Raw genomic sequence first — 56,152 nt, 5'->3', positions numbered from 1 at the left:
GAGGTCGAGGCGCAGGTGGTGATGGTGCCGCCCTTGCGGGTGACGTAGACGGACGCGCCGAAGGTCTCGCGGCCGGGGTGCTCGAAGACGATGTCGATGTCCTCGCCACCGGTGAGTTCGCGGATGCGCTTGCCGAAGCGCTTCCACTCCTTGGGGTCCTGGGTGTGCTCGTCCTTCCAGAACTTGTAGCCCTCGGCGTTGCGGTCGATGATCGCGTCGGCGCCCATCGAGCGGCAGATGTCCGCCTTCTGCTCGCTGGAGACGACGCAGATCGGGTTGGCGCCGCCGGCGAGGGCGAACTGCGTGGCGTAGGAGCCGAGGCCGCCGCTCGCGCCCCAGATCAGCACGTTGTCGCCCTGCTTCATGCCGGCGCCGTTGCGCGAGACAAGCTGGCGGTAGGCGGTGGAGTTCACCAGGCCGGGGGAGGCGGCCTCCTCCCAGCTGAGGTGGTCCGGCTTCGGCATCAGCTGGTTCGACTTGACCAGGGCGATCTCCGCCAGGCCGCCGAAGTTGGTCTCGAAGCCCCAGATGCGCTGCTCGGGGTCGAGCATCGTGTCGTTGTGGCCGTCCGAGGACTCCAGTTCGACCGACAGGCAGTGGGCGACGACCTCGTCGCCCGGCTTCCAGGAGTTCACGCCCGGACCGGTGCGCAGCACGACGCCCGCGAGGTCCGACCCGATGATGTGGTACGGGAGGTCGTGGCGCTTGCTCAGCTCGGACAGGCGCCCGTAGCGCTCCAGGAAGCTGAAGGTGGACACCGGCTCGAAGATCGAGGTCCACACGGAGTTGTAGTTGACCGAGGACGCCATGACGGCCACCAGTGCCTCGCCCGGCCCCAGCTCGGGCAGCGCCACGTCGTCGACGTGCAGCGACTTGCGCGGGTCCTTCTCGCGCGTGGTGAGACCGGCGAACATCTCGGTCTCGTCCTTGTGCACGGTCACCGCGCGGTAGGACTCGGGGAGGGGGAGAGCGGCGAAGTCCGCGGACGTGGTGTCCGTCGACTGAATCGCGTCCAGGATTTCCTTCACGGTGTTGCCTCCGGCGAAGAACGTCTTGAGGGAAGACGTCGAGGGGAACGTCGAACGTCGGGAAGTGCTGCTGTGGAGGTGTGCCGTCGGTTCGGCCGGGTGGTGCTGGCAGCGCTGGGTGGTGCGCAGAGGTTGCCTGTGACGCAGGCGCCCGGGCGCGCGAGGCACGTGGCCTTGCGGGGACAGCCGGCGTACGAGATGTCTCTGCACGCCGGCCGCCCGGACGACATCAACGTATGACACCGCGTGCCAGCCCGCAAGACACTGAGTGCCAAGAATTTCTCTCAGATGCAATACATCGTTCACAGATGAGCGATGATCGATCGTGAAGGGCGTCCATGCACGTCAAAACGCCCGCCGGGCACCGACGAATCGTCGGGCCGGGCGGGCGCGGGTCCATCGTGTGGGGCTGCCGGGGGCTCCGGGCGGAGCTTCCGGGCGGGGCCCTGGGCTGGGCTCAGCGGGTCTTGAGGGTCCGCTCGATGGTGCGCATGATCTCGTCCAGCGGCGTGTCCGTGCGGGCCACGGTCACCAGGACGTCGCCGGTGGCGCTCGCCGCCGCGGCGGGGGCCTTGGAGGTAGCCGTCGCGCCGGCCGCGCGCCCCGCGCCTATACCGGTGCCGAACGTGTCCCGGACGATGGCGAAGGCGTGGTCCAGCTGGGCCTCCACGTCACCCTGGCCGCCCGCCCGCAGCCAGCGGCGCAGCACATGGTTGTGCGCGGTGACGACGGCCGACGCGGCCACCTCCGCCAGCAGCGGATCGTCGTTGCCGTCGTGGTGGTCCCGCTCGTCGAAGTGGCCGAGGAGATACCGGGTGAACAGCCGCTCGTAGCGGGCCACCGAGGCGATCTCGCGCTCCCGGAGGGTGGGCACCTCGCGGGTGAGGCGGTAGCGCTCGACCGACACCGCCGGGGACGCCGCGTACATCTTCATGACTTCCTTGATGCCCCGGCAGACCGTGTCGAGCGGGTGCTCGTGCGCCGGGGCGGCGTTCAGGACCGCCTCCGCCCGCACGAGCGTGTCGTCGTGGTCCGGGAAGATCGCTTCTTCCTTGGAGCGGAAATGGCGGAAGAAGGTGCGCCGGGCGACCCCCGCCGCGGCGGCGATCTCGTCGACCGTCGTCGCCTCGTACCCCTTGGTCGCGAACAGCTCCATGGCCGCCGCCGCCAGCTCACGGCGCATCTTGAGCCGCTGGGCGGCGGCACGGCTGCCCGCGGCGCTCTCGGGGGCATCGGGAGTGGCGGTGGCGCGCGGGGGCCGGCGGGCGGAGTCAGCGGGCTGGGACATGACCTGAACGTACTGCATCGGTGCGGCGGGCCGCGCCCGCGGGGCGGGGTCGCCCGCCGGGCCGCCGGCCCGGTCGAGCAACCCGCCCCACTCCCCGTACGGCTCAGCGCCGGGCATATTCGCGGAAGCCACGTCCCGTCTTCCGGCCCAGGCAGCCCGCCGCCACCAGGTGCTCCAGAAGCGGCGCCGGGGCCAGGCCCGGGTCACGGAACTCCCGGTGCAGGACCCGCTCGATCGCCAGCGACACGTCCAGCCCGACGACGTCCAGGAGCTCGAAGGGCCCCATCGGGTAGCCGCCGCCCAGCTTCATCGCGGCGTCGATGTCGTCGAGCGACGCGTAGTGCTGCTCGACCATCTTGATCGCGTTGTTCAGGTAGGGGAACAGCAGCGCGTTCACGATGAAGCCGGCCCGGTCGCCGCAGTCCACCGGGTGCTTGCGGATCTTCGCCGTGACCTCACGGACGGTGGCGTGGACGTCGTCGCCGGTGAGCACCGTACGGACGATCTCCACCAGCTTCATGGCGGGGGCCGGGTTGAAGAAGTGCATCCCGATCACGTCCTGCGGGCGCGAGGTGGCGCGGGCGCAGGCGACGACGGGCAGGGACGAGGTCGTGGTGGCGAGCACCGCGCCCGGCTTGCAGACCTTGTCGAGGGTCGCGAACAGCTGCTGCTTGATCTCCAGGTCCTCGGCGACCGCCTCGACCGCCAGGTCCACCTCGGCGAACGCGTCGAGCGAACCGGCCGGCGTCACGCGGGCCAGCGTCTCCTCCCGCGCCTCGGCGGTCATCCGCCCCTTCTCCACGGAGCGGGCGAGGGACTTGCCGATCCGCGCCTTCGCGGTCTCCGCCTTCTCGGCGGAGCGGGCCGCGAGCACCACGTCGTACCCGGCCTTGGCGAAGACCTCCGCGATGCCGCTCGCCATGGTGCCCGAGCCGGCCACGCCCACCGAGCGGACCTCACGGGTCGCGCCCGTGGTGGCGGTCTCCAGCGGGGTCAGCGCGTCGCGCACCACCACTCCGCTGCCGGGTGCCTCGTACGTGTAGAACCCGCGCCCGGACTTGCGGCCGGTCAGGCCCGCCTCGCTGAGCTGCTTGAGGATCGGCGCCGGGGCGTGCAGCCGGTCGCGGGACTCGGCGTACATCGCGTCCAGGACGGTACGGGCGGTGTCGATGCCGATCAGGTCCAGCAGGGCCAGCGGGCCCATCGGCAGGCCGCAGCCCAGCCTCATCGCCGCGTCGATGTCCTCGCGGGAGGCGTACTTGGCCTCGTACATCGCGGCGGCCTGGTTCAGGTAGCCGAACAGCAGGCCGTCGGCGACGAACCCGGGCCGGTCGCCCACCGAGACGGGCTCCTTGCCGAGCGCCTGCGCGAGGTCGGTGACGGCGGCGACGGCCTGGGGGGCGGTCAGCACCGAGGAGACCACCTCGACGAGCCTCATGGCCGGGGCGGGGTTGAAGAAGTGCATCCCGAGCACCCGCTCCGGGCGCGCGGAGTCGGCGGCCAGCCGGGTCACCGACAGGGCGTTGGTGCCGGTGGCGATGATCGTGTCGGGACGCACGATGGAGTCCAGCGCCCGGAAGACCTGCTGCTTCACCTCGTACGACTCGGGCACGACCTCGATCACGAGATCGGCGTCGGCGGCGGCCTGGAGGTCGGAGAAGGCGCGGAACCGGGCCAGGGTGTCCCGTCGCTCCTCCTCGGTGATCCGCTCACGCGCCACGGAACGGGCGGTGGCGTCCTCCAGGGCGGTAACCGCGCGGGCGGCGGCGGCCTCGCTGATGTCGATGCCGATGACCTCGCGCCCGGCCCGGGCCAGGACCTCGGCGATACCTGTGCCCATCGTGCCGAGGCCGACGACGGCAATGGTGGAGAGAGGGGTGTCCATCACGGGACTCCAGGGATGAGTGACGACTGATGAGGGGCGCGCGCGGAGGTACGACCGGAGAGGCGGTGTACGCCGGATGCGTGCGGGTCGGGCGCAGCGGGGCTGCGCGGCCGTGCTGTCGCGGTGAGGAGAACCGGCCGACTCTGTCCCGGAGTCACGCCGTACAAGGTGCCGAACCGACAAGGCACTCGCGGCGGCTGCGTCACCAGGCCGCCGTGAGGGGTGCGGGTGTGGCCCGCTCACATGAGATTAACCGGCGGGTAACGAGCGCGCCAGTCCTGGGAAGTGGGTCGAATGTGTGATGTGGATCGCGGTCGGACCGGATACTGACACCCATGGACGCCATGGAGGGCACGGACGCGAAGGACGCCACGGAGCCCGGGGACGCCGCGCACCGGGGCGGGGCGGTGGACGTACCGCGCCCCGCGGCACGGCCGCCCGGCCCGGAGGAGCGGGACGCGGCGGGGCTCGCGCCCGGCCCGGGCGCCGGGGGCGCGGGAGAGGCCGGCGGGGTGTCGGGGCGGCGACGAGGGGGCGGAGGCACGCGGGGCGGCGGACGGGGCACGGTGGCCGGGGGCGGCGAGCGGGACGGGGGCGGCGGGGGCGTCACGGGTGCGTCGAGCCGCGCCGGGCGCGGAGGCGGCACGGTGGCCGGGGGCGGCGAGCGGGACGGGGTGGCCGGGGGTGGCGGGGCCCGGGAGGAGGACGACGAGGAGCTGAGGTCGCTCGCGCACCGGCTGGGCGAGGAGGCCGGCGGGTCGCCCGCGTACCAACGGCTGCTGGCGGTCCGGGATTCGGACGAGCTGGCGGCCGTGCTCACCGGGCCGGGCAGGCCGCTGTGGGCGCGGGAGCTCGCGGCGTTCCGGCTCGGCCTCGCCGGTGACCGGCGCGCCTTCGAGGCGCTGGTCCTGCTCCTCAACCACCGGGACCCGGAGCGCTGCGTGTCCGCCGCGTACGCCCTGGCCCGGCTGGGCGATCCCCGCACGCCGAGGGCGGCGGCCGCACTGGCCACCAACGAGCTGCGCGTGGCCTACGCCCTGCTGCCGGTCCGGCTGCTCACCCAGCTGCGCGCCCCGGAGTCCGTACCGGCGCTCGTCACCGTGCTGGAGCGCCGCCTGGCGCCGGGCGACCCCTACTGGCGGGTCGGCGTGGCCTGCGCCGAGGGGCTCGGCGCCCTGGGCGACCCCCGCGCCCGCCCGGTCCTCGAAGCCGCCTGCGCCCATCCCCGCCTGTCCGCGGCGGCCGTGGCCGCCCTGCGGCGCCTGCCGCCGCGCACCGCGCCGCCGGCCTGACCGGCCCGCCGCGCCCCTCAGCCGGACAGCCCGCGGACGTAGCGGAGCTCCGACAGCGTGACGCCCGCCACGTGCCAGGGCTCCTCCACACCGTCCGGCGCGAAACCGGCCTTCTCGTAGAAGCGCCGTGCCCGGGCGTTGTCCTTCAGGACCCACAGCCGCAGCGCCGGGTAGCCCTCTGCCGCCGCGCGGACCGCCGCCTCGTCCATGAGGGCGCGCCCGACACCGGTCGAGAGCTGGTCCGGCCGTGCGTACAGCGCGAACAGCTCAGCTTCCTCCGTGGTCGCGGACCCGTTCCGGTACGGCCCGTAGCACGCCCAGCCGACGACCGAACCGGCGCGCTCCGCGACCAGGTGGACGGCGCGGGAGCGGTCCTGGGCGAAGTGCTTCCGGCGGGCCCGGGCGTCCGCCTCGACGCTCATCGCCCGCAGGTACCACGCCGGCACCAGACCGTCGTAGGCGAACCGCCAGCCGCGTACCCGGACCTCGGCGACGGCCTCGCAGTCGTCCTCGGCCATGTCCCGCACGCGTACGGCGTCCGTCATGGCCGGGGCCCCTCCGGGAGGACCGCGAACGCCTCGATCTCCACCAGCAGTTCGGGCCGGAACAACGCCGAGACCTGGACCGCCGAGCCGGCCGGCGGACGCGCCGTGTCGATCACCTCGTCGCGGGCGGCCCGCACGGCCGGGAGGTGGGCGACGTCCGTGACGAAGTAGGTCAGCTTGATCACGTCGCCGAAGCCGGCGCCCGCCGCGGCCAGGCACCGCCGCAGGTTCTCGAAGACCCGGCGGGCCTGGGCGCCCGCGTCCCCCTCGCCCACCACCCGGCCGTCCGCGTCGAGGGCGCACTGGCCGGATATCGCGATGAACCGGCCGCTTCCCCAGACGACATGGCTGTAACCGGAACCGGGCGCCACCCCGTCGGGGGCGTGCACGTGGGTGAGGTGGTTGCTCATGAGCCCCATCCTCGCGCACGCCACCGACAACCGGCCGGTCAGCCTCCGTGGCCCAGCAGTCCGTGCAGGGCCGCGCCGCCGATCCGGCCCGCGGGCCCGGCGGCACCCGCCCGGCCGGCCGGCCGCGGGTCGGGCGTCGCCGCGCAGACCGCGTCCGCCTCCGACCCGGCCGCGCCCCGGGGAACCCGCCCCGTCTCCAGGTACCGCACCAGGTGCCGGTCCAGGCAGGCGTTGCCGCCCAGAGTGATCGCGTGGTTGCCGCCGCCCCGCTCGACGACCAGGCTGGAGCCCCGCAGCTTCCGGTGGACGGCGACACCGCCGGCGTACGGGGTGGCCGCGTCCTCCGTCGCCTGGAACAGCAGCACCGGGGGCACGGCGTCGTTCGCCAGGTCCGGCGCCGACAGGGACGCGACCGGCCAGAACGCGCACGGCGCGTTGTACCAGGCGTTGTTCCAGGTGGAGAACGGTGCCTTGGCGTGCACCGACCAGTTGTCCCGGTGCCACACGCCCCAGTCCCTGGGCCAGCGCGCGTCGCGGCACTGCACGGCCGCGTAGACCGAGTAGCTGTTGTCGTCCGCCGCGTCCGACGACGCCAGCGTCCGGTGCGCCGCGATCAGGGGCTCCGGGTCCCGGTCGTTGACGTACGCCGCGAAGGCCTCGCCGAGGGTGGGCCAGAAGCCGTTGAAGTACCCGCCCGGCAGGAAGGTGTCCTCCAGTTCGGCCGGGCCCACTTTCCGGCCCGCCGGCTTCTTCCGCAGCGCCTCCCGCATCGCGTACCAGCGCGCCTCGACCTTCGCCGGGTCGCTGCCCAGCCGGTAGGTCGTGTGGTGCTTGGCCACCCACGCCAGGAACGCCTTGTGGCGGGCGTCGAAGGCGACGTCCTGGGCGAGGTTGAGGCCGTACCAGACACCGTGCGGGTCGACCACGGAGTCCAGCACCACGCGCCGCAGCCGCTGCGGGAACAGCTTGGCGTAGACGGTGCCGAGGTAGGTGCCGTACGAGTACCCGAAGTAGTTGACGCGCTGCGCGCCGAGCGCCTGCCGGATCACGTCGAGGTCGCGGGCCGCGTTCACCGTGCTGATGTGCCTCAGCAGGCCGCCGTACTTGTCGCCGCACGCCTTGGCGAACGACGCGGCCCGGGCCAGGTTGACCTGCTCGTCCCGCTGGTCGCGCGGCACGGAGTCCGGCCGCACCGGGGTGAAGTGCCCCGGCTTGCAGTCGAGCGCCGGCCTGCTCGCGCCCACGCCCCGCGGGTCGAAGCCGATGACGTCGTACTGCGCCGCCACCCGCGCCGGGAGCGAGGCCGCCACGAAGCCGGCCATGGTGCGCCCGCTCGCGCCCGGTCCGCCCGGGTTCACGAGCAGGGGGCCCTGGTAGGTCCGGGCGGTGTGCGGGACCCGGGAGAGGGCGAGGGTGATCCGCTCGCCGCCCGGGTCGTCGTGGTCCAGGGGTACCCGTACCGTCGCGCACTGGAGCCGGGGGTACTGCTTGGTGGCGCACGCCGTCCACGCGAGGGGGCCGGCCTTCTCCCCGGCGGGTTCCGCCGCCGACGGCACGGCGGTGACGGCCCCCGCCATCAGCGCCCCGGCGGCGATCAGCACTCCTGCGCGTCTTTGCATACGGGCCTCCCGAGCGTGCGGAACGATGGCTGCGGGGAACACGCCCCTCGGCGGATCGTCCCCCCATTCCGGCGCGGACGGGCACGCATGGCGCCGACTTGACCCGATCAGAGGAGGGTGAGCTGCGTGGGCCCCGGCTCCGACGGCTGGGGGTGCGGCTGCGCGGACGGCGGCGTGACGCGGCGGGACGCCCCGCGTCGCGCGGGACCTATCCCGAACTCGTCGGCCAGTTCGTGCACCTGACGGGTGATCCGGCGCTGGTACCACTTCGGGGCGTAGGCGCCCTCCGCGTACAGCCGCTCGTAGCGCCGGACCAGGTGCGGGTGGTGCCGGTCCAGCCACTGCGTGAACCATTCCCGGGCGCCCGGCCGCAGGTGCAGGACGAGCGGGGTCACCGAGGTCGCCCCGGACGCCGCTATCGCGCGCACGGTGGCGCGCAGCTGGTCGGGGTGGTCGCCGAGGAAGGGGATCACGGGCGCCATCAGCACCCCGCAGCCGATGCCGTGGTCGGTCAGGGTCCGTACGACGTCGAGGCGCCGCTCCGGGGCGGGCGTGCCGGGCTCGACGGTCCGCCACAGCTCGCGGTCGGTGAAGCCGACGGAGACGGAGATGCCGACGTCGGTGACGCGTGCCGCCTGGAGCAGCAGGTCGAGGTCGCGGAGGATCAGCGTCCCCTTGGTCAGGATCGAGAAGGGGTTCGCGTGGTCGCGCAGCGCGGCGATGATGCCGGGCATCAGCTCGTACCGGCCCTCCGCCCGCTGGTAGCAGTCCACGTTGGTGCCCATCGCGATGTGCGCGCCCTGCCAGTGGGGGGAGGAGAGCTGCTTGCGCAGGAGCTCCGGCGCGTTGGTCTTCACCACGATCTGGGAGTCGAATCCGAGCCCGGTGTCGAGGTCCAGGTAGCTGTGCGTCTTGCGGGCGAAGCAGTAGACGCACGCGTGCGTGCAGCCCCGGTAGGGGTTCACCGTCCACTCGAACGGCATGCGCGAGGCGCCGGGGACCCGGTTGACGATCGACCGGGCCCGCACCTCGTGGAACGTGATCCCCCGGAACTCCGGGGTGTCGAACGTACGCGTGACCACGGCGTCCGTTCCGAACAGCGCGGAGTCCCCGGTGGGGGGCTCACTCAGGTTGTCCCAGCGCATGGACGCCTCCTCCGTCGGTACTGCCCACACAATAGAACACTTGTTCCCATGATCGCCTCTCTCGTCCCTCCCCCGGATTTGGGCGCCCACCGCCCAGGTGGTTGGCTGGTGCTCCCCTTAGGAACGAGTGCTGGAGGACATGGCATGGCGCAGGTCGAGGCCACGACGGAGCGGGTCATCGCGGCGGACGCGGAGACGGTGTTCGACGCGCTGGCCGACTACAAGGAGACCCGCGAGAAGCTCCTGCCCGAGCACTTCAGCGAGTACGAGGTGCGCGAGGGCGGCGACGGCGAGGGCACCCTCGTCCACTGGAAGCTCCAGGCCACCAGCAAGCGCGTCCGCGACTGCCTGCTGGAGGTCACCGAGCCGAGCGACGGCCGGCTCGTCGAGAAGGACCGCAACTCCTCCATGGTCACCACCTGGACGGTCACCCCGGCCGGCGAGGGCAGGGCGAAGGCCGTCGTCACCACCGTGTGGAACGGGGCGGGCGGCGTCGGCGGCTTCTTCGAGCGGACGTTCGCCCCCAAGGGGCTCGGTCGCATCTACGACCAGCTGCTCGCCAACCTCGCCGCCGAGGTCGAGAAGTAGGAACCCGCTCGCGGGCCGCGCCGACCGGGGTCGGGACGCGGACCCCCGGTCGCCGAGCCGTGCCACGGTCACCGGTTCGGGTGGTCTTCCGGTCGTGGCCCGGGGTCCCCGCGTACCGCGGGCGCGCGGGGACACCCGGGAAAAACGGCTGGTGAGCGCGGGGGCAGGCCGCGCTCCTGACGCTCGCCCACCCTCATGACCCCGTCCTGCCCCGCTGATCCCCCTCTGCGCGCGATGCGAAGAATGGCGCGCCGCGTAGGCGCGACCGAGGGGAGCAGGTTCGTGGGTGGGAGCACGCCGGCGTACGACGGAACACAGCCCGCCCGCGGGTGGGCCGAGGCGGCCGCCCAGGGGCGGGGCGCTCACGCCGCCCAGGAGGCCGCTTTCCGGGCCTCCGGCCCCGGGGCCGGGGCGGGGCGCGCCGAGGGGGCGGACCCCCGGGCGCCCGGGGAGGCAGGCCCGCGGCAGTCCGAGCAGGACGGCGCGCCCCGGACGGCGGCCCGACCGGGGGGACGGCCGGCGGGACGGTCGTCCCCCCGCTCGGTCGCCCGGTCGGCCGGCGAGGAGCCCGGTCCCGCCGCCGGGCCATGGGAGACGGCGGCCCCACCCGGTGCCCCGGCCGGGTCCGGCCGTACGCCCGGCGCCACGGCGACCGCCGGACCGCCGGACCGCGAACCGCCCCTCCCCGCCACCGTCCCGCCCGGCCCCGCGCGGGTACGCCTCGTCCTTGCCGGGCTCGTCTCGGCCCTGCTGGCCGCGGTACTCCAGCAACTGGTCACCGCCACCGCCCTTCCGGCGATCGCCGCCGGGCTCCACGCGCCCGGCCCGCTGCCCGGCCGGACGGTCTGGCCGGCCACCGCCTACCTCCTCGCCGCCGCAGTGACCCTCCCCGTCCACGGCAGGCTCGGCGACCTACGCGGGCGCAAGGGGGCCTTCCTGGCCGCCCTCGCCGTCTTCCTCATCGGCTCGGCCCTGGCGGGCTGGTCGCGCTCCATGGACCAGCTCGTCGCCTTCCGCGCCGTCCAGGGCGCCGGCGCCGGCGGCCTCCTGGCCGGTGCGCAGGCGATCGCCGCCGACCTCGTCCCCGTCCGCCGGCGCGGACGGTTCCTGGGCGTCACCGGCGCCGCCCTCGGTCTCGCCTCGCTGGCCGGCCCGATGCTCGGCGGGCTCGTCACCGCGTACGTCTCCTGGCGGTGGTGCTTCTGGGGTGCCGTCCCCCTCGGGCTGGTCGCGCTGCTCCTCGTCGGGACGGCGCTGCCCCGGCGGGCGCCCGCCTGGGCAGCCGGGTCCGGCGCCTCCGTGGCGCCCGCCGGGTCGGGCGCCCGGCGCCGCCCGGACGTCCTGGGCGCGGTCCTGCTCGCGGCCGCCTCCACCTTCCTGGTCCTGCTGGCCGACTGGGGCGGCACACAGCACGCCTGGAACTCCCGCACGGTCCTGGGGCTGGCCTGCGGCGCGGCGGGCACCGTCCTGCTGCTCGTCGTCGTGGAGAACCACGTGGCCGAGCCGATCGTCCCGCCAGGGCTGCTCAAGGACCCCACCTTCGTGGTCGGCGGGATCGTCGGCACCATCGCCGGTGTCGCGCTCCTCGCCGCCGCGGACTGCCTGCCCGCCTTCTTCCGGCTGGCCGGGGGCGCGGACGCCGCCGAGGCCGGGCTGCTGATGCTGCCCCTGGTGGCCGGTGTCGTCGTGGCGTCCCTGCTGTCCGGCCATCTCATCGGCCGTACCGGCCGCTACACGGTCCATCCGGTGCTCGGCGGCGCCGTGTCGGTCGTCGGGATGTGGCTGCTGTCCCGGCTGGAGCCCGGTACGCCGCGCCTGACCCACAGCGTCTGGCAGGCCGTGCTCGGCGTGGGCATCGGCCTCGTCCTGCCCGCCGTCGTCCTCGCCGTCCAGAACGCCGCGCCGCCCGCCCGCCTCTCCACCGCCACCGGCGCCCACACCCTCGTCCGGCTGCTCGGCGGCTGCCTCGGGGCGGCCGTCCTGGGGGCCCTCCTCACCCGCCGCCTCGACCACGAACTGGGCGGCCGGCTCCCGGCGGCAGAGGCCCCCGGCGATCTGCCCGGGCCCTGGGCGGTCACCCCCCGGCTCCTTGAGGCCGTGCCGCCCGCCCTGCGCGACGCGTACACCGAGGCGTACGCCGAGACGATGCCGCGAACCTTCCTCCACCTGGTGCCGGTCCTGGGCCTCGGCCTGCTCCTCGCGTTCCTCCTCAAGCAGAAGCCACAGGCGGCCCGGGACGCCCCCGCCGCCACGACCGCCGTGCCCGCGCCCCGCGCCGCGTCGGGCACGCCGCCCACGGATCCCCACGCGGGCGTGCCGGTCAGCGGCACCGTACGGCAGCACGGCGGTACCGGCGTGCCGGGCGCCGCCCTCACCCTCGTCGACCCGCACGGGCGGCAGGCGGGACGCGGGGCGAGCGGCGACGACGGCCGGTACGCGCTCAGCGCGCCCGGCGCGGGTTCGTACGTGCTGATCGCCGCGGCCGGCGGCCACCGGCCCCAGGCCGTCCCCGTCGTCGTCGACGACCGGCCGGTCGAGGTCGACGTGGTCCTCGGCGGTGCCGGCCGGCTCGCCGGGACCGTGCGCACCGCCGACGGCACGGCCGTGCACGACGCGACGGTGACCCTCACCGACGTGCGGGGAGAGGTCGTGGCGAGCACCCGGACGGGCCGGGACGGCGGCTACGTCCTGCCCGCGCTGGTGGCGGGGGACTACACCCTCGCCGCGAGCGCCCCCCTGTTCCGGCCCGCCGCCCTGTCCGTGCCGGTCCAGGCGTCCCGGGAGACCCGGCAGGACATCGAGCTGGCCGGCGGCGCCGTGCTGCGCGGGACGGTACGGGCGCCGGACGGCAGGCCCGTGGCGGACGCGCGCGTGACGCTGCTCGACACCGCCGGGGACGTTCTCGACACGCTCACCACGGGCCCGGACGGCACGTTCCGCTTCGTGGACCTCCCGTCCGGCGAGTACACCGTGATCGCGGCCGGCTATCCGCCGGTGGCCACCGTGCTGCGGGTGGCGGGAGGCGGCCGTACCGAGCGCGACCTGCGGCTGGGGCACGACGACTGACGAGGCGAGGGCGGCCCCGGCGTCGGGCACCGGGAGCCGGGGCAGCGGCGGGGCCGGGCGGGCGGCGGGGCCGGGGCGGTCCGCGCGCGGCCGCCCCGCCGCCAGGACCCCCGGAGGGTCACCGTGCCGCGGAGACGGCCGGCGCGGACGACGCCGGGCTGAGCGGCCGGGTCCCCGCCCCCCGCCTCCGTGTGTCGCCCCCGGCGGGCCGGTGCTGGCGGCCCCGCCGTCGCGCGTGAGCTGCGTCATTTCCGTCCCCGCCGTCGGGGGGTACGTTTTGCGTCCGCCCAGCGCCCCGTGAATCCGGATGGACCAGCCATGCCCGCAGATTTCTCGCTCTCCCCGCTGATAGCGGCGACCGCGCAGTGGCTCACCCGTGCCTACCCGCCCGGGGGCGGCGCGCTCGACACCGCTCTGGCCGAGGCGCAGGCACGCCAGGCCGTCACGGTCGCGGCGTGGCTGCGCTACCCGACGGCCATGGACGCCGCGCTGGTCGCCGTGGCCGGGCCGGGCGGGTCCGGGCGGCTCGACGGTGTCACGGGCACGGCCGGCGACGGGGGCGGCGACGAGGACGCGGACGCCTGGCGCAGCTGGGTCGACGAGGTCGTCGCGAGCTGGGCGGCGGCGCTGCTCGGGGCGCCGGAGCTGGCTGCGGCGGCCACCCGGGCGCTCGGCGGCTCCGCGTACACGGCGGGCGCGCCGGTCGAGTTCCGGCGGCTCGTGGCGCCCGACGAGCACGACCGGCGGGCCGCCGCGCTGCTGCGCCACCCCGATCTGCTCGCCCCCGTGGCGGATCTGCACCGGGACCAGCTCCTCGACCGGCTGGCGGCCGGCCCCGTGACGCTCACGGGCTGACCCCTCCTCCCGGCGGCCCCTGCCGAGTCGGGCGCCGCGCTCGCGAGCCGCCCTTCCCGCTGCGGGGGGCGCGTGACGGCGCGGAGGTCGCACAGGGGAGCGCGGCAGGGGTACGCGGGGAGTGCGTAAGGCGCACGGACGGCGCGCGTACGACGTGGCGCCGGTGGGCCGGTGCCCGGGGGCGGCACAGCGCCGGCGGGGCAGGCCGACAGTTATCCACAGACCTGGGCAGGCGGGGCGGGACCGCGTACGGTTTCGAGGCATGAAGATCCTCGTCAGCGCCGACATGGAAGGCGCCACCGGTGTGACCTGGCCGGCCGACGTGCTGCCCGGCACCCCCCAGTGGGAGCGGTGCCGGTCCATGTTCACCTCCGACGTGGACGCGGCCGTGCGCGGCTTCTTCGAGGGCGGAGCCGACGAGGTCCTCATCAACGAAGCGCACTGGACCATGCGCAACCTCCTGCTCGAACGGCTCGACGAGCGCGTCGAGATGATCACCGGCCGCCACAAGACGCTCTCCATGGTGGAAGGCGTCCAGCACGGCGACGTCGACGGCATCGCGTTCGTCGGCTACCACACCGGCGCGGGCAGTGAAGGGGTCCTCGCCCACACCTACCTCGCCAACTCCATCACCGGCGTCTGGCTCAACGGCGTCCGGGCGAGCGAGGGCATGCTCAACGCCCACGTCGTCGCCGAGTACGGCGTCCCCGTCATCCTCGTCACCGGCGACGACCTGACCTGCGAGGACGCCCTCGCCTACGCGCCGGAGGCCCGCAAGGTGGCCGTCAAGGACCACGTCTCGCGCTACGCGGCGGTGTGCCGTACGCCCACCCGGACGGCCGCCGACATCCGCGCCGCAGCCAGGGACGCGACCGCTCTCGCCGTACGGTACGAACCGGTGCGCGGCGGACCGTTCACCGTGGAGCTGGAGTTCGACGCGGAGCACCTCGCGGCAGCCGCCACCGTCGTTCCGGGCGTGGCGACCAGCGGCGAACGGCGCGTCGCGTACACCAGCGAGACGATGTACGAGGCCATTCGCGCCTTCAAGGCGGTCACCACGATCGTCTCGGCCGCAGTGGAGGAGCAGTATGGCTGACGTCACGGCACCGTTCGACACGGACTCGCAGGCGCTCGACGAGGTGGTCACCTTCACCTCCGAGCTCATCCGCATCGACACCACCAACCACGGCAGCGGCGACTGCAAGGAGCGGCCCGCCGCCGAGTACGTGGCCGAGCGGCTCGCCGAGGCCGGGCTGGAACCGGTGATGCTGGAGCGCACCCCGGGCCGTACCAACGTGGTCGCGCGCATCGAGGGCACCGACCCGTCAGCCGAAGCGCTGCTCGTCCACGGCCACCTCGACGTGGTGCCGGCCGATCCCGGCGACTGGGCCGTGCACCCCTTCTCCGGGGAGGTGCGCGACGGACTGGTGTGGGGCCGGGGCGCCGTCGACATGAAGAACACGGACGCGATGATCCTCGCGGTCGTCCGCGAATGGGCCCGCCACGGCATCCGGCCCCGACGCGACATCGTCATCGCCTACACCGCCGACGAGGAGGCCAGCGCCGCCGACGGCGCCGGCTACCTGGTGCGCCACCACCGGGACCTCTTCGAGGGCTGCACCGAAGGCATCGGGGAGTCCGGTGCCTACACCTTCCACGCCGGACCGGACCTGGAGATCTACCCGATCGGCGCGGGGGAGCGCGGCACCGCCTGGCTCAAGCTGACCGCCGAGGGCAGGGCGGGCCACGGCTCGAAGGTCAACCGGGAGAACGCGGTCAGCCGGATCGCCGCCGCCGTCTCCCGCATCGGCGAACACCCGTGGCCGGTGCGGCTCACCCCGACCGTGCGCGCCGCCCTCACGGAACTGGCCGCGCTCCACGGCCTCCAGCCCGATCTCGACGCCGACGACTTCGACGCCGACGCCCTGCTGGCGAAGCTCGGCCGCGCCGCGGCCCTGGTCGAACCGACGATCCGCAACAGCAGCAACCCGACCATGCTGCACGCCGGGTACAAGGTGAACGTGATCCCGGGCACCGCGACCGCGCACATCGACGGGCGCGTCCTGCCCGGCGCCGACCTGGAGTTCGCCGAGACCATGGACATGCTCACCGGGCCGGACGTCCAGTGGGAGTTCCAGCACCAGGAGATCGCGCTCCAGGCGCCCGTCGACTCGCCGACGTACGCCAAACTGCGCGCCGCCCTGGAGCACTTCGAGCCCGACGCCCACGTCGTGCCGTTCTGCATGTCCGGCGGGACCGACGCCAAGCACTTCGCCCGCCTCGGCATCACCGGCTACGGCTTCGCGCCGCTCAGGCTGCCCATCGGCTTCGACTACCAGGCGCTGTTCCACGGCGTCGACGAGCGCGTCCCCGTCGAGGCGCTGCACTTCGGCATCCGCGTGCTCGACCACTATCTGCAGACCGCGTAGGGGGGAAATTCGGACATGGTACCCACGGGGGCCTACGGCACATGGCCGTCACCGATCGACGCACACATCGCCGCCGCGCACGGCGGGCGACCCGAGTACGTCGGCGTGGTCGGCGACGAGGTGTGGTGGACCGAGCCGCGGCCCGCCGAGGGCGGCAGACGCGCCCTGGTGCGCCGGCGCCCGGACGGCACCGAGGAGACGGTGCTCCCCGCCCCGTGGAACGCGCGCAGCAGGGTGGTCGAGTACGGCGGACACCCCTGGGCCGGGGCGGTGCGCGGTGAGGCCGCCGTGCCGCTCGTCGTCTTCAGCCACTTCCCCGACCAGCGGCTCTACGCTTACGAGCCGGACGGCGACGGCGGCCCCGTGCCGCTCACCCCGGTGTCCGGCGTGGGCGGCGGACTGCGCTGGGTCGACCCCGTGATCCACCCCGACCGGGGCGAGGTGTGGTGCGTCCTGGAGGAGTTCACCGGCCCGGGGCCGGGTGAGGTGCGACGCGTGGTCGCCGCCGTACCGCTCGACGGATCGGCCGCCGAGGACCGGAGTGCGGTACGGGAGCTGACGGACGACCGGCACCGGTTCGTCACCGGGCCGCGTCTGTCGCCGGACGGGCGGCGGGTCGTGTGGCTCGCCTGGGACCACCCCCGGATGCCGTGGGACGGCACGGTGGTGATGGCCGCCGACGTCACGGAGGGCGGCACGCTCACCGGGGCGCGGGCGATCGCCGGCGGGGCCGACGAGGCCGTGTGCCAGGCCGACTGGGCCCCCGACGGGTCGCTGCTGTTCGTCTCCGACGCCTGCGGCTGGTGGGAGCTCCACCGGATGAGGCCGGGCGACGCGGGACCTACGGCCCTGTGCACGGGGCGGGCGGAGGAGTTCGGCGGACCGCTGTGGAAGATCGGCCTGAAGTGGTTCCAGCCGCTGGACGACGGGACGATCGCCGTCATCCACGGCAAGGGCGCCACCAGCCTCGGCATACTCGACCCCGAGACCGGTGAAGTGGTCGACGCCCCCGGACCCTGGACCGAGTGGGCCGCCACCCTCGCCGGGAACGGGACACGGGTCGTGGGCGTGGCGGCCAGCCCGCGCAGCGGCTACGAAGTGGTGGAGCTGGACACCCGCACCGGCCGCACCCGGGTCATCGGCTCCGGCCACGACGACTCCGTGGACCCGGCGTACTACCCGGAGCCGCAGATCCGCACCTTCACCGGTCCGGACAACCGGGAGATCCACGCCCACATCTACCCGCCGCACAATCCCGACCGGATCGCGCCCGACGACGAACTGCCGCCGTACGTGGTGTGGGCGCACGGCGGCCCCACCGCGCACGTCCCCCTCGTCCTGGACCTGGAGATCGCCTACTTCACCTCGCGCGGCATCGGCGTCGCCGAGGTGAACTACGGCGGCTCGACCGGATACGGCCGCTCCTACCGCGACCGGCTGCGGGAGCAGTGGGGCGTGGTCGACGTCGAGGACTGCGCCGCCGTCGCCGAGACGCTCGCGGCCGAGGGCACCGCCGATCCCGCCCGGCTCGCGATCCGGGGCGGGAGCGCGGGCGGCTGGACGGCCGCGGCGTCGCTCGCCGCCACCGGCGTGTACGCCTGCGGCACGCTGCTCTACCCGGTCCTCGACGTCGACGGATGGGCACAGGAGACGCACGACTTCGAGTCCCGCTACATGGAGTCGCTGATCGGCCCGCCCGGGGACGTCCCCGGGCGGTACCGGGAACGCGCTCCGCTCGCCCAGGTCGAGCGGATCACCGCGCCGTTCCTGCTGCTGCAAGGGCTCGACGACGTGATCTGCCCGCCCGCGCAGAGCGAGCGCTTCCTGGCGGCCGTGGCGGGGCGCGGCATCCCGCACGCGTACATCGCCTTCGAGGGGGAGGGGCACGGTTTCCGCAGGGCCGACACCGTGGTCCGGGCCCTGGAAGCGGAACTCTCCCTGTACGCCCAGGTCTTCGGGATAACCCGCACCGACGTACCGCCGCTGGAGCTGCGCACGTGACGGTCGCACCCCTGACCAGGCCCACCCGCCTGCGTCCCGGCGACCGGGTGGCCGTCGTGTCGCCCAGCGGGCCCGTGCCCGAGGACCGCCTCCTGGCCGGGCTCGCCGTCCTGCGCGGCTGGGGACTCGACCCCCTCGTGATGCCGCACGCCCTGGATGTCCACCCGGAGCTGCCGTATCTCGCCGGGGCGGACGAGGACCGTGCCCGCGACCTGACGGACGCCTGGTGCGACCCGTCCGTCTCGGCGGTGATGTGCGCCCGCGGCGGTTACGGCGCGCAGCGCATGGTCGACCTGCTCGACTGGCCGGCGATGAGAGCCGCGGGGCCCAAGGTGTTCATCGGCTACAGCGACGTGACGGCCCTGCACGACGCGTTCGCCCTGCGGATGGGCCTGGCCACGCTGCACGGCCCGATGACCGGGGCGGTGACCTTCCTCCAGGACGTCACCACCCAGGAGTCCCTGAGGGCCACCCTCCTCGCACCCGAGACCGTGCGCACCCTGGGACTCGACGGCGCCCGGCCCATGGTCCCCGGCCGGGCGCGGGGCGTGACCTCCGGCGGTTGCCTCACCCTGCTCGCCGCCGGTCTCGCCACGGGGCACGCCCGCACGTCCCCGCGGGGCGGTCTGCTCCTGCTGGAGGACGTCGGGGAGGAGCCGTACCGCATCGACCGCGTCCTCACCCAGCTGCTGCGCGCCGGCCGGTTCGACGGCGTCACCGGCATCGCCCTGGGCTCCTGGGAGGAGTGCGGCCCCTACGCCGAGGTCCGCGCCACCCTCCTCGACCGCCTGGCCCCCCTCGGTGTACCGGTCGTCGAGCGGCTGGGCTTCGGGCACAGCCCGGTCAACGTGACCGTCCCCCTCGGCGTGCCGGCCGTCCTGGACGCGGACGCGGGCACCCTCACCCTGGAGGTACCCGCGTTGCGGTGAGGGAATGGTGAGGGGCTGACGGGCGGTCAGTCCTTGCCCTTGCCCTTGTGCGGCTTGTTCCCCTGGCCCTTGCGAGCCTTCCCCCGGTCGTGGGACGGCTCCCGCGCGTTCTCCGCCCACGGATCGCCGGACGTGTCGCGCGAGGCGGCGGGGGCACGGGACGACGCACCGGCCTCGGCGTCGCCCCTCACGGCGACGGCCTTCGCGCCACCGGCCTCCCGGGCGCCGGTCCTCGCGGGTCCGACTTCTCCGGCGCCGGCCTCCGTGGTGCCGGTCCCCGTGGTGCCGGTCCTCACGGCTCCGGCGGGTGTCCGGTCGCCGGAGCCGGTGGAGTCCGGTGTCGCGTGGGAGGAGGACGGGCGGCCGGGATCGCCGGCCGCCGGCGGCGCCGGCTCCGTTGCGGCGGGTCGCGGCGGGCGGGCGGCGGCGTCCCCGCCGTCGGCCGGCAGGCCACCGGTGGAGCCGGTCAGCGCGACGCCGAGCGCGGCCAGCGTCGAACCCGCCGTCAGCAGGGCCCGGTGGGCACGGTGCCCGCGGTGCGAGCGGCGGACGGTGGAGACCCGGGGAGCGGACAGCGTGTCACCCGCACCCTGGCGTGTCGCCGACACGGCGGGGGGCTCGGCGCCCTGGTCGTCCGGTTCGTCACCGAGAGCGGGAAGCGGACCGGCCGGTGCCCCCGGAGCGGGAAGCGGACCGGCCGGTGCCCCCGGCTCGGCGGCCGCGAACGCCGACAGCGCCCGGCGGCAGGCGTGGGCGTCCGGCCGGTCGGCCTCGTCGACCGCGGTCATGGCCCGCAGCAGCTCGGCGAGCCCGTCGGGCAGTTCCGGCGGAATGACCGGGGGCCGGTGCAGCCGGGCGATCGCCGCCTCCAGCGGAGTCCCGTCGTACTCCAGCTCCGCCTTCAGGGCCTCCAGGAGCACCAGGCCGAGACTGTAGACGTCCGCGGCCGGTCCCGCTCCCTTGCCCAGCACCTGCTCGGGCGCCATGTAGGCGGCGGTGCCCACCAGCCCGCCGGTGACCGTACGGGCCGTGCTGTCGAGCAACCGGGAGATGCCGAAGTCGGTCAAGTACGGGGCGCCGGACTCGTCCAGCAGGATGTTCGAGGGCTTGACGTCACGGTGCACCACCCCGGCCGCGTGCACGTGCGCCAGGGCGGAGGCCAGCGCCTCTCCCATACGGCACGCCTCGGCGGGCGTCAGGGAGGCGCGGGCTATCCGCCGGCGCAGCGTCGTGCCCCTGATAAGTTCCATCACGAGGTAGGGCTGCCCGTCCTCGCGGCCGCAGTCGTACACCGTCACCAGGCCGGGGTGCTGCAACCGGGCCAGCAGGCGCGCCTCGCTGTCGAAGCGTTCCTCCGTCAGCGCCTCCCCCTCCGGGCGGAGGACCTTCACCGCGACGGGGCGCCGCAGCCGCAGGTCGAGAGCCTCGTAGACATCGGCCCCGCCTCCGCGGCCCAGCAGATCGTCGAGCCGATAACGGCCGGCCACCACCTGGGCCGTGAGCCGGAAGTCCGGTCGAACCGTCCACGGGCGGACCTTCATGTGGGCTCCCTGCGTCCTGTCGTCACCTGCCGATGTCCGCCCGCCCACCCGTGTACGTGCCGGGCTCATGACTGACCGCATGGTGACGGGCACTCGTTACGCCTGCCCCCTCAAGCGGCGGACATCCGTACGGGTCCGGATCCGCTGCGGCGGCGGCTCAGGGAAGCCGCCGGCCACCGCGCCCACCGAGCGGACGGAGACGCCGAACAGCCGCCTCAGGGGCCGGACCTGGCCATGGTCGCAGTCCCAGGCCCAGTGGCGGTCGCCGGAGTCGATGAAGAAGACACCGGGGCGAACAGCCCCGGCGCCAGGGCGGTCGCCACGCGCACCGCCTCGCTCGCGCCGCTGACCGCCTTGCTCAGAAGGGTCGAACGGTGACTGGAGAGGACTGCGCGATCCGGGAGTGCGGGTCGGACAGCACCATGCGTGGGCCGCGGCCGTGCGGAGGAACGGAGGTGCCTGGGGCTCCACGCCCGATGGGGTACCGCCGGACGCGGGAGCCGCCACGCGCCCGGACGGACGTTCGCCCGGCCGGGGGCGGACCGGGCCGAACGCCCCCGCCCGAGCCCCGGCGCGGGCCCCGCCCCGGGCCGAACGCCCCCGCCCGAGCCCCGGCGCGGGCCCCGCCCCGGGCCGAACGCCGGCCGGTCACGCGGTGGTCGCCGCGTGACCGAGGGAAGAGGGTGCCGGGCTCAGAGGGCCGCGTAACCCGGGCGGATCACCTCGTCGATGATCCGGCGGCGCTCCGGGAGCGGCAGGAACGCGGCCTCGACGGCGGCGACCGTGAACTCCTCGAAGACCTCCGGGCCGTAGCCGAAGGCGTCCACCATGTGCTGGAACTCCTGGCTCATGGTGGTGCCGGACACCAGGCGGTTGTCGGTGTTGAGCGTGACGCGGAAGCCGAGGCGGCGCAGCTGGTCGATCGGGTGCGTCGCGTAGCCCTTCGCGGCGCCCGTCTGCAGGTTGGAGGTGGGGCAGACCTCCAGCGCGATGCGGTTGTCCCGTACGTACGCGGCCAGGTGGCCGAGCGTGCCGTCCTCGGCGATGTCGTCGGTGATCCGCACACCGTGGCCGATCCGCTCGGCGCCGCACACCTGCACCGCCTCGTGGATCGACTCGGCGCCCACGGCCTCGCCCGCGTGGATGGTGAAGTGGCAGTTGTGCCGCTTGAGGTGCTGGAAGGCCGGGAGGTGACGGGACGGCGGGTTGCCGATCTCGCCGCCCGCGATGTCGAAGCCGGCCACGCCGCGCTCACGGTGGGCGACGGTCAGCTCGGCTATCTCCAGGGAACGGTCGGTGTGGCGCATCCCGGTCAGCAGGGTCCCGACGGCGATCCGGCCGCCGGAGCGCCGCTCGCCCTCGCGGAAGCCGTCGTTCACGGCCGCCACGACCTCGTCCAGGGTCAGCCCGCCGGCGAGGTGCTGCTCGGGGGCGTACCGCACCTCGGCGTAGACCACGCCGTCCGCGGCCAGGTCCTCGGCGCACTCGGCCGCGACGCGGTACAGCGCCTCGCGGGTCTGCATCACCGCACAGGTGTGGGCGAACGTCTCGAGGTAGCGCTCCAGCGAGCCGGAGTCGGCGGCGTCGCGGAACCACGCGCCCAGCGCCGCCGGGTCCTCGGTCGGCAGGCCGGTGTAACCGCACTCGCGGGCCAGCTCGATGATCGTGGCGGGGCGCAGTCCGCCGTCCAGGTGGTCGTGGAGGACCGCCTTCGGGGCGCGGCGGATCCAGTCGGCGGCCGTGACGTCGGCGGAGACGTTGTCAGACAAGTGCATGGTGCGGGAGTGTACGCCACGCCCGGGGCCGTACGCCGTGACGCAGCCGACACCCCCGTGACGCCCCCGGTGGGCCCGGTCTCCGCGCCGGTCAGTTCGACTGGAGGACCGGGAGGGCCGCCGCCCCGGTCGGCAGCATGTGCTTGGCGGCCATGACCGGGGTGTCCCCGGCCCGGACGACCTGGGTGATCAGCACCGCCGGGGTGTCGGCCGGCCGGCCCAGCTGCTCTCCGCGCCGCTGGCCGACGAGCGTGGCGGTCACGCTGCTGTGGGCGCTCAGCGACACCCCGCGCGAGGCTCCGGCCAGGACGGCGAGCATCGACGTGCGGGCGGCGTCCGGAGTGCCGGCGGCGGCGTCGAGCGCCCGGGCGAAGGCGGGGTGGGCGGTCTCCAGGACGTCCTCGGCAGCGGCCCACTCCTGGCTGAGCGCCGCCGCCGTACCGTCCGCCGCCAGCAGCGACTCCCAGAACCGGAGCCGGGCGCGGGCGGCGGCGAGCAGGTGCTGGGCGGTGAAGTCGGTCGGCTCCTCGACCGCCCGCAGCAGGGCGCGGACGCGCACGGGAGCCCCCGCGCCGATCAGCTCCTCCAGCGGCTGGATGTGCTCGAAACCGCGGCGCGGGGGGCGGTCGGCGACGGTCCGGCCGACCCCGCGCCGTACCGACAGCAGGCCGTCCTCCTGGAGGAGCAGCAGGGCCTCGCGCAGCGCCGGTCGGCTCACGCCCAGTTCGGCGGCGAGCCTGGGCTCGGACGGCAGGGTAGAGCCGGGCGGGTAGGTGCCGGCGTGGATGGCGTCCACGATCCGCTCGTACAGCACCACCACCGGTCTGCGCCGCTCCATGCTGCTGACCACCAATGTCCCTCCTCGGCTCACTTGTCATCAAGTTATGCCTCACCACAGGGGCGGGCAATGGCTCCTGCGGTCCCGATTCGGCGGCGTCGGCGGCATTGAGCTGCGGAAATTCGAAAAGTTGCCCGCAGGGTATTGACGTTTACGCGCGTAGATTCCAATCTGACTCAGTGGCACTTGTCTGACAAGGCAGAGCTTGTGCCGCGCACTGATCCTGAGGCGCTCCAAGCGATCTCGAAGCGATCCCCAAGCGATCTCGAAGCGAACTCGACGCGACATCCAAGGCAAAGGGGCCGACATGTCCATCTCGCTCGGCCGGACTCGATCCGGAGCCGAATCCGACCTCGCGGGCCGCGGGCCCATGCTGCTGGCGATGGTCCTGGCCGTCCTCGGTTACCAGATCAACGCCACCATGCTCAGCCCCGCCCTGCCCGACGTCATCGAGCGCCTCGGGACGACCACGGCCGCCGCCGGCCTGTCCCAGACCCTGTTCTTCCTGATGGCCGCCATCGGCCAGGTGACGCTCGCCCGCCTCAGCGACCAGCGCGGCCGCAAGCCGATGATGATCGTCTGCGCGATCGTCCTGATCATCGGCAACCTGGCCTGCGTCTTCGCGCCCAGCATCGAGGTCTTCATCGCCGGCCGCATCCTCCAGGGCATCTCCGCCGCGATGTTCACCCTCGCCTTCCTCACCCTGAACCAGCTGCTCACCCCGGCCGGGTTCGGCAAGGCGGCCGGCATCATCACCGCCGTCAACGGCGGCCTCGCCGGCGTCGACGCCATCGCGGGCGGCCAGATCGCCGACACCATCGGCTTCCGGGGCATCTTCGTCTGCTCCACCCTGATCGCCGTCGCCGGCCTGCTCGGCGTGCGCCGGTACGTCCCCGACGTCCCGCCCACCATCGACGCCGACGCCCGCTTCGACTCCCGGGGCATCGCCGCCCTGGCCCTCGGCCTCACCGGCGTCCTGGTGGGTCTCGCCCAGGGCGGCGCCTGGGGCTGGACCTCGCCGCTCACGCTCGGCTTCCTGCTCGGCGGCGTCGCCTCCCTGGTCTTCTTCGTCGTCTCGCAGCGCAGCGCCCCCAACCCGGTCATCGACCTCGACGTCCTCGCCTCCCGCCGCGCCTGGCCCCTGCTGCTCACCACCGTCTGCACCCTCGGCGGCGCCTTCGGCGCGATCGCGCTGACCATCCCGCTGTTCTCCCAGGACGCCCGCGTGGGCCTCGGACTGAGCGCCGTCACCGCCGCGGTCCTCTTCCTCACCCCCATCCAGCTGATCGGGGTGATCTCCGCCCCCCTGACCGGGCGGCTCGGCCCGAGCATCGGCTGGCGCCGGATCGTGGTCGCCGGCGCCGTCGCCAACTTCGTGATCTTCGTCTTCGCCACGCTGTTCCTGCACAACGAGTGGATCCTGGTCGCCGCCCTCGCCGCGCTGGGCATCACCTACGGCGGGTTCATGCTCACCGGCCTCAACGGCCTCGCCGTCACCACCGCTCCCAAGGACAAGCCCGGGTCGCTCTCCGGTCTCAACGGAGCCTGCTTCGGCATCGGCGCCTCGCTCGGCATCGCCCTGGCCTCTGCCATGATCGCCGCGGGCAGTGACGCGAACGGCGTCACCGAGGCCGGCTACCAGCACGCCATGTACGCCGCGCTCACGCTGCTCGGCATCGGCGTCGTCACCGCGCTGCTCATCCAGCGCCCCGACCCGGCCGGCGCCGACGACGCCGGTGACGCCGACGAGCCCCGGCTGGTCGTCGCCCACCACTGACGGGCGGGCCACGGCCTCACCCGTACGGCCCGCTCCACCGCCCCCGCGCGACCGGACGCGCACATGCTGGTTGCCGGGGGTGGCGGAGCGAGCGGGGTACCCAGGAGGCGACAGTGCGGCGTGCGGTCACACCGGCGGCGTCGCCGAAGCCCGTCCCGGCGACCCTCTCGCTACCCTGACCCGATGCCGCCGCACGTCTCCCGCCCCCGGTACCTGGCCGAAGGTCCGCGCGTCGCCATCCGGCACTTCCGCCTCGACGACGGCGACGAGTTCACCGCGCGCGTGCGCGAGAGCGGGGACCTGCACCGGCCGTGGCTCTTCCCGCCCGACACCGCCGCCGCCTACGCCGCGTACGCCCGCGCCCGCATCGAGAGCCCGGACTGCGAACCGCTGCTGGTGTGCGAGCGGGAGGCGGGCGGCGCGATCGCCGGGTACATCAACATCAACAACATCGTCCGCGGCGGATTCCTCAGCGGCACCCTCGGATACGGCGCCTTCGCGCACGCGGCGGGACGCGGCCTGATGGGCGAAGGGCTCGGCCTCGTCCTCCGGCACGCCTTCGGACCGCTCGGGCTGCACCGGCTGGAGGCCAACATCCAGCCCCTCAACACGGCCTCGATCGCGCTCGTGCGCCGCGCCGGGTTCCGGCTGGAGGGCTTCTCACCGGCGTTCGTCTTCGTCGACGGCGCCTGGCGCGACCACGAACGCTGGGCGATCACGGCCGGCGGGTGAACGAGCCACCCGCCGGCCGGGGACGACCGCCGGTTCAGTGCTTGAGCGTGTCCTTGGCCTTCTGCACCGTCTGCTTCGCGTCGCCCTTGATCTGTTCGGCCCGCCCCTCCGCCTGGAGGCTGTCGTTGCCGGCCGCCCTTCCGGCGGCTTCCTTCGCCTTGCCCTTGGCGCTCTGTGCCGCATTCTTGGCCTTCTTGCCCACGGCCATGGGTGTCACCTCCTGGGCGGTCGCTCGCAGCGGCCGGGGCGCCGATGCGGAACACGCCCCACGAGACGGTTCCTACCCGACGGACAGCCCGGCAATCCGGGCGTAAACGGATATTACGGAATGCGGGATCCCCGTGGTCGGCGCATCTCCACCTCGGCCTCCAGCCCGTCCTCGGTGGGCCGGAGTGCGGAGATCGACTCCAGTGCGGAGATCGACTCCGGCGGCCTGTCGGGCGGCCCTCGCGGCTGCCGGGCCGCGGAGCGCGTGGCCTTCGTTGCCGACAGCCGGCGCGCGGCCGTCCCCGCGCTCGCGGAGCTCAGGCCGGCTGGGTGTCCGGAGCGGCGCCGGTGTCAGCGGCGCTGGTCGACGTATTCGAAGACCGAGCCGTCGGGGTGGACGGCGATGAGGTTGCGGCCGACAGGTGTCGGCACGGGGCCCGCCAGCACCTTGGCGCCCGCCTCGGTGAGGGTCGTGTGGGCGGCGTCCACGTCCTCGACGGCGATCGTGGCCGCCACTTTGCGCAGGATCTCCAGCTCCGACTCCGGACCGCTCATCAGCAGGAAGCAGCCGATGGCCGCCACGGACACGCCGCCGCGCTCGAAACGGAGCGCGGGGCTGCCGGTGAGCCGTTCGTAGAAGACCACCGAGGTCTCCAGGTCGTCGACGCAGACGCGCAGCGTGGTGCCGAGGATCTCCATACGGGCGAGGGTAGTTGACGGCGCCGGACGGTGAGATCGATTCGGCCGCAGGCGCGGGCACCGCGACGGGAGCCGGCGGGCGGCCGGGACGCGGTGCGGGCCGGCGGCCGGCGCCGCACCGGAGCCGAGGCCGCCGGCGGGTGCCACGGCCGGTGTCGGTGTCGGTGTCGGTGTCGGTGGGGTGCTGGGGTCGTCAGGCCCGGCACAGTACCTCGCCGTGCGGCACCAGGAACCAGCCGTCCTCGCGGCGCCCCCACTCCGCCCAGCCCTCGGCGATCGCGGTCAGCTGCCGCTCGGTCGCGTGCCCGCCGTCGACCGCGAGCCGGGCGTACTGCGAGGCGGTCGTCCGCTCCGCCCACAGGCCGCTCCACCACGCGCGCTCCCCGGGGGTGGCGAAGCACCAGGCGGTGGCGGTGGCGGTGACGTCGGGGAAACCGGCGCGGCGGGTCCAGGACAGCAGCCGGCGGCCCGCGTCCGGCTCGCCGCCGTTGGCGCGCGCCACCCGCCGGTACAGCTCCAGCCACTCGTCCAGCACCGGCACCCCGGGGTACCAGGCGAACGCCGCGTAGTCGCTGTCGCGTGCGGCGACGACCCCGCCGGGGCGGCACACCCGCCGCATCTCGCGCAGCGCGCGCACGGGGTCGCCCACGTGCTGGAGCACCTGGTGGGCGTGGACGATGTCGAAGGAGTCGTCGGGGAAGTCCAGGGCGTGGACGTCGGCCACCGCGAACCGGACGTTGTCCAGGCCCCGTTCGCGGGTGGTGGCGCGGGCCTGCTCCAGCACGCCGGCGGCCGCGTCGACCGCGGTCACACGGCCGTCCGGGCCGACGAGCGCGGCCAGGTCCGCCGTGATGGTTCCGGGTCCGCAGCCCACGTCCAGGATCTCCAGCCCCGGCCGCACCTCGCCCAGCAGGTAGGCGGCGGAATTCCCGGCCGTCCGCCAGCGGTGCGACCGCAGGACCGACTCGTGGTGCCCATGCGTGTAGACAACGTCAGCCATCGACGTACTCCTTCTGTGCGCCGGGTGATCGGTGCCGCCAGCCTAGGCCGTCATGTCACATCCTGATACGCACTTCTCGCATGCTGATATCGGCAGCCGGTTGCCCCCGAGTGGCCGGCGGGGCGGCGCGCGCACGGTCGGAGGGTGCTCCACCGGGGTCGCCGGCGGGCGTGCCGGCCCCGTACCGGCGCTGCCGCCGACCAGGGTCCGCACCCGGCCCGCGACCGGTATGCCGCGTTTGGGGGACAGGCTCCGGGGCACCGGGAAGGTCCGTCCGCTTCACGCGGCTGTGCCGTTACGCAGACATGACGCTGGAGGCCCTGTGACCCCGTCCGTCAGCCCGCCCGGCCCGCACCCCGCCCCCTCCGGCCGCCCCGACGGCTCCCGCGCCCTGCCGCGCGTCGTGATCGTCGGTGCCGGTTTCGCCGGATACCAGACCGCGCGCCACCTCTCCCGCAGCCTGCGCGGCCGGGCCGAGATCGTGCTGCTGAACCCGACCGACTACTTCCTGTACCTCCCGTTGCTGCCCCAGGTCACCGCCGGTGTCCTCGAACCGCGCCGGATCACCGTGTCCCTGCCCGGCACCCTCCGCCACGTCCGGCTGGTCCTCGGCCAGGCCGACCACGTCGACCTCGACGGGCGCGCGGTCCACTACACCGACCCCGAGGGAACCGAGGGCACGCTCACCTACGACCGGCTGGTCCTCGCCGTGGGCAGCGTCAGCAAGCTCCTGCCCATCCCGGGGGTCGCCGAGAACGCCACCGGCTTCCGCGGCCTGCCCGAGGCGCTGTACCTGCGTGACCACATCACCCGTCAGATCGAGCTGGCTTCGGCCGCCGGGAACCCCGCCGAGTGCACCTCCCGCTGCACCTTCGTGGTCGTCGGCGCCGGTTACACCGGTACGGAACTGGCCGCGCACGGCAAGATGTTCACCGACGCGCTCGTCCGCAAGCAGCCCGCCTGGCCCGCCGGGGTGAAGCCCCGCTGGATGCTGCTCGACGTGGCCGACCGGGTGCTGCCCGGCCTGGACGAGAGCCTCTCGCGCACCGCCGACGAGGTGCTGCGCGGCCGGGGCGTCGACGTGCGCACGAAGACGTCCGTCAAGGAGTCGAAGCCCGACGGGGTGCTGCTGGACGACGGCGAGTTCGTGGAGACCCGGTCGCTGATCTGGTGCGTCGGCGTACGCCCCGACCCGTTCGTCTCCGAACTGGGCCTGCCCGTCGAACGCGGACGCCTCGTCGTGACGCCCCAGCTCGGTGTCCCCGGCCACCCCGACGTCTTCGCGTGCGGCGACGCCGCCGCCGTACCGGACCTGACCCGGCCCGGCGAGTTCACGCCCATGACGGCCCAGCACGCGGCCCGGCAGGGCAAGGTCGCCGCCCGCAACGTCGCCGCGTCCCTCGGGCTCGGCGAGGAAGTCCCGTACAAGCACAACGACCTGGGCTTCGCGGTCGACCTCGGCGGGGTGAAGGCGGCCGCCAACCCGATGGGCGTAAAGCTGTCCGGCGCCGTCGCCGGTGCCGTGACCCGCGGCTACCACCTGGCCGCGATGCCCGGCAACCGGGTGCGGGTCGCCGCCGACTGGCTGCTGGACGCGGCCCTGCCGCGGCAGGCCGTCCAGCTCGGCCTGCTGCGCTCCTGGCAGGTCCCCCTCGACACCGCCTCGCCCGAACTGGCCCGCATCCCGGCCGGTCCCGGCGGCGACCACGGCACCCGTGGCGGCGGCAACAGCAAGGAGTGACATGCACTACCACGAACTGGCCACCCTGGGACAGCAGTTGCGCGTCGACGCGGTACGCGCCGCCGACGCCGCCGGCTCCGGGCACCCCACGTCGTCCATGTCGGCGGCCGACATCGGCGCCGTCCTCCTCGCCCACCACCTGAGGTTCGACTTCGACCACCCCGAGCACCCCGGCAACGACCGGCTCGTACTGTCCAAGGGCCACGCCTCCCCGCTGCTGTACGCCATGTACAAGGCGGCCGGAGCGGTCCAGGACGACGAACTGCTCACCTTCCGCAAGCTCGGCAGCCGCCTCGAAGGACACCCCACACCCCGGCTGCCCTGGGTGGACGTCGCCACCGGCTCCCTGGGCCAGGGTCTGCCCGTCGGCGTGGGCATCGCACTCGCGGGCAAGCGCCTCGACGACATCCCGTACCACGTCTACGTCCTGTCCGGCGACAGCGAGATGGCCGAGGGCTCGGTCTGGGAGGCCGTCGAGCACGCCGCGTACAACCACCTCGACAACCTCACCCTGATCGTCGACGTCAACCGCCTCGGCCAGCGGGGACCCACCCGCCACGGGCACCACCTGGCCGCCTACGAGCGACGGCTGCACGCCTTCGGCTGGCACACCATCGAGGTCGACGGCCACGACGTGGAAGCCGTCGACCGGGCCTTCGCCGAGGCCCGCTCCACGATCCGGCAACCGACCGCCATCCTCGCCGCCACCCACAAGGGGCGGGGCGTCGCCGCCGTCGAGGACCTGGAGGGCTTCCACGGCAAGCCCGTCAAGGACGCGCAGGCCGCCGTCGCCGAGCTGGGCGGCTCGCGCTCCCTCCGCGTCGACGTACGCGGGCCGGCGGACGCCACCGGGCGGAAGACCGTCCCGAGCGGCGACGGCGATCCCGCGGAACCCCGGCTGCCACGCTTCGACGTGGGCGACACCGTGGCCACCCGCACCGCCTTCGGGCACGCGCTGGAGGCACTCGGTTCCGCCCGGGCCGACGTCGTCGCGCTCGACGCCGAGGTCGGCGACTCGACCAGGGCGGAGTTCTTCGCGAAGGCCCACCCGGACCGGTACTTCGAGTGCTACATCGCGGAACAGCAGCTCGTCGCCGCCGCCGTGGGCCTCCAGACGCGTGGCTACGTCCCGTACGCGTCGACCTTCGCGGCCTTCCTGACCCGGGCGTACGACTTCGTCCGGATGGCGGCCGTCAGCCAGGCCGGGATCAACCTCGTCGGCTCCCACGCGGGCGTCGCCATCGGCCAGGACGGGCCGTCCCAGATGGGGCTGGAGGACCTGGCGATGTTCCGCTCGGTGCACGGCAGCACCGTGCTCTACCCGTGCGACGCCAACCAGACGGCCAGGCTGGTGGCGACCATGGCCGACCTCAAGGGCGTGCGCTACCTGCGCACGTCGCGCGGCGACATGCCCGTGCTGTACGGGCCCGACGAGACGTTCCCGGTGGGCGGCAGCAAGGTGCTGCGCGGCCACGGGGACGACGACAGGGCGACGATCGTCGCCGCCGGCGTCACGCTGCACGAGGCGCTCAAGGCCGCCGACCTGCTGGAGGACCACGGCATCCCGGTCCGGGTGATCGACCTGTACTCGGTGAAGCCGGTGGACGTCGACACGCTGACCGAAGCGGCCCGCGCCACCGGCTGCCTCCTCACCGTGGAGGACCACCACCCCGAGGGCGGCCTGGGCGACGCGGTCGCGGAGGCCTTCTCCGACGGCCGCCCCGCACCGCGCATGGCCCGCCTGGCGGTCCGCGACATGCCGGCGTCGGCGACGCCCGAGGAGCAGCTGCGGAAGGCGGGCATCGACGCCGAGTCGATCGCCGCGGCCGTACAACTGCTGGTGGAGAGCGACATCACGCCCTGAGCCCCCGCCGCCCCGACGGCTGTGTCCCGGCCCCGCGCCGGGACACAGCCGTGCGGCCGGCCACCGGCCCTCACAGGCCCCGCGCGCCGCGCCGGCCGCGTCCGGGTCACCCGCCGGGGTGCGCGGCGGTGTCCTTCGCGGACCACTCCTCCCGCGTCAGCGCGTACTCCACGTCCCCGTGCTCGGACCCCTCGATGACCTCCGGCCACTTCTCGAAGAACGTCCGGACGTACGTCAGCCCGCACTTCTCCATCACGCGCCGCGAACCCGCGTTGACCGTCATCGTCCGGGCCACCACCCGCCGCACGCCCAGCTCGCCGAAGCCCTTCGCGATCAGCGCGCGGGAGCCCTCGGTCGCGTACCCCCGGCCCCACGCCGATCGACGCAGCCGGTAGCCGAGCTCCACCGTGCCCTCCTCGCCCGTCGGCTCCAGCGAGAACCAGCCCAGCCACTCGCCGCCGCCACGCTCCACCGCGGCCCAGAACCCCGGCCCCCTCAGCCGCCGCAGCGCTCCCGTCCGCACCTCCTCGCGCGACACGGGCCGGCCGCCGTTGATGTACCGCATGACCCACGGGTCGTCGTCGAGGGCCAGCACCTCGTCCAGGTCGTCCTCCCCGACCGTACGCAGCACCAGGCGGGGCGTCTCCAGCAGCACACTCATGGCACCGGATCCTCACCCGGCGCACCGCCGCCCCGCAACGGGGTACCGGCGTGTGGCCGGACGGCGCCCGGGTAGGCGCACCCGATGAGCACGAGCACTGCCAGGGCCGTACGAGCCGGCCGCCGGACCGTCGACATCCACCGCCCCGACAAGGTGCTCTTCCCCGGGGTCGGGATCACCGAGGCGGATCTCGCCGACTACCACCGGTCCGTCGAGCCCCACGTGCTTCCGCACCTGCGCGGCAGGCCGCTGATGCTCGAACGGCGCGCCGTCGGCCCCTACTCCGTACGCGCCAGGCCGGGCGGCCCCGTCGCCACGCCACTGCGCTGACCCGGCGCCGGGCGGGGGCCAAGGGTTTGCGGATCCGAGTCACGGCAACCAGGAGAGCGAGGCACTCATGGCGAACACATCAGAGAACACAGAGAACGCAGAGACCACAGAGAACCAGAAGGACACCAGCGCCCGGGCGACAAGCGCCCGGGCACAACAACAGCCCCGGGAACAGTCACAGAGCCCCATGCAGGTGTTGCGCGGCGCATGCGCCCAGCTCGCCGAACTCACCGGCATGGAAGCCGAGTCGGTGTCGTCGTTCGAACGCACCGAGGACGGCTGGACGCTGAACGTCGAGGTGCTCGAACTGGCGCGTGTCCCCGACACGATGAGCCTGCTCGCCTCGTACGAGGTCGAACTCGACGCGAACGGTGAGCTCAGCGGCTACCGGCGCGTCCGCCGCTACGAGCGCGGCAGGTCCGACCGTTCCTAGGGAGGGAGGCACCCCACCATGACCGTAGTTCCGGCACAGCAGAGCGGCGGCGGCAGCAGCGGCCTCTACGACGTCCTCGAACTCGTCCTGGACCGCGGACTCGTCATCGACGCGTTCGTCCGCGTGTCCCTGGTCGGCATCGAGATCCTGAAGATCGACGTGCGGGTCGTCGTCGCGAGCGTCGACACCTACCTCCGTTTCGCCGAGGCGTGCAACCGCCTCGACCTGGAGGCCGGGCCCCGCAAGAACCCCGGACTGCCCGACCTGGTCGGCGAGGTGACCGAGTCCGGCGCCCGCGGCAAGTCCAAGGGGGCGCTCTCCGGCGCCGCCGAAACCATCTCGGACGCCCTCAAGGGCTCGTCCAGCGGCTCGACCGGCCGCACGTCGTCCCGTAAGAAGGAGGAGACGGAGTGAGCACGTACGTCTACGGGATCGCGCGGAGCTCACATCCCGGCCTGCCCGAGAAGATGGGCGGCATCGGTGACCCGCCGCAGCCCGTCCGCGTCCTCAAGCACGGCGCCCTCGCCGTGCTCGTCAGCGACGCGCCCGAGGACCTCAGGCCCAAGCGGCGCGATCTGATGGCACATCAGAACGTCCTCGCCGAGGCGGGCGCGGCCGGCGCGGTCCTGCCCATGCGGTTCGGCGGCGTCTCGCCCGACGACGACGCCGTCCTCGCCGTCCTCGGCGACCGCGAGGAGCACTACCTGGAGCGGCTGCGCGCCCTCGACGACAAGGTCGAGTACAACGTGAAGGCCAGCCACGACGAGGAAGCCGTCCTGCACCGGGTGCTCGCCGACAACCCCGAGCTGCGCAAGCTCAGCGAGGCCAACCGCGCGGCGGGCGGCGGCACCTACGAACAGAAGCTGGCCCTCGGCGAGCGTGTCGCTGCCGCCGTCCAGCAGCGCGAGGCGAGCGACGCGGTGCTCCTCCAGCAGGCGCTGGAGGCCGAGGCCGCCGACGTCCGGCCCGGCCCCGAGAGCGGCGGCTGGCTGGCCAACATCTCGTTCCTGGTCGAGCGGGACCGCGCCGACGGCTTTGTCGCCGCGATCGACAAGCTCCAGCAGGCACACCACCACCTGGCGCTCCAGGTGAACGGCCCGCTGCCGCCGTACAGCTTCGTCGAGTAGAACGAGGGAGGGACCGAGCATGGGCCTGCTGGGAGAACTGCTGCTGCTGCCGGCTGCGCCCCTGCGCGGCACCGCCTGGGTGTTGCGCCAGGTGGTGGCGGAGGCGGAGCGGCAGTACTACGACCCCGCCGCCGTACAGCGCGAACTCTCCCGCCTCAACCGGATGCTGGAGGCGGGAGAGATCGACGAAGAGGAATTCGACCGCCGGGAGGACGAGCTCCTCGACCGCCTGGAGAAGGGCCCCGGACAGACATGAGCACCCCACGCCCCAGCGGCCTGCCCAGCCCTTACGCCTCGGAAGGCAGCAGCGCCAACCTCGCCGACATCCTGGAACGCGTCCTCGACAAGGGCGTCGTCATCGCCGGCGACATCAAGATCAACCTGTTGGACATCGAGCTGCTCACCATCAAACTGCGCCTCGTCGTCGCGTCCGTCGACCGCGCCAAGGAGATGGGCATCGACTGGTGGGAGAGCGACCCGGCGCTCTCCACCCGCGCCAGGAGCGACGAACTCGCGCGTGAGAACGCCGACCTGCAGCGCCGGATCGCCGAACTGGAGGGACGCACCGCATGAGCACCACCGACCGGCTGCGTTACGTCTACGCCGTCACGCGACCGTTCGAAGGCGTCCTGCCCGAAGGGGCCCACGGCATCGGCGGCGAACCGCCCCGGCTGCTGCGCCACGGCGATCTGGTCGCCGTCGTCGGCGCGGTCCCGCCCGAGGACTTCGACGAGGCGCCCCTGCGCGCCCGATTGGAGGACCTCGACTGGCTGGCCGACACCGCGCGCGCCCACGACGCCGTGATCGCCGCCATCTCCACCGTGACCTGCCCCCTCCCGCTGCGGCTAGCGACCGTGTGCCGCGACGACAGCGGCGTGCGACGCCTCCTGGAGGACGGCCACGACCGCTTCGTACGGGCGCTGGAACGGCTGGACGGCCGGGTCGAGTGGGGCGTCAAGGTGTACGCGGAGCCCCAGGCCGCCGAGGAGGCCGAGCCGGAGGCACCCGCGAGCGGGACGACCGGCCGGGACTACCTGCGCCGGCGGCTCCACGCCCGCCGCAGCCGCGACGGCGACTGGCAGCGGGCCGACGCCCTGTGCCGCCGGCTGCACGCCGAGCTGTCGCGGTACGCCGAGGCCGGCACCGTCCACCGCCCCCAGGACGCGCGGCTGTCCGGGGCGCCCGGCGTCAACGTGCTCAACGCCGCCTACCTGGTCGACCGCACGCGCAGCGAGCGGTTCGTCGAGCTGGTGGAGGCGGCGTCCGAGCCGGGCGTGCGCGTCGAGCTGACCGGGCCCTGGGCTCCGTACTCCTTCGCCGGCATCGCCGACGAGGACGCCCCGGCGCCCGGGGAGGCCCCGGCGGCGACGGCGGACGCCCCCGCGCCCCAGGAGGCCGGCCGATGACCGTCCCCGTGACACGTGCCGCTCCTGAGCCCCTGGCCGAGCGCCGGATCGCCCTGGTCGACCTGCTGGACCGGCTCCTCGCGGGCGGCGTTGTGCTCAGTGGCGACCTGACCCTGCGGATAGCCGACGTCGACCTCGTACGCGTCGACCTCAAGGCCCTCATCAGCTCCGTCAGCGAGGACGTCCCCTCGCCCTGGGGACCGGCCGGGGAGGTGCGCCTGTGACCGCGTCGTCGCGCCGCAAGGTGGAACTCGACCCCGACACCGTCGAACGCGACCTCGCGCGGCTCGTCCTGACCGTCGTGGAACTGCTGCGTCAGCTCATGGAGCGGCAGGCGCTGCGGCGGGTCGAGGGCGGCGACCTCACCGAGGAGCAGGAGGAGCGGATCGGCCTCACGCTGATGCTGCTGGAGGACCGCATGGACCTCCTGCGGACGCGGTTCGGACTCGAACCGGAGGACCTCAACCTCGACCTCGGACCGCTGGGCCCCCTCCTGTAGGTCCCGGGGCACGCCCACCCGTACGACCGGGGGAACTTCGTGCGCGTCGCCCCCTCAGCGCCACACCCGTGCGGCCGGATCAGCCGATCATCACTCCTGTGGTCGCAGTCCACGCCGCACGGCCCCGGCGATGAGGGAAAGGCCCCGACAATGCCCGTCGTCAACAGAGCAGGACGCCATGTGCTCACCGGCGCGGTGTGCGCCGGGCTGCTGCTCGCGGGATGTGCCGCTCCCCGTACGGCCGCACCCGGCCCGGGCCCGTCCGGCGGGGCGAGCAGGACGGCGTCGGCCGACCAGGCCCACGGAGCGCCCCGGCTGATCGCGCCCGCCGAGATCCCCGGCCTCGGCCCCGCCACCCGCTCGCGCGTCCCGGCGAACAGCACCCAGGCCCTCGTCGTCAAGGGCGACGGACCGCACTCCCACCAGTCGACCGCCGTGCTGTACGAGCGCGATCCGGCGGCCGGGTGGAAGGCGGTCAGCCAGCCCTGGCCCGCGCACAACGCGCTGCGCGGCTGGACGGCCCACCACCGCGCCGGGGACCTGCGCTCGCCCATCGGGGTGTACGCCCTCGGTGACGCGGGGGGACGCCTCCCCGATCCCGGCACGCGGCTGCCCTACGACCGCAGCGAGGAGTTCAACATGCCCGGCACGGGCTTCCTGGGCGAACCGTTGGAGGGCTCCTTCGACCATGTGGTGGCCATCGACTACAACCGCGTCCCGGGCACCTCGCCCCTGAACAAGGTCCGCCCCCTCGGTGCCGCCATGGGCGGCGGGGTGTGGATCCACGTCGACCACGGCGGGCCCACCCGCGCCTGCGTCTCCCTGCGGCGGGACGACATGCGGCAGCTGCTGCTCGCCCTGGACCCGGCGAAGCACCCCGTCATCGTGATGGGAGACGCCGGCACCCTCGGCCGGTGAGGGCCCGGGTGACCGGGCCGGTGACGAAGCCGGTGACCGGGCCGCCGACCGGGCCGGACACGATCGGGGCGCGGGGTGGTCGGCGGGACCAGCTCAGGAGGCCGGCGCGGGCCGGTAGACCGTCAGCGCCTCGTCCTTCTTGTCGATGAACAGCTCCGGCGGGGCGTCCGTCACCTCGCCGTCGTACGCCAGGGGCGTCCCCGGCGCCAGGCCCGAGACCCGCACCCGGCGCAGCCGTTCGGCGGCGTGCACCGGCGAGCGGCTCAGCGGGCCGGCGAGCGCGGCGGCCAGCAGCCGCAGTCCGGGCAGCCGTCCCGCGTGCACCACGCGGACGTCGAGCATGCCGTCCGCCAGGTCGTGGCGGCGGCCCGGAGTGGGCCCCATGCGCCGGTAGACGCAGTTCCCGGCGAACAGCAGCCACAGGGGCCGCCGCCGCCCGTGCACCTCGGCCTCCAGCGGATGCTCACCGCGCAGCACCCGCAGCGAGGCCAGCACACCGGCCGGCCAGCCGCCGATCCGGGGCGACCAGCGCTCCCGCAGCCGCACCAGCTCGGGGTACACGCCCAGGCTGAAGGTGTTCACGAAGTACCCGTGCGGCGCGCCGTCCGGGCCGGGGGAGAAGCGCCCCAGGTCGACGCGGACCGCGTCGCCCGCGGCCAGGGCGCGGCAGGCGTCCTGGACCGACTCGATGCCCAGGTCGTACGCGAAGTGATTGAGCGTTCCGCCCGGGAACACCGCGAGCGGCAGGCCGTACCGCGCGGCCACCGCCGCGGCCCGGTTGACCGTGCCGTCGCCGCCCAGCACGCCCAGCGCCCGGTACCGCCCGGAGGCGGCCACCTTCTCCAGCACCTGCGGTATGTCACCCGGCTCGCACTCCAGCACCTCCGCGTCCGGCAGCGCGTCCCGCACCTGGGCGGTCGTGTCACCGGTGCCCGAGGCCCGGTTGGCGACCACCACCAGCTCGGCACCGCCCGGCAGGACGGGCGCGTCGGTGTGCGGGCGCCCCGGGACGGGCAGCTGGGACCGGGTCGGCACGACGCCGCGCACGGCGAAGGCGGCGCCCACGCCGAGCGCGGCGCCGACGAGCACGTCGCCGGGGTAGTGGACGCCCGTGTACACGCGGGACAGCGCCACGGCGGCGGCGACCGGCGCCACCGCCGCGCCCCAGCCCCGGGACTCCATCAGGACGCCCGTCGCGAAGGCGGCGGCCGAGGCGGAGTGGCCGGACGGGAACGACGTGGTGAACGGCTGCTTCTTCAACCGCCGCACCACCGGCACGGCGTCCAGCACCGGCCGGGCGCGCCGCACGGCCCGCTTGCCCACGGTGTTGATGGCCGCGGACGCCACCGCCAGCGACGCCACGCCGCGGACGGCGGCCCGCCGCGACCGCGCGCCGCGTCCGACGACGGCCATGCCGGCCGCCGCGCCGAACCACAGCAGCCCGTGGTTCGCCGTGTGGCTCAGCCGGGGCAGCACCTGGTCGCCCCCGGGCCAGTGCCGGGCAGCGACCCGGTGGAAGACCTCGCGGTCCCAGGCACTGAGACGGGCGGTCACCCGGTCGCGGACGTGTGCGGCCGGCCGTACACCGTAGAAATCGGACATGCCCGGCGCGTACCCCCTCAGCGCGCCGCCCACGCGTCGGGCCCGCCCATGACAGCCGCCGGGGTGTACCCGGCGCACCCGAGGAGTCCCCGCCCCGCGCGGGGTGCCGAGGGGCGCCCGGCACCCCGACGGCCGCGCCGGTCCCTCGTGTGGCGGCCGTCGTCGCGGCCGGGGAGAGTGGACCCGGTGACAGCAGCGGACCGACGGAGGTGAGCCCGGTGCCGAACCCCCATGTGCCCAGCACGCTCCTCGCCCGGCACGGCGAGGCGCTCGACCTGTTCGGCGCGCGGGTGCACGCCGTCCGCGCCGATCAGTGGGACGCCCCCACCCCGTGCACCGAATGGACGGTGCGCGACCTGGTGAACCACCTGACCGCCGAGCAGCTCTGGGTGCCGCCGCTGGTCCAAGAGCGGCGGACCGTCGAGCAGGTCGGCGACGCCTACGAGGGCGACGTCCTCGGTGACGACCCGGTCGGGGCGTGGGACCTGGCCGCCGCGCGGTCGCGCGACGCGTTCCTGGAGAAGGGGGCCCTGGACCGTACGGCGCACCTGTCGTCCGGCCCGACACCGGTCCCCGCGTACTGCTCGCAGATGATCGCCGACCTGGTGGTCCACGCCTGGGACCTGTCCCGGGCGATCGGCGCCGACGAGCGGTTGCCCCGGGACCTGGTCGACTTCGCCGTCCGGGAGGTCTCCCCGTACGCCGACAGCCTGGCCGACAGCGGCCTGTTCGCCCCGCCGGTCGACCCCCCGCGTGGCGCCGACGAGCAGACCAGGCTGCTGGCGATGGTCGGGCGCGAGGCGTGAGGTGACGACGGCGGGGGCGCACGACGAGGCTCCTCGTCCGCCGCGCGGGACGAGGAGCCGGCCCGGGTTCCGGGCGTCCTGAGGGGCCCGGGTACCGGGCGTCCGGCGGATCAGCCGTCCGCGACCTTGGCGAACTCCGCCGTGAACGCCTCGCAGAACGCCTTGAGGTCGTCCGGCTTGCGACTGGTGATCAGGGTGCCGGGCCCCGCCTCGCACACCTTCACCTGCTCGTCCACCCACTCGCCGCCGGCGTTGCGGATGTCGGTCCGCAGACTCGGCCACGAGGTGAGCGTACGGCCGCGCAGCACATCGGCCTCCACCAGCGTCCACGGGCCGTGGCAGATCGACGCGACCGGCTTGCCCGCCTCGAAGAAGTCCCGCACGAACGCGACGGCCTTCTCGTCCATCCGCAGGAAGTCGGGGTTGGCGACGCCGCCGGGAAGCACCAGGGCGCCGTAGTCACCGGCCGAGGTGTCGGCGACGGCCCGGTCGACCGGGAAGGTGTCCGCCTTGTCCAGGTGGTTGAACGCCTGGATCTCACCCGGCTCGGTGGAGACGAGCACGGGCGTGTGGCCGGCGTCCTTCACCGCCTGCCAGGGGTCGGTCAGCTCTACCTGCTCGACGCCTTCGGGCGCCACGAGAAACGCGATCTGCACAGTGGTTCCTTTCTGGCTGTCACTACGTGCCGGGCACCGGTGTCCGGCTCCGCCCGGCGAGGCCGAATGCGGGGCTACGCCGGATGCGGCGGCCGCTCCAGTGCCACGGCCACCTCCTGAACGCTCCGGTAGGTGCCGTCGCCCGGCAGCGCCGCCACCCGCTCGACGAGCGGATCCGGCGCGTGCCGCTCCCTGAGCATGCGCAGCAGGTCGCCGCGGTGCGCCGGGAACGGCGTACGCGCCAGGTGCCGGCCCAGCTCCAGTCGCAGGGCCTCGAACGGGTCGGTGTGGCCCCGGGGCGGCGCCAGCTCCGGGTCGTCCTCGGCCACCGGCTCCGGGTCGTGCCACTCCTCGGTCCGCGTCGGGTGGCCGGACCTGAGCAGCCCCTTGAGCTGGTGCTTCATCTCGTCGTCCTGGCGGCGGCTGAGCCGGTCACTGCCTCGCTGCATGGAGCCCTCCACGTCTTGCGTGTGCGGTCGCCGGGCGGGTACCCGACGGGGCCGGGGCAAACCAGGGTTTGGGGACGGCGAAGCGGGGGACTCGCGGGTGCGGCCCGAGCGGCCAAGGGGTGACAGGGAAAAGGTCTTCGGGCGCGGACGGCGGTACGCGCCCGAAGACCGGCGCGTGCTCCGAGGGCGGGGCTCTCCGGCGCCCGGGCTTCCCCGATCGGCTGCGCCGCGCCACGCGCGCGTGGGCCTCTCGATCCGCCGTGAACCGAACCCGTCGCGCCCGCGCGGTGTCCCGGGCCCGCGCCACGCCCGCGTGGGCTCCTCGACCCGTCCGCGCCCCGGCCCGTACGCGTCCAGGGGCGGGCCGCGAGTCGGATCCGCGACGTGCCCCGCGCCGCTCACCGGCCCGGGGCCGCGGCCACCGCCCGCGGGGGCTCACCGGTTCCCGCGCGTGACGTTTCCCGGTCGTGGGTTTGCCGCCTGTCGCGCGGGTGACCCGGCCCCCGACGGAAGGACCGGGTCCATGGGAACACTGTCCGTACTGGTTCCCCTGCTGCTGCCGCTCGCGATGCTCGGCATCGTGATGGCGATGGGGCGCTACGAGGAGTTCGTGCTGCCCGCGCCGGGGACGGACGCCGACGCGGGGGACGCCGATGACGGCGGCGACGGCGGCACCGTCACGACTTCCCGCCCGGCAGGAACTCCTGCACCTTCGCCTTCAGCCCCTGCTTCACGACCGCGCCACGCGCGGCGTCGCCCTTGGCGAGCGCGGCGACGGTCGACTCCAGCTGCTGCCAGGTCGCATGCGGCGGGATCGGCGGCACGGAAGGGTCGGTGACGAACTCGACGACCGCCGGGCCGTCCGCCGCCAGGGCCATCCGCCAGGCGGTCTCCACCTCGTCGGGCTTCTCCACCCGCAGCCCGGTCAGCCCGATGGACTCGGCGAACAGGGCGTAGGGCACGTCCGGCAGCTCCTGGGACGGCAGGAAGGACGGGGCGTTCCCCATGGCGCGCAGCTCCCAGGTCACCTGGTTGAGGTCCCGGTTGTTCCAGACGCCGATGACCAGGCGCGGATCGTCCCACTGGTGACGGTACTTGGCGGCGGTGACCAGTTCCGCCAGGCCGTTCATCTGCATCGCCCCGTCCCCGACCAGCGCCACCACCGGCCGGTCCGGGTGGGCGAACTTCGCGCCGATCGCGTACGGCACCGCGCACCCCATCGTGGCCAGCGTCCCGGACAGCGAGCCGCGCATGTCACCACGCATCGCGATGTGCCGCGCGTACCAGTTGGCGACCGACCCGGAGTCGCACGTCAGCAGGGTGCGGTCCGGCAGGAGCGGCGACAGGGCCCGCGCCACGTGCTCCGGGTTCAGCGGGTCGGCCGACACGCCCGCCCGCCGTTCCATGACCTCCTCCCAGCGGAGCACCGACTTCTCGATCTTCTCCCGCCAGCCGCGCCTGCGGTTCCGGCGCAGGAGCGGGATCAGGCGGCGCAACGTGGCGCGGGCGTCGCCGATGAGGTTCACCTCGTACGGGTAGCGCATCCCGGCCATGTGCGGGTCGAGGTCGATCTGCACGGCCCGCGCCTGGCCGAACTCCGGCAGGAACTGGCTGTAGGGGAAGCTGGAGCCGATCGTCAGCAGCGTGTCGCAGCCCTGCATCAGCTCCCAGGACGGCCGGGTGCCCAGCAGCCCGATCGAGCCGGTGACGTAGGGGAGTTCGTCGGACAGCACGTCCTTGCCGAGCAGCGCCTTGGCGACACCGGCGCCCAGCAGCTCGGCGACCTCCTCCACCTCCGCACGGGCCGCCGCAGCGCCCTGACCGATCAGAAGGGCCGGTTTCTCACCGGAGTTCAGCACCTCGGCGGCCCGCTCCAGCGCGTCGTCCGCGGGCACCGCCGTCCAGGCGCTGCGGTCCAGGCTGGAGGGCACCATCTTGAACTCATGGGTGGGCGGGGTGTACTCGAGCTCCTGCACGTCGCCCGGCACGATCACCACGGTCGGGCAGCGGCGCGCGTACGCCGTGCGGATGGCCCGGTCCAGGACGTTCGGGAGCTGTTCGGGGACGTTCACGGTGGCGATGAAGTCGGAGGCGACGTCCTTGAACAGCGAGTGGAGGTCGACCTCCTGCTGGTAGGAGCCGCCCATGGCGCTGCGGTGCGTCTGGCCGACGATCGCGACCACCGGCACGTGGTCGAGCTTCGCGTCGTACAGCCCGTTCAGCAAGTGGATGGCCCCCGGCCCCGAGGTCGCCACGCACACCCCGAGCCGGTGGCCGAACTTCGCGTACCCGACCGCCTCCAGCGCGGCCATCTCCTCGTGCCGGGCCTGGATGAAGCGGGGCTGGTTCTCGGCGCGGCCCCAGGCGGCGATCAGCCCGTTGATCCCGTCACCCGGATAGCCGAACACGCACTCGACGTCCCAGTCGCGCAGCCGCGCGAGAATCTGATCGGCGACATCCTTGCTCATCTGCGGTCCTCCCGGCCTGGCACACGGTGGCCACCCTTTGGTGGCGACGCTGCGTCGTGGCGGCACTGGCCCGGGTACCGCGGCCTCGAAGAGCGGAAACGCCGGATCGCGGCCAGCATGGAATCAGGAGTTTGCCGGGTCGGACCCCGGGCAGGCGCATCTCGTGCTTCGGACCGGAGGCACGTCCGTAGGAGCGGCGACCCGTTCCGGGCGTGTCTCCTGCCCGGGGAAAGGAGCTCTCCTCGGGGTGACAGAGCCAACCGTCAGCACCGTTCAGGGAGCTGAAAAGCAATGCGAACCCTCGCTCACACGAAGCATCCGCACGATGACGCCCCCGACACCGCCGAGGCGTTCCAGCGCCTGGCCACCCTGCCGGAGGGCGAGGAACGGGAAGCCGTCCGGCAGGACATCGTCCGGGCCTGGCTTCCCATGGCGGACCGGCTGGCCGGCCGGTTCCGCAACCGGGGCGAGTCCCTGGAGGACCTCAAGCAGGTAGCCGCTCTCGGCCTGGTCAAGGCGGTGGACCGGTACGACCCGGAGCGCGGCGCGGCCTTCGAGAGCTTCGCCGTGCCCACCATCACCGGCGAGATCAAGCGCCACTTCCGCGACCACATGTGGACGCTCCACGTGCCGCGTCGCGTGCAGGACCTGCGAGGCCGCGTCCGCGCCGCCTACCAGGAGCTCTCGCACACGGTCGGAGGCCGCGCTCCCACCGTGTCCGAGATCGCCGAGAAGGCGGGCATGACCGAGGAGGAGGCGATGGCCGGGCTGGAGGCCCTGGACAGCTTCACCGCCCTCTCCCTGGACGCCGAGCTGCCCGGCACCGAGGACGGGTACACGCTGGTCGACGCCCTCGGCGGCCCGGACCCGGCCCTCGACGTGGTCATCGACCGCGAGGCGGTCAAGCCACGCCTGCGCAGCCTGCCGGAACGGGAACAGAAGATCCTCTACATGCGGTTCTTCCGTGACATGACCCAGAGCCGTATCGCCGAGGACCTCGGCATCTCGCAGATGCACGTGTCCCGGCTGATCAGCCGGTGCTGCAGCCAGATGCGGGAGGACATCATGCGGGACGCCGCCGCCTAGCGGGTGCCCGGGTGCCCCGTGGCGGGCACCCCACCGGCGGCCCCGCCCCCCGGCCACCGGGAACGTCACCGGCGCACCCGCACGCGCCGGCCCCGGCCGCACCACGACGGAGGCGCCCGAGGCGTCCGAGCCGCACGCCAGGACGCCCTCGGGCCGCACCCGCGAGGGGACCGCCCGCCCCCGTCCGGCGGCGCCCCGCGCCGGGCTTCCCGGAGCACACCGCACGGCACACCGTCCATCGCACGTCCGCGCCTCCGTGACCGCCTGCGCGCGCCTCCGTGGCCGCCCGCGCGCCCCCGCCGGGCCGGCGGTGCACCGGCCGGGGCGCTCCGGAGCGGCGGTCGGCGAGGAACCTCCGTATAAAGGGCTGTAGGGCTGGGCACATGTCCCCGGACCACCAGCGGCGGAGCGAGAGCGGCGGAGGTGAGGGCGTGCGGCAGCCGGACACGAAGGGGCGCGGCCCCGTGCGCTACGGGCCGCCCGCGCCCGAACCCGGCCTGCCCGTGCTTCCCGAGCTGGCCGCCGTGCTCGCGGCGGCCGCCGACCGCACCGAACCCGAGCCGCCCGGCGGCGGCGCCGTGCTGCGCGACGCGGCCTGCGGCTACTGGTGGCGGCGCGGCCTGCGCTGCCACCCGGACGACGTCGCCGCCGCCCCCGGCGCCCAGTCGCTGCTGTCCGCCCTGATGGCCGCCCACGGCGGCGACGTCCTCATGCCCCGGCCCTGCCCCGCCTGGTGGACCCCGCAGGCCAGGCTGCTGGGCCGGCCGGCGTACCACGTGCCGACGCCCGCCGAATGCGGCGGCGTACCGGACCCGTTCGCGCTCCTGGAGACCGTACGGCGCGTCCGTGCCGAGGGCGGCCGTCCGGCGGTCCTGCTGCTCTCCGTGGCCGACGACCCCACGGCGACCGTCGCCCCGCCCGAGGTGGTGCGCGAGGCGTGCGAGGCGGCCGTCGGCGAGGGCCTGCACATCATCAGCGACGAGACCTGGCGCGACACCGTGCACGAGCCGCACGACACCGTCCTCGTCAGCCCCGCCGAGATGTGCCCCGACGACGTCACCGTCCTGTGCGACCTCGCCGGCGCCCTGGCCCCTGCCGCCTGGCCGGCCGCGATCGCCCGCTTCCCGCCCGCCGGGCCGCGCCCCGACCGCCGCGCCCGCACCCTGGACCGGCTCGCCGCCCTCGGCGCCCGGGTCGCCGCCCCCGTGGCCGCCGCCGCCGCGCACGCGCTGGACGAGCCGGCGCCGGTCACCGCGCGCGCGGTGGCGTGCGCCGCCCTGCACGCGCGCGTGGCGGCGTCCGCGCACCACGCGCTGCTGACCGCCGGGGCGCTCGCCCTCCCGCCCCGGGCGGGACGGCACCTGTACGCCGACCTCGGTCCGCTGCGCGCCCGCCTCGCCGACCGGGGCGTGACCGACTCCATGGAGCTGGAGGAGTACCTGACGGACCGCCTGGGGGTCCCCGTACCCGGCGGACACCGGTTCGGCGACGAACTCGGCGCCCTGCGGGTACGCCTCGCGACCTGGCCCCTGCTCGGAGCGACCCCCGAGGAGCGCACCGAGTCCCTCGCGGCGGCGGACCCGCTGGAGTCGCCCCCCGTGGCGGAGGCGTTGGAAAGGTTCGGTTCCGCGTTCCACGAACTCGCGGGGACCACGGTGAACGGAGCTGGCAGATGACGGAACGGACGGCACCCACCGAGCAGCCCGCCCAGGGCCCCACCGAGCAGCCGGGCCAGGGCCGCGCCCAGGGCCCCACCGAGCAGCCCGCCCAGGGCCGCGCCCACGCCGCGCCCACCGGGCGCCCCCCGGGTGGCGCCCCACGCCCGCTGGGCCAGGTCCGCACCTGGCCGCGCTCCTTCGCCGACCGGCTGACCGCCCCGCTCCCCGGCGTCCGGGCCATGGCGCGACTCGCCCGCGAGGGAGCGGTCCGCCCGAGCGCCGAGGGGCTCCGCGACGTCCCGCACCTGCCGTTCGCCCCGGAGCCCATGCCCGCCGTGGGGCCGGACGCCGTCGCCGTCACCTGGGCCGGCCACGCCAGCTGGGTCGTCCGGATCGGCGGCCTGACCGTCCTCACCGACCCGGTCTGGTCCCGCCGCATCCTCGGCACACCCGCCCGCATCACACCGGTCGGCGTCCGGTGGGAGGACGTGCCGCCCGTCGACGCCGTCGTCATCAGCCACAACCACTACGACCACCTCGACGCCCCCACGCTGCGGCGGCTGCCCCGCGACACCCCCGTCCTCGTCCCCGCCGGGCTCGGCCGCTGGTTCCGCCGCCGCCGCTTCACCCGCGTCACCGAACTCGACTGGTGGGAGAGCGCCGAAGTGCGCGGCGTCCGCCTCCACTTCGTCCCGTCCCACCACTGGTCCAAGCGGACCCTCACCGACACCTGCCGCTCGCTGTGGGGAGGCTGGGTGCTCGCCGGACCGCACGGGCACCGCGTGTACTTCGCGGGCGACACCGGCTACGGGCACTGGTTCGGGGAGATCGGTCGCCGCCATCCCGGCATCGACCTCGCCCTGCTGCCCATCGGCGCCTACGAGCCCCGCTGGTGGCTGCGCGACGTTCACACCGACCCTGAGGAGGCCGTCCAGGCGTTCCAGGACCTCGGCGCGCGGATCATGGCGCCCATGCACTGGGCCACGTTCGTCCTGTCCTCCGAGCCGGTCATGGAGCCCCTCACCCGCCTCCGCGCCGCCTGGGAGAAGGCCGGCCTGCCCCGCGACCGCCTGTGGGACCTCCCGGTCGGCGCCTCGCGCGTCCTTCAGGGGCGCCACGACCCGTAGGGCCGCGCGCCCCGCCCGTGAGCGCGCGCCCGCCGCGTGAGTCCGCGCCCGCCGGTGTCAGGCCCGCACCCGCCGCCACACCGACGGCACCGCTCCGACCAGCACCGTCAGCACCACCGCCGCCAGGACGCCCTGCCACGGACGGGAGAACAGGGAGCCGCCCAGGACACCGATCAGCTGGTACGTCACCGCCCACGCCAGGCACGCCGGGAGGTTGCCGCGGACGAAACGGCGCAGCGGCATCCGTGCCAGCAGGCACGCCAGCATCACCGGGATCCGCCCCGCCGGAACCAGCCGGGACAGCACCAGGACCGACACCCGGTGCTCCCGCAGCTTGGCCTGCGCCTGCTCCAGCCGGTCCGGTGCCGCCCGCCTCCGCAGCGCCTCCAGCCACCGCGAGCCGTGCTCCGAGTGCACCCCGCGCCGCCCCAGCCAGTACAACCCCACGTCGCCGACGAACGCCGCGCCCGCCGCCAGGACGAAGACCACCAGCGGGGCGACCGGCGACGTCTGATGGAACGCCACCACCGTCGCCGAGCTGACGATCGCGCCCGTCGGAATCACCGGCACCAGCGCCCCCAGCGCCACCAGCAGGAAGAGCGCCGGATAGCCGACCGCGTGCTGGGTCGACTCCGGCAGCCCACCCACCATCGATTCGATCACCCGGACACCTCCGGCCGGACGCTCTCGCCGTGCGCCGGCCGGTGCACCACCACCCCGGGCGCCAGCCGCGCCGCGTGGCGCGCGAACTCGTCACCCGGCGCGTGAAACTCGTGCGGCCGGACCCCGTCCAGCCCGATCGGCCAGTACGTGCCGTAGTGCACGGGAACGGCCGCGCGCGGTGCCAGCTCGGCCAGCGCCCGGGCCGCCCGCGCCGCGTCCATATGGCCGTGCCCCAGGAACGGCCCCCACCCGCCGACCGGCAGCAGCGCCACATCCACCTCGCCCACGGCCTCCGCCATCCCGTCGAACAGTCCGGTGTCCCCGGCGAAGTACGTCCGCGCCGCACCGCTGATCACATACCCGAGCGCGGGCGAGCGATGCGGCCCCACCGGCAGCCGCCGCCCGTCGTGGTGCGCCGGCACCGCCCGCACCACCAGCTCCTCCACCTTCACCTCGTCCCCGGCGGCCACCTCGGTGACCGGATACCCGCCCGCCGCCGCCAGCCTCCGCAGCCCCGGCACCGCGCGGACCGCCCCGCGCGGCACGACGAGCCGGGTGCCCGGGGCGAGCCGGGCCAGCGACGGCAGGTGCAGGTGGTCGGAGTGCAGGTGCGACACCAGCACCACCTCCGCCCGCGCGGCGGCCGGCGGGGGCAGCGCGCCCCGCCGCCGCCGCAGATGGGCGAAACGGCGCGCGAACAACGGATCGGTCAGCACCCGCACCCCCGAGTCCTGCACCGTACAAGTGGCATGACCCCACCACGTGACTTCCACCGGCACGCCCGCCCTCCTCGCTCCCGCACAGCCCGTACGAGTTCTTACGAGCGTAAATGCGCGCCTCCTCGCCCGGAGATGATCGGAGTAGGGTCGGCGGCATGGACGACGTACGCGTGGCGGCGATCGCGAGCCTGACGCCGCTCGAGGAGCTCGACAGCGACCCCTTCCTGGTCGACACCCGCAGCCAGCACGCCATGTGCGACCGGTGGGCGGCCGGCAGGGGCTACGTCGTCAGCCGGCAGCTGCTGTTCTACGGGATGCGGCCCGACCACCGGATGCTGTGGGCCGATGTCGAGGCGGGGGCGGTCGACCTGTTCGTGGTCCCCAACGAGCGGGTCCTGGCCCGGGCGCTGACGTCGGCGCGGGACTTCACGGCCGAGTGCGCGCGCCGCGGCGTACGGCTGGAGACGGCGGGCCTGGACGAACCGGCGTACGACGCCGGGATGAAGGCCCAGGTGCACCGCCGGCTCTCCATGCCGACGGCGGGCTACGACGGCTGCTGAGCCGGGGCGGGAGCGGACGGACGTGGTCCAGGCACGGTGGCGTACGGCGGGCGGTGCCCTGCTGCGGGTCGTCGTGGTGTGGGCGGTGTCCACCCTCACGCTGCTGGCGCTCGCCGGGATCCTGCCCGACTTCCAGCTCCAGTCCGACGACGGCGACAGCATCACCCGGACCGCGGTCACCGCCGCCTGGGGCGCCGGGGTGTTCGGCCTGCTGAGCGCCCTGGTGTGGCCGCTGGCCGTCCGCGCCCTGCTGCTCGTCCCCGCCCTGGTCCTGGGGTTCCTCGCCTTCTTCCTCAACGGCTCGCTGCTGCTGTTCGCGCTGTGGCTCATCCCCGACGGGCGCGGCGAGGCCGCCCCGGAGAACGCCGTCGTGGTCGCCGCCGTGATGTCGGCCGTCGCGTCCGCCACCTCCACCGCCCTCGCCGTAGGCGACGACAACGCCTACCGGAGCCGCCTGTACCGGCTGGCCGGCCGCCGCCGGGCCAAGCCCCCGGCGCTCGGGCCCGCCAGCCCGCCCGGCACGGTGTTCCTCCAGCTCGACGGCGTCGGGCACCGGGTGCTGCGGGACGCCGTGGCCGACGGGGTGATGCCCACCGTCGCCGCCTGGCTCGCCACCACCCACCGCCTCACCTCCTGGCGCACCGACTGGTCCAGCCAGACCGGCGCCAGCCAGCTCGCCATCCTGCACGGCACCAACCACGACGTACCGGCCTTCCGCTGGTACGAGAAGGACACCGGCCGGCTCATGGTCAGCAACCGGCCCGCCTGCGCCGCCGAGCTCCAGCACCGCGCGATAGAGCGCACCGGCGACGGCGGGCTGCTCACCCTGGACGGCGCCAGCCGCGGCAACCTGTTCAGCGGCGGCGCCGACCAACTGGCCCTGGTGCTGTCCGTCTCGGCCCGCCGGGGCCGCCGCAACCGCTCCCGGGCCGGGTACGTCGCCTACTTCCGCGACCCCGCCAACGCCGTCCGCACGGCCCTCTCCTTTCTCGCCGAAGTGGGCCGCGAGATCGGCGAGTCCACCCGGTCGCGGATCCGGGGCGACCGCCCCCGCGTCGGCCGCGGCGGGCTGTACCCCTTCATCCGCGCCTTCGCGACCGTCGTCGAGCGGGACGTGGTCGTCGCCGCCGTCATGGGCGACATGCTGGCCGGCCGCACCGCCGTGTACGCCGACCTCGTCGGGTACGACGAGGTCGCCCACCACTCCGGGCCGCACGGCCGGGACGCCCTCAAGGTGCTCGAACGCCTCGACCGCTCCCTCGCCCTGATCGCCAAGGTGGCCGAACACGCCCCGCGCCCGTACCGCGTCGTGCTCCTGTCGGACCACGGGCAGAGCCCCGGCGAGACCTTCGAGTCCGCGTACGGGCTGACGCTGCGGGACCTGGTCCGGGCCGGCTGCGGACTGCCCGTACCGCGGCGCGCCCGGCACGCCCCGAGCGGCGCCGAGGCGCGCGGCGCGCTGCGCAGCGCGGTGCACCTGCCGGTGGAGGAGGGGCGGGAGGAGCGCCCGGCCCGCACCTCCGACCCGGTCGTGCTGGCCTCCGGGAACCTGGGCCTGATCTCGTTCCCGGACGTGCGCTACCGCATGTCGCGGGAGGAGATCGACCGCCGCCACCCCGCCCTGCTGCGCACCCTCGCCGACCATCCGGGCATCGGCTTCCTGCTGGTGCGCAGCGAGCGGCACGGCTCGGTGGTGCTCGGCCCCGGCGGGTTCGAGACCCCGGTCGACGACCTCACCGACGACGGCCCGCTCGCGGCCTTCGGCCCCGGGGCCGCCGACGCCGTACGGCGCACCGACTCCTTCCCGCACGCCGCGGACATCATGGTCAACTCGACGTACGACCCGCGGACCGGCACCGTGCACGCCTTCGAGGAGCAGATCGGCTCGCACGGCGGGCTGGGCGGCGAGCAGTCGGAGGCGTTCCTGCTGTTCCCGCGCACCGTCTCCGCACCGGTCGAGGACGGTGACCGGCTGGTGGGCGCCGAGGCGGTGCACCGGGTCCTGCGGCGCTGGCTGCGGGAGAGCCAGGGACCGCAGGTGCCCGTGCAGGAAGTCCCGTCACGCCCTCAACCGGAAGAAGCATTTCCGGTTGCCGACCGCGTCGCACCGGACAAACGCGGGTGATTTGGTGCAGCGTTCGCCGTACCTGACCATGTTCAGGTTTGTACGGCGAAAGGCGCACCACCCCCCATGACCAGCATCCCCCCGATCACCGACCCCACCCCCGACGAGCGGTCCAGGCACGCCCGCAGCTTCGGACTGCCCATCGCGACCGCCCTGGTCATGGGCAACATCATCGGCGGCGGGATCTTCCTGCTCCCCGCGTCGGTCGCCCCCTACGGCACCATCAGCCTCGTCGCGTTCGCCGTCCTGACCGCCGGCGCCATCGCCCTCGCGCTGGTCTTCGGGCGCCTCGCCCGGCGACACCCCCTCACCGGCGGCCCCTACATCTACGCCCGCGAGGCCTTCGGCGACTTCGCCGGCTTCCTCTCGGCCTGGTCGTACTGGATCACCACCTGGGTCTCCAACGCGGCCCTCGCCGTCGCCGCCGTCGGCTACCTCGACGTCCTCGTCCCCGTGCAGGACTCCAGGACCGCCACCATCGCCGCGGCGCTCGCGCTCCAGTGGCTGCCCGCCCTCGCCAACCTCGCCGGGACCCGGTACGTAGGCGCCGTCCAGCTCGTCGCGACCGTCCTGAAGTTCGTCCCGCTGCTCCTGGTGGCCGTCGGCGGCCTGTTCTTCTTCGACTCCGCCAACCTCGGGCCCTTCCAGGCGAGCGAGTCGGGCGCCGTCGGCGCGGTCTCCGCGTCCGCCGCCATCCTGCTCTTCAGCTATCTGGGCGTGGAGTCCGCGGCGGTCAGCGCCGGCGAGGTCCGCGACCCCGAGCGCAACGTCGGGCGCGCCACCATCCTCGGCACGCTCGGCGCCGCCGTCGTCTACCTGCTGGGCACCCTCTCGGTCTTCGGGCTCGTCGCCCACGACCGGCTCGTCGAGTCCGGCGCCCCCTTCTCCGCCGCCGTCAACACCATGTTCGGCGGGACCTGGGGCGGCACCGCCGTCGCCTGCATGGCCGTCGTCTCCATGATCGGCGCCCTCAACGGCTGGACCCTGCTGAGCGCCCAGACCCCGTACGCGGCGGCCAAGGACGGCCTGTTCCCGCAGGTGTTCACCCACAAGCGGCGCGGCGTCCCCACGTACGGCGTCCTCGTCACCGTGGTCCTCGCCTCCCTGCTGACCGTCTACAACTACACGGCCGGCTCCGAGGGCGTGTTCGAGATCCTGGTCCTCGTCACCACCTTCACCGCCACGGTGCCCTACCTGCTGTCGACGGCCGCGCAGATCTACTTCCTGGCCTCCGGCCGCGGCGACCGGGTCCACCGTCCGCGCCTCGTGCGCGACGCCGTCCTCGCGGTCGTCGCCTTCGCGTTCTCCATGTGGCTGGTCGCCGGTTCCGGCTACGCGGCGGTCTACCAGGGCGTGCTGTTCCTCTTCGCCGGCGTGCTGGTCTACGCCTGGATGTCGGCCCGCAAGCAGCGGGGGTAGGCGCCCCGGGGGGCGGCACGTCCCGGCGGCTCACCGGAACGGGGAGGCGGCCGGCGCCGCCCGGGCCCGGCTCCGCCGAACGAGCGGTTCTGGCGCCCTAGCGGCACAAGGCGGCCGGCCACGGGCAAAGGAACGCCCATGACCAGCACGCCCCGGTTCGTCGCCACCGCTCGCCGGGCCGTGCTGGTCGCCCTCCTGGTGCTGGCCGCCCTCTTCGGGGCGGCGGCCGGGACCGCGGCGCCCGCCGGCGCCGAACCACGTCCGGTCGCCCCGGCGGCGCCCGACCCGGACCTGACGGAGGCCGAGGGGGCCGTCCCGCACCGCGCGGACCGCCGCCACCGGCGCGCCCTCCGTCCCCCGGCGGCGGCCCTCCGCCCCGGCCGGCGCCCGGCGGCGACCCAGCCCGCCGCGCCGCCCCTCCTCACGGCCCACCCGGCGGTACGCGCCGTCCGGTGCGTGGTCCTGCGCTGCTGAGCGGTACGCCCCGCCCGCGCGGCCCGACCACGTCACCGACCAGGAGGACAGCCATGCCCATCGACCCCTTCGCGGCCCTGAACGCCCTGATCCGCGCCGAAGCGACCCGCACCGCGGAACCGGACACCTCCCCGGCCGCCGACCCTGAGACCGCGTCCCGCACATCCGAGGAGGACGAGAAGTAGCGGGCGCCCCGGGAGGCGAAGCCACCCGCGCCCCGGCGGGCGGGCGGGAGCAGCGTCCCCCGCCCGCCGGGCCAGGGGTCACCGCCGGCGTGGGCGCCGCTCGCCGGGCCACGGGGCCATCGCCGGTCCGCGTACCGCCCCGCCGCTCGCGCCGTCCGTCCCGGCTCGCCCCTCCCCGTACGGGGCGCGTCCGTCACCCGCCCGGGGCCGACAGCCCCCGCGCCGCTGCCGCCAGGGCGCTCAGGACCGGGCGGATCAGCGGGTGCTCCTCCGCGCCGCGCCGCACCGCCGCGAACACCCGCCGGAACGCCGCCGGGCCCGCGACCGGGCGCACCACCACGTCCTTGAGCTCGATGCCCCGCAGCGCCGAGCGCGGCACCAGGGCGACGCCCGCGCCCGCGCCCGCCAGGGCGACCACCGCGCGGAAGTCGTCCGATGAGTGCACGAGCCGGGGGTCGAAGCCGGCCAGCTCGCAGGCGAGCAGCACCATGTCGTGGCACGGGTTGCCCGGATAGGGCGCGATCCAGTCGGCGTCCGCGAGCGACGCGAGCCCCACCTCCGGCTCCTGCGCCAGCGCGTGCCCCGCGTGCAGCACCGCGTCGAACGGCTCCGCGTACAGCGGGACCCGCGCCAGCCGCCGGTCGCCCTCGCGCGGCGCGCCCCGGTACTCCACCGCCAGCGCCACGTCCGCCTCGCCGTCCAGGACCAGCGGCAGCGACTCGTCGCCCTCCGCGTCCTTCACCCGCACCCGGATGCCGGGGTGCGTCCCGGCCAGCCGCCCGATCGCGGGCGCCAGCACCTCGGCGATGCCGGTCGCGAACGCCGCGACAGTCACCTCCCCGGCGTTCCCGCCCGCGTACGCCGCGAGCTCCGCCTCCGCCCGCTCCAGCTGGGCCAGCACCTCGTTGGCGTGCTCCAGCAGGATCTCCCCGGCCGCCGTGAGCCGCACGCCCTTGCCGCTGCGGGTCAGCAGCACGTGACCCGTCTCCTGCTCCAGCGCGGCGAGCTGCTGCGAGACGGCGGACGGGGTCAGGTACAGCGCGGCGGCCGCGGCGGTCACCGTACGGTGGTCCGCCGCGGCCCGCAGGATGCGCAGCCGGCGGGGGTCGATCACCCTGCCATTGTCACCCGGCCGTCACCCGGCCATCGCCGCCCGGGCGTCGACGAACGCCGCCACCGCCCGCTCCACGTCCCGCGTCGAGTGCGCCGCGGACAGCTGCACCCGGATGCGGGCCTGCCCCATGGGCACCACCGGGTACGAGAAGCCGATCACGTACACGCCCCGCTCCAGCAGCAGCTCCGCCATCCGTCCGGCCTCGGCCGCGTCACCGATCATCACCGGGGCGATCGCGTGGTCGCCGGGCAGGATCTCGAAACCCGCCTCCGTCATCCTCGTACGGAACAGCTTGGTGTTGGCCACCAGCTTCTCCCGCAGGTCGCCGGCCGACTCCAGCAGGTCCAGGACCTTCAGCGACGCGGCGGCGATCACCGGGGCGAGGGAGTTGGAGAAGAGGTACGGGCGCGAACGCTGGCGCAGCAGCTCCACGATCTCCGCCCGCGCGGCGACGTAACCGCCGGACGCGCCGCCCAGCGCCTTGCCGAGCGTTCCGGTGATGATGTCGACCCGGTCCATCACCCCGTGCAGCTCCGGCGTGCCCCGGCCGCCGGGGCCGACGAAACCGACCGCGTGGGAGTCGTCGACCATGACCATGGCGTCGTACCGGTCGGCGAGGTCGCAGATCTCCGGCAGCGGCGCGACGTAGCCGTCCATGGAGAACACGCCGTCGGTGACGATGAGGCGCCGCCGGGCGTCCTGCGTCTCCTTGAGCTGCTTCTCCAGGTCGGCCATGTCACGGTTGGCGTACCGGTGGCGCCGCGCCTTGGACAGCCGGATGCCGTCGATGATCGAGGCGTGGTTGAGGGCGTCGGAGATCACCGCGTCCTCGGGACCGAGCAGCGTCTCGAAGACACCGCCGTTCGCGTCGAAGCAGGAGGAGTAGAGGATCGTGTCCTCCTGCCCGAGGAACGCCGACAGCCGCTGCTCCAGCTCCTTGTGCACGTCCTGCGTACCGCAGATGAACCGCACGGACGCCATGCCGTAGCCCCAGCGGTCCAGCGCCTCCTTCGCGGCGGCGACGACCTCGGGGTGGTCGGCGAGCCCCAGGTAGTTGTTCGCGCAGAAGTTCAGCACCTCACCGGAGGGGACGGAGACCTTCGCGCTCTGCGGGGTGCCGATGACCCGTTCCGGCTTGTAGAGGCCGGCGTCGCGGATCTCGTCGAGGGTGGCGCGCAGCTCGTCGCGGACGGACGCGTACATGAGGGGTACTCCTTAGGGTCACAACGAGGACGTGGCGGGCGGGTGCCGCGGGAGCGCCCGCGGCAGGCGCCCCGGAGGGGGCCGGCGCCCCGGCGGGGCCGGGGGAGGACCGAGCCGGGCCGGGGGAGGACCGAGCCGGACGTCTAAGCGGTCCAGTCCAGGATGATCTTGCCGCTGCGGGCGGTGGCCGCCTCGTCGAACGCGGCGTCGAAGTCCTGGTAGCCGTAGCTGCCCGTGATCACCGGGCCGAGGTCGAGACCGCCCTCCAGCAGCACGGTCATGGCGTACCACGTCTCGAACATCTCCCGGCCGTAGATGCCCTTGACCGTGATCATCGAGGTGACGATCTTCGACCAGTCGACGGCGAACTCCTCGGCGGGCAGGCCCAGCATCGCGATCCGGCCGCCGTGCGTCATGTTCGCGACCATGTCCCGCATGGCCTCCGGGCGGCCGGACATCTCCAGCCCGATGTCGAAGCCCTCGCGCAGCCCCAGCTGCCGCTGCGCCTCCGCGATGCTGGTCTCGGCCACGTTCACGGCGAGCGTCGCGCCCACCTTGCGGGCCAGCTCCAGCCGCGACTCGCTCACATCGGTGATCACCACGTTGCGCGCGCCCGCGTGGCGGGCGACCGCCGCGGCCATGATCCCGATCGGGCCCGCGCCGGTGATCAGGACGTCCTCGCCGACGAGCGGGAAGGACAGCGCGGTGTGCACGGCGTTGCCGAACGGGTCGAAGATCGCCGCCACGTCCAGGTCCACCTTCGTGCGGTGCACCCACACGTTGGACGCGGGCAGCGCGACGTACTCGGCGAACGCGCCGTCGCGCCCGACGCCCAGGCCCACCGTGGCCCGGCACAGGTGGCGCCGCCCCGCCAGGCAGTTGCGGCACTTGCCGCACACCAGGTGGCCCTCACCGCTGACCAGGTCGCCGACCGCGATGTCCGTGACGTCGGCACCGACGTGCGCCACCTCGCCGACGAACTCGTGCCCCAGCACCAGCGGCGTCGACACCGCCTGCCGCGCCCAGCCGTCCCAGGAGCGGATGTGCAGGTCCGTACCGCAGATGCCGGTGCGCAGCACCCGGATCAGCACGTCGCCGGGCCCGGTCTCGGGCTCCGGCACGTCCATGAGCCAGAGACCGGGCTCGGCCTTGTGCTTGACGAGTGCCTTCATCAGTGCGGCTCCAGGCGGGGGGGGGGGGGGGGGGGGGG

Annotated in this window: 53 protein-coding genes and 1 pseudogene (1 of these 54 running past the window's edge); 31 read left to right on the top strand and 23 right to left on the bottom strand. The window is 74.4% G+C overall.

Translation table 11 applies throughout. The annotated features are described in order from the left end of the window. The 3 genes from ccrA to IE109_RS03930 form a co-directional block, all read right to left on the bottom strand. Positions 1–1,028, bottom strand: partial view of a crotonyl-CoA carboxylase/reductase gene (gene ccrA, locus IE109_RS03940; RefSeq protein WP_189549068.1) — the 5' portion only. The gene continues 310 nt to the left of window position 1, outside the view; the window shows 1,028 of its 1,338 coding nt (coding positions 1–1,028); the start codon lies at positions 1,026–1,028; the stop codon falls past the left edge of the window. 457 nt (positions 1,029–1,485) lie between these two features. Beyond that, on the bottom strand, positions 1,486–2,316 hold the full coding sequence (locus tag IE109_RS03935) for a TetR family transcriptional regulator (protein WP_229890525.1): 831 nt from the start codon (positions 2,314–2,316) through the stop codon (positions 1,486–1,488). A 103-nt stretch (positions 2,317–2,419) separates the two neighbouring features. Continuing rightward, positions 2,420–4,201, bottom strand: coding sequence for a 3-hydroxyacyl-CoA dehydrogenase family protein (locus IE109_RS03930; protein ID WP_189549066.1), 1,782 nt, complete (start codon positions 4,199–4,201; stop codon positions 2,420–2,422). Positions 4,202–4,875: 674 nt separating this feature from the next. Here IE109_RS03930 and IE109_RS03925 point away from each other — a divergent pair. Beyond that, positions 4,876–5,493 (top strand): adenylosuccinate lyase, encoded by a 618-nt coding sequence (locus IE109_RS03925; RefSeq protein ID WP_229890600.1) that lies wholly within the window; start codon positions 4,876–4,878, stop codon positions 5,491–5,493. A 17-nt stretch (positions 5,494–5,510) separates the two neighbouring features. On the opposite strand, the gene IE109_RS03920 is transcribed toward IE109_RS03925, so the two are convergent. From IE109_RS03920 to IE109_RS03905, 4 genes are all read right to left on the bottom strand, one after another. Further along, positions 5,511–6,038, bottom strand: a complete 528-nt coding sequence (locus IE109_RS03920; protein ID WP_189549064.1) for a GNAT family N-acetyltransferase — start codon at positions 6,036–6,038, stop codon at positions 5,511–5,513. Continuing rightward, on the bottom strand, positions 6,035–6,448 hold the full coding sequence (locus IE109_RS03915; RefSeq protein WP_189549062.1) for a RidA family protein: 414 nt from the start codon (positions 6,446–6,448) through the stop codon (positions 6,035–6,037). The genes IE109_RS03920 and IE109_RS03915 overlap by 4 nt, the downstream gene beginning before the upstream one ends. 38 nt (positions 6,449–6,486) lie before the next feature. Then, positions 6,487–8,067 carry an alpha/beta hydrolase gene (locus IE109_RS03910; protein WP_189549060.1) on the bottom strand — a complete coding sequence of 527 codons (1,581 nt, stop codon included), beginning with the start codon at positions 8,065–8,067 and terminating at the stop codon, positions 6,487–6,489. Positions 8,068–8,174: 107 nt separating this feature from the next. Continuing rightward, positions 8,175–9,212 (bottom strand): Rv2578c family radical SAM protein, encoded by a 1,038-nt coding sequence (locus tag IE109_RS03905; protein WP_189549058.1) that lies wholly within the window; start codon positions 9,210–9,212, stop codon positions 8,175–8,177. A gap of 144 nt (positions 9,213–9,356) precedes the next feature. Here IE109_RS03905 and IE109_RS03900 point away from each other — a divergent pair, with 144 nt between their 5' ends. The 7 genes from IE109_RS03900 (at position 9,357) to IE109_RS03875 (ending at position 19,080) form a co-directional block, all read left to right on the top strand. After that, entirely contained in the window at positions 9,357–9,800 is a 444-nt protein-coding gene (locus IE109_RS03900; RefSeq protein ID WP_189549057.1) for an SRPBCC family protein, read from the top strand. Between the two features lie 282 nt (positions 9,801–10,082). Beyond that, positions 10,083–12,866 (top strand): MFS transporter, encoded by a 2,784-nt coding sequence (locus IE109_RS03895; protein WP_229890524.1) that lies wholly within the window; start codon positions 10,083–10,085, stop codon positions 12,864–12,866. Between the two features lie 318 nt (positions 12,867–13,184). After that, positions 13,185–13,721 (top strand): hypothetical protein, encoded by a 537-nt coding sequence (locus IE109_RS03890; protein ID WP_189549053.1) that lies wholly within the window; start codon positions 13,185–13,187, stop codon positions 13,719–13,721. A gap of 262 nt (positions 13,722–13,983) precedes the next feature. Next, a complete protein-coding gene (locus IE109_RS03885) occupies positions 13,984–14,817 on the top strand; it encodes a M55 family metallopeptidase (protein WP_189549051.1) in 834 nt (277 codons plus the stop codon). After that, positions 14,810–16,150 carry a M20/M25/M40 family metallo-hydrolase gene (locus IE109_RS03880; protein WP_189549049.1) on the top strand — a complete coding sequence of 447 codons (1,341 nt, stop codon included), beginning with the start codon at positions 14,810–14,812 and terminating at the stop codon, positions 16,148–16,150. The genes IE109_RS03885 and IE109_RS03880 overlap by 8 nt, the downstream gene beginning before the upstream one ends. Before the next feature lie 15 nt (positions 16,151–16,165). Then, complete coding sequence (locus tag IE109_RS32960; RefSeq protein WP_229890522.1) at positions 16,166–18,151, top strand: dipeptidyl-peptidase 5; 1,986 nt, start codon at positions 16,166–16,168, stop codon at positions 18,149–18,151. Next, positions 18,148–19,080 (top strand): S66 peptidase family protein, encoded by a 933-nt coding sequence (locus IE109_RS03875; RefSeq protein WP_229890520.1) that lies wholly within the window; start codon positions 18,148–18,150, stop codon positions 19,078–19,080. Before IE109_RS32960 ends, IE109_RS03875 begins: the two co-directional genes overlap by 4 nt. 26 nt (positions 19,081–19,106) lie before the next feature. On the opposite strand, the gene IE109_RS03870 is transcribed toward IE109_RS03875, so the two are convergent. The 3 genes from IE109_RS03870 to IE109_RS03860 all read right to left on the bottom strand — a co-directional run bounded on the left by IE109_RS03870 (position 19,107) and on the right by IE109_RS03860 (position 23,234). Next, on the bottom strand, positions 19,107–20,621 hold the full coding sequence (locus tag IE109_RS03870) for a serine/threonine-protein kinase (RefSeq protein WP_189549045.1): 1,515 nt from the start codon (positions 20,619–20,621) through the stop codon (positions 19,107–19,109). A gap of 692 nt (positions 20,622–21,313) precedes the next feature. Beyond that, positions 21,314–22,396, bottom strand: coding sequence for an adenosine deaminase (locus tag IE109_RS03865; protein WP_189549043.1), 1,083 nt, complete (start codon positions 22,394–22,396; stop codon positions 21,314–21,316). A 91-nt stretch (positions 22,397–22,487) separates the two neighbouring features. Further along, positions 22,488–23,234, bottom strand: a complete 747-nt coding sequence (locus IE109_RS03860; protein ID WP_373297633.1) for a GntR family transcriptional regulator — start codon at positions 23,232–23,234, stop codon at positions 22,488–22,490. A 307-nt stretch (positions 23,235–23,541) separates the two neighbouring features. On the opposite strand from IE109_RS03860, the gene IE109_RS03855 reads away from it, so the two are divergent. Both IE109_RS03855 and IE109_RS03850 read left to right on the top strand, forming a co-directional pair. Beyond that, positions 23,542–25,011, top strand: a complete 1,470-nt coding sequence (locus tag IE109_RS03855) for an MFS transporter (protein WP_189549040.1) — start codon at positions 23,542–23,544, stop codon at positions 25,009–25,011. Between the two features lie 183 nt (positions 25,012–25,194). Then, positions 25,195–25,743, top strand: a complete 549-nt coding sequence (locus IE109_RS03850) for a GNAT family N-acetyltransferase (protein WP_189549038.1) — start codon at positions 25,195–25,197, stop codon at positions 25,741–25,743. Between the two features lie 34 nt (positions 25,744–25,777). Here IE109_RS03850 and IE109_RS03845 read toward each other — a convergent pair whose 3' ends face one another. From IE109_RS03845 to IE109_RS03835, 3 genes are all read right to left on the bottom strand, one after another. Beyond that, complete coding sequence (locus tag IE109_RS03845) at positions 25,778–25,951, bottom strand: CsbD family protein (RefSeq protein WP_189549036.1); 174 nt, start codon at positions 25,949–25,951, stop codon at positions 25,778–25,780. Between the two features lie 350 nt (positions 25,952–26,301). Further along, positions 26,302–26,649 (bottom strand): VOC family protein, encoded by a 348-nt coding sequence (locus IE109_RS03840; RefSeq protein ID WP_189549035.1) that lies wholly within the window; start codon positions 26,647–26,649, stop codon positions 26,302–26,304. Positions 26,650–26,842: 193 nt separating this feature from the next. Beyond that, complete coding sequence (locus tag IE109_RS03835; protein WP_189549033.1) at positions 26,843–27,649, bottom strand: methyltransferase domain-containing protein; 807 nt, start codon at positions 27,647–27,649, stop codon at positions 26,843–26,845. A 403-nt stretch (positions 27,650–28,052) separates the two neighbouring features. Here IE109_RS03835 and IE109_RS03830 point away from each other — a divergent pair, with 403 nt between their 5' ends. Next, the gene (locus IE109_RS03830; protein ID WP_229890599.1) at positions 28,053–29,390 is read left to right on the top strand and encodes an NAD(P)/FAD-dependent oxidoreductase; all 1,338 of its coding nucleotides are present in this window, start codon (positions 28,053–28,055) and stop codon (positions 29,388–29,390) included. 1 nt (position 29,391) lies between these two features. Continuing rightward, positions 29,392–31,254: a transketolase gene (locus IE109_RS03825; protein WP_189549029.1), complete on the top strand. Its 1,863-nt coding sequence runs from the start codon at positions 29,392–29,394 to the stop codon at positions 31,252–31,254. A 106-nt stretch (positions 31,255–31,360) separates the two neighbouring features. Here the strand turns inward: IE109_RS03825 and IE109_RS03820 are convergent, their stop codons facing one another. Next, positions 31,361–31,915, bottom strand: coding sequence for a GNAT family N-acetyltransferase (locus IE109_RS03820; RefSeq protein WP_189549027.1), 555 nt, complete (start codon positions 31,913–31,915; stop codon positions 31,361–31,363). Between the two features lie 84 nt (positions 31,916–31,999). On the opposite strand from IE109_RS03820, the pseudogene IE109_RS03815 reads away from it, so the two are divergent. From IE109_RS03815 to IE109_RS03770, 10 genes and pseudogenes are all read left to right on the top strand, one after another. Next, positions 32,000–32,191 (top strand): annotated as a pseudogene (locus IE109_RS03815) (non-homologous end-joining DNA ligase); the annotation flags it as partial. A 121-nt stretch (positions 32,192–32,312) separates the two neighbouring features. Further along, complete coding sequence (locus IE109_RS03810; protein ID WP_189549025.1) at positions 32,313–32,678, top strand: gas vesicle protein GvpO; 366 nt, start codon at positions 32,313–32,315, stop codon at positions 32,676–32,678. Between the two features lie 18 nt (positions 32,679–32,696). Beyond that, a complete protein-coding gene (locus IE109_RS03805; RefSeq protein WP_229890518.1) occupies positions 32,697–33,092 on the top strand; it encodes a gas vesicle structural protein GvpA in 396 nt (131 codons plus the stop codon). After that, positions 33,089–33,805: a GvpL/GvpF family gas vesicle protein gene (locus tag IE109_RS03800; protein ID WP_189549023.1), complete on the top strand. Its 717-nt coding sequence runs from the start codon at positions 33,089–33,091 to the stop codon at positions 33,803–33,805. Before IE109_RS03805 ends, IE109_RS03800 begins: the two co-directional genes overlap by 4 nt. A 19-nt stretch (positions 33,806–33,824) precedes the next feature. Beyond that, on the top strand, positions 33,825–34,061 hold the full coding sequence (locus IE109_RS03795; protein ID WP_189549022.1) for a gas vesicle protein GvpG: 237 nt from the start codon (positions 33,825–33,827) through the stop codon (positions 34,059–34,061). Further along, a complete protein-coding gene (locus IE109_RS03790; protein WP_189549020.1) occupies positions 34,058–34,378 on the top strand; it encodes a gas vesicle protein in 321 nt (106 codons plus the stop codon). Before IE109_RS03795 ends, IE109_RS03790 begins: the two co-directional genes overlap by 4 nt. Beyond that, positions 34,375–35,211: a GvpL/GvpF family gas vesicle protein gene (locus tag IE109_RS03785; RefSeq protein ID WP_189549018.1), complete on the top strand. Its 837-nt coding sequence runs from the start codon at positions 34,375–34,377 to the stop codon at positions 35,209–35,211. Before IE109_RS03790 ends, IE109_RS03785 begins: the two co-directional genes overlap by 4 nt. Next, complete coding sequence (locus IE109_RS03780; RefSeq protein WP_189549016.1) at positions 35,208–35,435, top strand: gas vesicle protein; 228 nt, start codon at positions 35,208–35,210, stop codon at positions 35,433–35,435. Before IE109_RS03785 ends, IE109_RS03780 begins: the two co-directional genes overlap by 4 nt. Next, positions 35,432–35,710: a gas vesicle protein K gene (locus tag IE109_RS03775; RefSeq protein WP_189549014.1), complete on the top strand. Its 279-nt coding sequence runs from the start codon at positions 35,432–35,434 to the stop codon at positions 35,708–35,710. The genes IE109_RS03780 and IE109_RS03775 overlap by 4 nt, the downstream gene beginning before the upstream one ends. A 150-nt stretch (positions 35,711–35,860) precedes the next feature. Next, positions 35,861–36,628, top strand: a complete 768-nt coding sequence (locus IE109_RS03770) for a hypothetical protein (RefSeq protein ID WP_189549012.1) — start codon at positions 35,861–35,863, stop codon at positions 36,626–36,628. A gap of 93 nt (positions 36,629–36,721) precedes the next feature. On the opposite strand, the gene IE109_RS03765 is transcribed toward IE109_RS03770, so the two are convergent. Continuing rightward, on the bottom strand, positions 36,722–38,230 hold the full coding sequence (locus tag IE109_RS03765; protein ID WP_189549010.1) for a bifunctional phosphatase PAP2/diacylglycerol kinase family protein: 1,509 nt from the start codon (positions 38,228–38,230) through the stop codon (positions 36,722–36,724). Positions 38,231–38,448: 218 nt separating this feature from the next. Here IE109_RS03765 and IE109_RS03760 point away from each other — a divergent pair, with 218 nt between their 5' ends. Then, entirely contained in the window at positions 38,449–39,036 is a 588-nt protein-coding gene (locus IE109_RS03760; RefSeq protein WP_189549008.1) for a TIGR03086 family metal-binding protein, read from the top strand. A gap of 110 nt (positions 39,037–39,146) precedes the next feature. On the opposite strand, the gene IE109_RS03755 is transcribed toward IE109_RS03760, so the two are convergent. The 3 genes from IE109_RS03755 to IE109_RS03745 all read right to left on the bottom strand — a co-directional run bounded on the left by IE109_RS03755 (position 39,147) and on the right by IE109_RS03745 (position 42,609). Then, entirely contained in the window at positions 39,147–39,692 is a 546-nt protein-coding gene (locus IE109_RS03755) for a type 1 glutamine amidotransferase domain-containing protein (RefSeq protein WP_189549006.1), read from the bottom strand. A gap of 74 nt (positions 39,693–39,766) precedes the next feature. Continuing rightward, on the bottom strand, positions 39,767–40,141 hold the full coding sequence (locus tag IE109_RS03750; protein ID WP_189549004.1) for a DUF2795 domain-containing protein: 375 nt from the start codon (positions 40,139–40,141) through the stop codon (positions 39,767–39,769). A gap of 677 nt (positions 40,142–40,818) precedes the next feature. Then, positions 40,819–42,609, bottom strand: a complete 1,791-nt coding sequence (locus IE109_RS03745; RefSeq protein ID WP_189549002.1) for a thiamine pyrophosphate-requiring protein — start codon at positions 42,607–42,609, stop codon at positions 40,819–40,821. A 291-nt stretch (positions 42,610–42,900) separates the two neighbouring features. Here IE109_RS03745 and IE109_RS03740 point away from each other — a divergent pair, with 291 nt between their 5' ends. The 3 genes from IE109_RS03740 (at position 42,901) to IE109_RS03730 (ending at position 46,480) form a co-directional block, all read left to right on the top strand. Continuing rightward, positions 42,901–43,695, top strand: coding sequence for an RNA polymerase sigma factor SigF (locus IE109_RS03740; RefSeq protein ID WP_189549000.1), 795 nt, complete (start codon positions 42,901–42,903; stop codon positions 43,693–43,695). Between the two features lie 383 nt (positions 43,696–44,078). Then, positions 44,079–45,371, top strand: a complete 1,293-nt coding sequence (locus tag IE109_RS03735) for an aminotransferase class I/II-fold pyridoxal phosphate-dependent enzyme (RefSeq protein ID WP_189548998.1) — start codon at positions 44,079–44,081, stop codon at positions 45,369–45,371. Beyond that, complete coding sequence (locus IE109_RS03730) at positions 45,368–46,480, top strand: MBL fold metallo-hydrolase (protein WP_189548997.1); 1,113 nt, start codon at positions 45,368–45,370, stop codon at positions 46,478–46,480. Before IE109_RS03735 ends, IE109_RS03730 begins: the two co-directional genes overlap by 4 nt. 57 nt (positions 46,481–46,537) lie before the next feature. On the opposite strand, the gene IE109_RS03725 is transcribed toward IE109_RS03730, so the two are convergent. Both IE109_RS03725 and IE109_RS03720 read right to left on the bottom strand, forming a co-directional pair. Next, positions 46,538–47,131 carry a DedA family protein gene (locus tag IE109_RS03725; RefSeq protein WP_189549601.1) on the bottom strand — a complete coding sequence of 198 codons (594 nt, stop codon included), beginning with the start codon at positions 47,129–47,131 and terminating at the stop codon, positions 46,538–46,540. A gap of 8 nt (positions 47,132–47,139) precedes the next feature. Continuing rightward, positions 47,140–47,922, bottom strand: a complete 783-nt coding sequence (locus tag IE109_RS03720; protein WP_189548996.1) for an MBL fold metallo-hydrolase — start codon at positions 47,920–47,922, stop codon at positions 47,140–47,142. A gap of 95 nt (positions 47,923–48,017) precedes the next feature. Between IE109_RS03720 and IE109_RS03715 the strand changes: the two genes are divergently transcribed. The 5 genes from IE109_RS03715 (at position 48,018) to IE109_RS33675 (ending at position 52,625) form a co-directional block, all read left to right on the top strand. Next, complete coding sequence (locus tag IE109_RS03715) at positions 48,018–48,422, top strand: hypothetical protein (protein ID WP_189548995.1); 405 nt, start codon at positions 48,018–48,020, stop codon at positions 48,420–48,422. A gap of 22 nt (positions 48,423–48,444) precedes the next feature. Next, on the top strand, positions 48,445–50,547 hold the full coding sequence (locus IE109_RS03710; RefSeq protein WP_189548994.1) for a phage holin family protein: 2,103 nt from the start codon (positions 48,445–48,447) through the stop codon (positions 50,545–50,547). A 66-nt stretch (positions 50,548–50,613) separates the two neighbouring features. Then, positions 50,614–51,966, top strand: a complete 1,353-nt coding sequence (locus tag IE109_RS03705; protein WP_189548993.1) for an amino acid permease — start codon at positions 50,614–50,616, stop codon at positions 51,964–51,966. A gap of 138 nt (positions 51,967–52,104) precedes the next feature. Continuing rightward, positions 52,105–52,440 (top strand): hypothetical protein, encoded by a 336-nt coding sequence (locus IE109_RS03700; protein WP_189548992.1) that lies wholly within the window; start codon positions 52,105–52,107, stop codon positions 52,438–52,440. 53 nt (positions 52,441–52,493) lie between these two features. Continuing rightward, positions 52,494–52,625, top strand: coding sequence for a hypothetical protein (locus IE109_RS33675; protein ID WP_268251456.1), 132 nt, complete (start codon positions 52,494–52,496; stop codon positions 52,623–52,625). A gap of 193 nt (positions 52,626–52,818) precedes the next feature. Here the strand turns inward: IE109_RS33675 and IE109_RS03695 are convergent, their stop codons facing one another. The 3 genes from IE109_RS03695 to tdh all read right to left on the bottom strand — a co-directional run bounded on the left by IE109_RS03695 (position 52,819) and on the right by tdh (position 56,114). Continuing rightward, entirely contained in the window at positions 52,819–53,739 is a 921-nt protein-coding gene (locus IE109_RS03695; protein WP_189548991.1) for a LysR family transcriptional regulator, read from the bottom strand. 21 nt (positions 53,740–53,760) lie between these two features. Further along, on the bottom strand, positions 53,761–54,942 hold the full coding sequence (locus tag IE109_RS03690) for a glycine C-acetyltransferase (protein ID WP_189548990.1): 1,182 nt from the start codon (positions 54,940–54,942) through the stop codon (positions 53,761–53,763). 143 nt (positions 54,943–55,085) lie between these two features. Continuing rightward, positions 55,086–56,114, bottom strand: a complete 1,029-nt coding sequence (gene tdh / locus IE109_RS03685; protein WP_189548989.1) for an L-threonine 3-dehydrogenase — start codon at positions 56,112–56,114, stop codon at positions 55,086–55,088. Positions 56,115–56,152 lie beyond the last annotated feature (38 nt).

Origin of the sequence: Streptomyces lavendofoliae (assembly GCF_014649735.1) — a bacterium.
Lineage (GTDB): Bacteria > Actinomycetota > Actinomycetes > Streptomycetales > Streptomycetaceae > Streptomyces > Streptomyces lavendofoliae.
This window is presented reverse-complemented; position numbering and strand designations above follow the sequence as displayed.

Coding starts and splice junctions, on each gene's coding strand:
- IE109_RS03735 (WP_189548998.1), top strand. CDS start 44,079: ATGTCCCCGGACCACCAGCGGCGGAGCGAGAGCGGCGGAGGTGAGGGC.
- IE109_RS03850 (WP_189549038.1), top strand. CDS start 25,195: ATGCCGCCGCACGTCTCCCGCCCCCGGTACCTGGCCGAAGGTCCGCGC.
- IE109_RS03880 (WP_189549049.1), top strand. CDS start 14,810: ATGGCTGACGTCACGGCACCGTTCGACACGGACTCGCAGGCGCTCGAC.
- IE109_RS03765 (WP_189549010.1), bottom strand. CDS start 38,230: ATGTCCGATTTCTACGGTGTACGGCCGGCCGCACACGTCCGCGACCGG.
- IE109_RS03840 (WP_189549035.1), bottom strand. CDS start 26,649: ATGGAGATCCTCGGCACCACGCTGCGCGTCTGCGTCGACGACCTGGAG.
- IE109_RS03805 (WP_229890518.1), top strand. CDS start 32,697: ATGACCGTAGTTCCGGCACAGCAGAGCGGCGGCGGCAGCAGCGGCCTC.
- IE109_RS03905 (WP_189549058.1), bottom strand. CDS start 9,212: ATGCGCTGGGACAACCTGAGTGAGCCCCCCACCGGGGACTCCGCGCTG.
- IE109_RS03865 (WP_189549043.1), bottom strand. CDS start 22,396: ATGCACTTGTCTGACAACGTCTCCGCCGACGTCACGGCCGCCGACTGG.
- IE109_RS03930 (WP_189549066.1), bottom strand. CDS start 4,201: ATGGACACCCCTCTCTCCACCATTGCCGTCGTCGGCCTCGGCACGATG.
- IE109_RS03820 (WP_189549027.1), bottom strand. CDS start 31,915: ATGAGTGTGCTGCTGGAGACGCCCCGCCTGGTGCTGCGTACGGTCGGG.
- tdh (WP_189548989.1), bottom strand. CDS start 56,114: ATGAAGGCACTCGTCAAGCACAAGGCCGAGCCCGGTCTCTGGCTCATG.
- IE109_RS03890 (WP_189549053.1), top strand. CDS start 13,185: ATGCCCGCAGATTTCTCGCTCTCCCCGCTGATAGCGGCGACCGCGCAG.
- IE109_RS03745 (WP_189549002.1), bottom strand. CDS start 42,609: ATGAGCAAGGATGTCGCCGATCAGATTCTCGCGCGGCTGCGCGACTGG.
- IE109_RS03935 (WP_229890525.1), bottom strand. CDS start 2,316: ATGTCCCAGCCCGCTGACTCCGCCCGCCGGCCCCCGCGCGCCACCGCC.
- IE109_RS03870 (WP_189549045.1), bottom strand. CDS start 20,621: ATGAAGGTCCGCCCGTGGACGGTTCGACCGGACTTCCGGCTCACGGCC.
- IE109_RS03810 (WP_189549025.1), top strand. CDS start 32,313: ATGGCGAACACATCAGAGAACACAGAGAACGCAGAGACCACAGAGAAC.
- IE109_RS03915 (WP_189549062.1), bottom strand. CDS start 6,448: ATGAGCAACCACCTCACCCACGTGCACGCCCCCGACGGGGTGGCGCCC.
- IE109_RS03700 (WP_189548992.1), top strand. CDS start 52,105: ATGACCAGCACGCCCCGGTTCGTCGCCACCGCTCGCCGGGCCGTGCTG.
- IE109_RS03855 (WP_189549040.1), top strand. CDS start 23,542: ATGTCCATCTCGCTCGGCCGGACTCGATCCGGAGCCGAATCCGACCTC.
- IE109_RS03910 (WP_189549060.1), bottom strand. CDS start 8,067: ATGCAAAGACGCGCAGGAGTGCTGATCGCCGCCGGGGCGCTGATGGCG.
- IE109_RS03900 (WP_189549057.1), top strand. CDS start 9,357: ATGGCGCAGGTCGAGGCCACGACGGAGCGGGTCATCGCGGCGGACGCG.
- IE109_RS03725 (WP_189549601.1), bottom strand. CDS start 47,131: ATGGTGGGTGGGCTGCCGGAGTCGACCCAGCACGCGGTCGGCTATCCG.
- IE109_RS32960 (WP_229890522.1), top strand. CDS start 16,166: ATGGTACCCACGGGGGCCTACGGCACATGGCCGTCACCGATCGACGCA.
- IE109_RS03715 (WP_189548995.1), top strand. CDS start 48,018: ATGGACGACGTACGCGTGGCGGCGATCGCGAGCCTGACGCCGCTCGAG.
- IE109_RS33675 (WP_268251456.1), top strand. CDS start 52,494: ATGCCCATCGACCCCTTCGCGGCCCTGAACGCCCTGATCCGCGCCGAA.
- IE109_RS03845 (WP_189549036.1), bottom strand. CDS start 25,951: ATGGCCGTGGGCAAGAAGGCCAAGAATGCGGCACAGAGCGCCAAGGGC.
- IE109_RS03690 (WP_189548990.1), bottom strand. CDS start 54,942: ATGTACGCGTCCGTCCGCGACGAGCTGCGCGCCACCCTCGACGAGATC.
- IE109_RS03780 (WP_189549016.1), top strand. CDS start 35,208: ATGACCGTCCCCGTGACACGTGCCGCTCCTGAGCCCCTGGCCGAGCGC.
- IE109_RS03740 (WP_189549000.1), top strand. CDS start 42,901: ATGCGAACCCTCGCTCACACGAAGCATCCGCACGATGACGCCCCCGAC.
- IE109_RS03795 (WP_189549022.1), top strand. CDS start 33,825: ATGGGCCTGCTGGGAGAACTGCTGCTGCTGCCGGCTGCGCCCCTGCGC.
- IE109_RS03790 (WP_189549020.1), top strand. CDS start 34,058: ATGAGCACCCCACGCCCCAGCGGCCTGCCCAGCCCTTACGCCTCGGAA.
- IE109_RS03705 (WP_189548993.1), top strand. CDS start 50,614: ATGACCAGCATCCCCCCGATCACCGACCCCACCCCCGACGAGCGGTCC.
- IE109_RS03920 (WP_189549064.1), bottom strand. CDS start 6,038: ATGACGGACGCCGTACGCGTGCGGGACATGGCCGAGGACGACTGCGAG.
- IE109_RS03750 (WP_189549004.1), bottom strand. CDS start 40,141: ATGCAGCGAGGCAGTGACCGGCTCAGCCGCCGCCAGGACGACGAGATG.
- IE109_RS03730 (WP_189548997.1), top strand. CDS start 45,368: ATGACGGAACGGACGGCACCCACCGAGCAGCCCGCCCAGGGCCCCACC.
- IE109_RS03835 (WP_189549033.1), bottom strand. CDS start 27,649: ATGGCTGACGTTGTCTACACGCATGGGCACCACGAGTCGGTCCTGCGG.
- IE109_RS03770 (WP_189549012.1), top strand. CDS start 35,861: ATGCCCGTCGTCAACAGAGCAGGACGCCATGTGCTCACCGGCGCGGTG.
- IE109_RS03885 (WP_189549051.1), top strand. CDS start 13,984: ATGAAGATCCTCGTCAGCGCCGACATGGAAGGCGCCACCGGTGTGACC.
- IE109_RS03785 (WP_189549018.1), top strand. CDS start 34,375: ATGAGCACCACCGACCGGCTGCGTTACGTCTACGCCGTCACGCGACCG.
- IE109_RS03860 (WP_373297633.1), bottom strand. CDS start 23,234: ATGGAGCGGCGCAGACCGGTGGTGGTGCTGTACGAGCGGATCGTGGAC.
- IE109_RS03825 (WP_189549029.1), top strand. CDS start 29,392: ATGCACTACCACGAACTGGCCACCCTGGGACAGCAGTTGCGCGTCGAC.